The sequence below is a fragment of the Acinetobacter sp. Ac_5812 genome, from assembly GCF_013072695.1.
GTDB lineage: Bacteria > Pseudomonadota > Gammaproteobacteria > Pseudomonadales > Moraxellaceae > Acinetobacter.
Genome location: NZ_LXUK01000022.1, coordinates 231,413 through 287,922, shown reverse-complemented (window position 1 = coordinate 287,922; position 56,510 = coordinate 231,413). Strand labels below are relative to the sequence as shown.

Genomic DNA, 56,510 nt, shown 5'->3' with positions numbered 1-56,510 from the left:
GATCAATACTGGCAGCCCTTGCACCAACGATTGAGTGGTTACTGGCCGCACGTTTCTTACAAGCAATAGGTGCTTCAGCAGGACTTGTGGTTCCAAGAGCAATTATTTCTGATGTATGCGATGCTAAAACCAGTGCCAAGAATTTTTCTATTTTGATGCAAGTCATGATGATTGTACCGATTCTTGCTCCCTTATTGGGTAGCTTGATCCTACGTATCGGCTCTTGGCATTTAATTTTCTATACATTGGCGGTGCTTGGTTCCATCCTGTGGCTATGGGGAAATCAAGCCATTCCAGAGACATTGAAACCTCAATATCGACAAGCATTGCAATTCACAGCGATCAAAAATAGCTATCGAGCACTTTGTTTGAATAAAAGCTTTATCAGTTATACGCTTGCTGGTGGATTTATCTTAGGTGCTTTCTTTGTATACCTCAGCCAATCACCGTTTATTTTTATTCAGCATTATCATATCCATAACGAAAGTTTTAGTACCTTGTTTGCAGCGAATGCCATTGGTTTAATTATTCTGGGACAAATCTCAATTCTGTTACTCAAACGTTGGTCGGCCCAACAATTACTGGTCATCGGTATGTGCTTATTCAGTGGTTCAAGCTTTGTTTTAATGCTATGTCTATATTTTTATGACTTAAATTTATGGCAATACATTGCGCTGTTAGGATTAAGCATTTGGTCAACTGGATTCATTTTCGGTAATTTAACTGCACTGACCATGCAGCAAAGCCCACAGCATTTAACGGGTGCAGCATCCTCATTAATGGGCTTACTGCAGTATGCTTTCGCGGCACTGATCGGATTTATTGTAAGCTTAATAGAAATCAATATTAGCCTACTTCCAAGCAGTTTGTTTATTTGCGGTGCTATCGCACTTGGCTTATGTCTTTATGCTGCACTAGAACAGCGTGAATCATTTGCTGTAGTAGAAACAGAATAAAGAAATTCCACACCTGATCAGTGCCAGAACTTAGGTACTGATCAGAATATTTAATGCTTTCAAGATCGCATCCAATCTAAGATGAAACTTCTCTCTTCCGCCATAGATCAGCTCACTTTGTAAGGCGTCGACAAAGCTCATACATACACGAGCCAGCGCTAAGCTATCCAGTTGATGCTTATTGTCTATTAAAATTGAGTGCTGGATGGCTTGTGAAAATACATTTTCCAGTTCCGCCATAAAAACATGCATCGGTTCAATTACCTGATCATATAAGTGCACAGGCGGACTAATTAATGCATTCATCCAAAACTGAACCCCATAAGAAGCATTAAAGCGCTGCTCAATACTCATAAAATAAGTATGTAATTGCTGCTGAATTCCAGCACCACCTTGCAGAACGGTTTTAGCATGTCCCAATTCTTCATCAATCATAATCGGGATCAAGCTCAGATACAGTTCATCTTTATTTTTAAAATGTGCATAAATTGAAGGCTTTTTAATTCCAACATCAGTCGCAATTTCATTTAAGGATGTTGCTGCAAAACCCTGTTTTGCAAACCGTTCTAATGCTACTTTTTGAATCTTAGCTGCTGTCACAAATCATCCACCTCTTTTACTGCTAAAAGTATATTTCAGCCAACAGGATATTCATAGCTGCATGACAACAATGAAGTTAATTAACCACATTAGGTATATCTGATGTGGTTAAATGCACTTTTATTGCAAAACATTCTATATCAAGTGATATATAAATCTATCCAAGTATCAGATTTCCCTGCATAATAAATCAGCACTATAAACGCTCTGATTGTATGACTTCTCTTGTTTTAATCTTCCAGATTTTTGTTTGTATTAGCTTAGGCTATTTTGTCGGGCCACATTTATCACAAACAATCAAACAATTCGTATTTAAAATACTGCCCTATTTTTCTTATATTTTACTGATTAGCGTAGCATTTGAACTGACTCAAGCCTTAAATCACGTTCAAAATCCTACTGCTATTCTACCACCAGCATTACTGATTGCATTTACCACCTCAATTGGTTCTTTTTTTATTTGCTTGATCACCTACAAACTGATTGATCGCCAAAGTGTACAAGGAAAGATTTCCCTGCACCTGTTTCTCAACGCGCTCAAAAATATTGCCAAAGCATTTTTAGCTTTGGGGGTTGGTATTCTATTGGGCGTCGTGGTCAATAGCGCAGGTTTAGCGATCAGCTTTAATAGTTGGTATTTATTACTGATCTTTATTTTTTTGATCGGAATCGAACTGGCCTTCACCCAATTTGATCGTAGCTGGTTGAGTTGGAGAATTCTACTTGTACCCATCGCGGCTTTTGTCGGCTCCTGCTTGGCTGCTATCTTTAATTATTTTATTTTATCCAATGATTATGGTCTTAATGAAGTAATGGCCTTAGCGCAAGGCTATGGCTGGTATTCGATGTCAGGGATTTTATTCACTGAGCTACACTCAGCTAAACTTGGTGGCATCGCTTTATTAACGGATTTATTTAGAGAGATTTTTGCCATTTTATTAATGTATTGTTTGGGTTGGCGTTTTCCACGCTCGGCTATTTCAAGTGCCGGTGCAACCTCAATGGATGTGACTCTTGCAATGGTCAAACAATCATGTGGCACACATTATGTCCCACACGCCATGATGAGTGGATTGATCCTATCACTTCTCGCACCACTCTTAATTAGCTTATTTCTCAGTATGAAGTTTTAAAATTGTACTGTATCAGATTGAAGCCAAGATTGATTTCAACATCTCAGTTGGATTCTCAGCCTTGGTAATTGGGCGACCGATGACTAAATGCGTTGATCCATCCAGCATGGCTTGCTTAGGGGTCACAATACGCTTTTGGTCATCGGCATTTGAACCTTCGGGGCGAATCCCCGGTGTTACCAATGCAAACGCTTGCCCTAACATTTCACGAAGGATTTTGGCTTCTTGTGCTGAACATACGACACCATCTAATCCGCTGTCTTGAGTCAGTTTTGCTAAACGCTTTACATGTTCAACAGGCTCTATATCCAAACCTAGATCACGTAAGTCTTCACGACCCATTGAGGTCAAAACTGTTACTGCAATCAATTGAGTTGAATAATTACCTGCTTTAAGGCGCTCTACACAGGTTTCCATCATCTTACGACCACCCGATGCATGCACATTCACCATCCATACCCCTAGGTCTGCAGCAGCACACACCGCTTGAGCAGTCGTGTTGGGAATATCGTGAAATTTTAAATCAAGAAAAACTTCAAAACCTTTGTCTTGTAAATTTTTTACGATTGATGGACCTTCATGAGTAAAAAGCTCTTTGCCTACTTTGACACGACAAAGTGACGGATCAAGCTGATCTACAATTGTTAAGGCGTCATATTGGCTTTTTGCGTCTAGGGCAACAATAATACTCACGAATCTAGTTCCATCACATAAAAATCGGCTAATTATAAAGTGATTAGTAGAATGAACAAAGCAAGAAAGTCATCATAATACAAAAAAGCTTTTCCAAAATGATGAAATGATCTTTATCTTTGCTCCGATATCAAGATCGCTCTGGTATCTACTTCCAAAGCTTCGAAGATATGTGCTTGATCGGCGGGATAACAAATATAATCCCCTTCATTCAACACAATAGGCTCTGCAATCAAACCTACTTTTGCTCGCCCTTTCATAATAATGATATGTTCAACACTGCCAATCGGATGCGGCTGACTACAACGCGGCTCACCGGGTTGTGTTGTTAATATATATACATCCCGTCTAGCACCTGTTGGGCAATTGGCTAACAAGATTGCTTGATAGTGAGCGATTTCAGAACTTACCGATGGGCCATCACCAAAACGAATCACTTGTGTTTGCGTGATATTCGATTCCATTAATTTCGCAAATGGAATATCTAAAGCAACGCATAAGGCCCATAAAGTTTCCAGACTTGGATTACCTTGAGCTGCTTCCAATTGAGACAGCGTCGATTTCGCAATCCCAGCTCGGCGGGCAACTTCGGCTAAAGATAATCCAGACTTCTGTCTTTCTCTTTGCAAGCCTTTCGCGACAATTTCAATTGGCAAAGTCATATAACACCATAAAAAACGAATGTTCGTTTTGACGAACGATATAAAATTAATCTATTATATCGTACGTTCGTTTGATATAGAAAACAAAGATGCAAGATAAAGAACGATTTAATCTGATCAAAGCCATCGTACTGATTTCAATTGCAACAGGAATTGTGGGTATTTCCTTGGGTTCAGTTGCCGCAAGCTTCAATGTACCGATATGGATTCCTTTGCTGTTATCACTCACAGTACTCGCAGGCGCTGCAGAATTTACATTCATTGGTATGATTGCAACTGGTACGAATCCTATTTTTGCTGCATTGACCGGTATATTAATCAACCTACGCCATCTACCATTTGGTTTATCGGTTGCAACATTTATTGAGAAAAATGCGTATCGGTTTATTGCCTGCCATATCATGAATGATGAAAGCGTCATGTTTGGACTAAGCCAACAAGAAGATCAAGCCAAGCAAAAAGCCTATTGGATGTGCGGATTAGGGATTGCTATTCTCTGGCCAATTGGTGTTTTTATTGGCTATATACTCAGTAAAAATATTCCTGATATTTATGTATTTGGTATAGATGCTGCATTTCCTGCCATTCTTTTCGCATTAATCTTGCCTATGCTAAAGAATAAAACCACGCGACACCGTGTATTTTTAGGTAGCACATTATCCCTAGCATCAATTCCCTTACTGCCAACAGGCTTACCAGTGCTCGTTTCCATGTTAGGTCTACTGTTAAAAGGCAAGTCAAAATGAAATATAGTGAAAGTTATATCTTTATTGGAATTGTTGTGCTTACGCTTGGTACCTATTTAATTCGCTACTCAGGTTTTTATCTAGCCAATCGCATGACATTCAAAGAACATCATAAACAACTACTTGCAGACTCTGCTTGTGTACTACTGTTTAGCTTGGCCGTATTCAACACACTTTTTACTGAAACCCATTTTAGTGGCATCAGTAAAATCATAGGCGTTTTCGTTGCAATCATTTTTGCGTGGAAAAAATACTCTCTCATTGTTGTTATTCTCGTGGCCATGCTCATTACTGCCACTTTAAGATATTTAGGCTTTCCATAAAAAATGGCCCTTTAAATCCAATAAAGGGCCATTTAATTGAGTTATAAAATCTTCAGACTTTATAACCCTCAAAATATTTTTAATTACAGTGGCGTACGCGTTTGACTTTCAGGATTAATATCCAACACTGTTTTTTCATGTCTTACACTTGCAGCAGCTTCTGCGGCAGCTTGTTGTGCAAGTTGGATCTGCTCTTTTCGAAGATAGTCGATATCTTTACGAAGCCGCTTAATTTCCCAACTGGTCTGGAAGACTCGGAAAACTTGAACGCCCAGTAATAAACCCACCACAATACCCAATGCAAGCGTCAATAAAAGGAGAAGACCTAAACGCATGGCTGGAACTTGAGTAAATAATAAATCCACTTGTAGCTCAGCTGGGTTCTGAAGAACCAAAGCGAGTGAATAACCAAAAATGGCAACGAGTAATGCAATTAATACATAACGCATAAACACCTCAATTCTTATTCAGCAGATTCGTTTACTGCATCACGAAGTGCTTTACCAGGTTTAAAGTGTGGGACCGCTTTCGCTGCAACATCTACAGATCGACCTGTTTTAGGATTACGACCTAAACGTGGCTCACGGTGATGCAATGCAAAACTACCAAAACCACGGATTTCAATACGATCGCCGCTTGAAAGCGCTTCAATCATTTGATCAATCATAATCTTAACTGCATCTTCTACCAAAGGTTCAGCCAAGTGTGGGTTTTTAAGTGCAATCCGTTCAATTAAATCAGATTTATTAAGTGCTTCAGTAGTCATTGATGACCTCTTTAATTATTGCTACTTTTCAATGTTTTTAATAATAACCTGTTTAAATACAAAACGGTAGCGCAGTACATGATTACTACGCTACCGTTTGCAGTATTTTTGTATAAAAAAGTACGTCTCAGTTACAAGAAACGTACTTTTTAACAAATTACTTCATTTGAGCTTTAATTAAGTCACCAATAGTCTTAGGACCATTGCTTTCTGCAGTTTGAGTCGCAGCAGCTTGGCGAGCATTGTTCACAGCTTCTTTCTCTTCAGCTTCGTCTTTCGCTTTGATAGACAAGTTGATAGAGCGAGATTTGCGATCAACGTTGATGATCTTCGCTTCAACTTCTTGGCCAACTTCTAAGAATTTAGTTGCATCTTCAACGCGGTCACGGTTGATTTCAGAAGCTTTAAGCGTTGCTTCGATGTCATCAGCTAATTTAACTGTAGCACCTTTAGCATCAACAGCAGTTACAGTACCTTTAACTAAAGCACCGCGCTCGTTCGCAGCTAAGAAATCATTGAATGGATCGCTGTTTAATTGCTTGATACCAAGGCTGATACGGTTACCTTCAGCGTCTACAGATAAGATAACTGCTTCAACTGTGTCACCTTTCTTGTAACGACGGATAGCTTCTTCGCCTTGTTCGTTCCAAGAAATGTCAGATAAATGTACTAAACCGTCGATACCACCAGATAAACCGATGAAGATACCGAAGTCAGTGATTGACTTGATCGTACCAGAAACTTTTTCGCCTTTTTCATTTGCTTTAGCAAACTCTTCCCATGGATTAGCACGAGTTTGTTTGATACCCAATGAAATACGACGACGTTCTTCGTCAACTTCAAGAACCATAACATCAACTTCGTCACCGATCTGAACAACTTTAGATGGGTGGATGTTTTTGTTTGTGTGGTCCATTTCTGAAACGTGTACTAAGCCTTCAACGCCTTCAGCGATTTCAGCGAAGCAACCGTAGTCAGTTAAGTTAGTTACACGTGCTTTAACGATAGAACCTTTAGGGTAACGGCTCATGATCGCTAACCATGGATCTTCACCTAATTGCTTAAGACCTAAAGATACGCGGTTACGCTCGCGGTCAAACTTAAGTACTTTAACAGTAACTTCTTGACCAACTTCAACAACTTCTGAAGGGTGCTTGATACGCTTCCAAGCCATATCTGTGATATGTAGAAGACCATCAATACCGCCAAGATCAACGAACGCGCCGTAATCAGTAAGGTTCTTGATTGTACCTGTAACTGTTTGACCTTCTTCAAGTTGAGCAAGTAATGCTTCACGGTCAGCTGAAGATTCAGCTTCCATAACTGCACGACGAGATACAACAACGTTGTTACGTTTAGCATCAAGTTTGATTACTTTAAACTCTAACTCTTTACCTTCAAGGTGAGTCGTGTCACGGATAGGACGAGTGTCAACTAAAGAACCTGGTAAGAATGCACGTACAGGACCGATGTCAACAGTGAAACCGCCTTTAACCTTACCAGAGATAACACCAGTAACGATTTCGCCGTCTTCAAAGATTTTCTCAAGTTTAGTCCAAGTTTCAGCACGCTTCGCTTTTTCACGTGATAAAACTGTTTGACCCATACCGTTGTCAAGCGCTTCAACAACTACGTCAACAGTATCGCCAACTTGAACTTCAAGTTCACGTTGTTCATTTAAAAATTCAGCACGGTCAACAACGCCTTCAGATTTAAGGCCAGTGTCAACAGTAACCCAGTCAGAATCGATACTAACAACAGTACCTTGGATGACTGCACCCTTTTCAACGTTGAGGTTTAATTCACTTTCTTCAAAGAGGGCTGCAAAAGATTCGGTCATGATATACCTGATAAAGTCCGCGGTCTTGGATCAGACAAGGCCGGTTTAGTTAAGTTGTTACATTGTCCAAAAAATCTGATCAAGCAATGCTTCAACTGATAAAAAAATTGTGTATCTATTTTATACAGCTATTGATATAGTCAACCATTAACTGAAATACTTCATCGATGCCTATTGTAGAACTATCAATGATATACGCATCATCAGCGGGCTTGAGTGGAGCAACTGTACGCTCCATATCTCGCTTATCTCTAGCTTGTATGTTAGATAAAATGTCGCTTATTTTAGCATCAAGCCCCATGCCCTGCAACTGTTTTACGCGTCGCTCCGCTCGAGACTCAGCCGAAGCAGTTAAATAAATTTTCGCTTGGGCTTCCGGGAAAATCGAAGTTGCCATGTCACGACCATCTGCAACCAATCCTGGTGCTTGAATAAATGCACGTTGGCGCGAGAATAATGCCTTTCTTAATTCAGGTATAGTTGCAACTTTAGAGGCATACTCGCCTACTTGCTCCGTTCGAATAGTGTTAGTGACATCTACACCCTCCAAAAAAACAAGTGTCGCTGCTTCAGTCGATTTAAATTCGATATCCAAATGCGTCGCATACTCAACACATTGATCTAAGTTCGCATCAATTTCATCCAGCAAACCTCGCTGAAACAATGACAGTCCGAGTAAACGATATAAAGCACCAGAATCTAATAAATTAAAATGATAATGTGCTGCAATTTTAGCAGCCAATGTGCCTTTGCCTGAACCGCTTGGACCATCTATCGTAATAATATGAACTGTCATTCCCATCTCTTATGAAGCAACTGATTTGGCTAATTTTGAGAACCCTAGTGTAATCGCTGCTTTGAGTTGTGCAAGAACTAATTTACTGACTAAAGGTGCTTTTGCTGTAAATTCAATCTTATAAGTGACTAAAGTGATAAAAGGTGTAATTTCTTTAAAATCAATTTGCCCCAGGTGATGCTTGACCAAAGGATTATTAATCAACTTATACTCAATACGCTTATTTTCTTCCAACAAAGTGATTTCTTCTTGTAAAGGTTTAATCGCTCCAAAGCCCATACGGCGAATCGAACCTACTCCATCAGGACGTTTTGGATCAGCAGAATCCTTTACGCGAACAACTTGTAAAGGTGCAAACGCTTTGTTGTAAGTGGCATGTTTTGACAACAGTTCAAAAACTTCGGAAATCGGTGCATTAAATTCTTTTTCTATGGTGATTGCATTACGCATAAGTTCGCCTTTTGATGTAACCCAAAATCATCGGAGGCTTAGTTTGCCACAACTCATAAGACATTTTTAATCATTTAAGGACGTTTTTGACGAACGGATTTTCTTCTTTTCATTTCTTCTTTGTTTAAAAAAATTACTCAATTGCAATGAGCATTGTGCTTGTAAGCAGCCTTGTTCAAAGACAAATTTATGATTGTAATAGCCACTATCAAGCAATTGTCTAGCACTCACCAATGAACCCGCTTTAGGTTCAGTGGTGGCAAAAACCACACGCTGTATCCGTGCATGAATTAATGCACCCACACACATGGTACAAGGTTCAAGCGTCACATAGAGTGTTGTATCGTCGGGCAAGCGATAGTTATTTAAAGACTGACAAGCAGCACGTAAAGCTTGTATTTCAGCATGTGCTGTTGGATCCGACAATTTAATTGGCGCATTATATCCAGCACCGATTACCTGCCCATTGCTGACCAGAATTGCTCCGACGGGTATTTCACCCTGCGCTGCTGCAAATGCAGCCTGCTCAAAGGCAAGCTGCATCCAATATTCATCATTAAAATTTTCAGAATTCATAACAATCAGGCAATGACACCATATTGCTTTAATAAAGCATTCCAGCTTTCGATATTGGTCACAGGAGGACAATCTCCCAAGATCCCTTTCAAGCTGAGTTGCTCAGTTGCCTGCCATTCTGGAGATAAGTCTTTATCAACTAAACGCGCACGCACACCTTCGACAAAATCTGGATGACGAATTTTCCAATCAGAAATCTGTGCTTCCAATGCAAACACTTCATCCCACGCATGTCCTTGCTTGCCCCATTGCCATAACAACCATGTGATTGCAGCCGTGCTTGGCGAGCCTTTCTGTAAGTTTTCACTGGCTTGACGCAACCAGTCACTACTCGCGTCACTTAAACCAATAATTGACTGATAATCATATTCAAAACTTTGACCACGACATACACTATGAATCACATCAATCGAGTTTTGTAATGGCCCAGATGCCACAGGGCGATGCAAACTATTTAAGGTATCGTCAATCGCTCTAAATGCGCCAGCAGGGTAATGATTCCAATCCACACTGAGTACTTTTTGCAGCATATTATCACGTTGCGCTTCGCAGATATGAGTCGCCCAACCGATGCTAAATGCACCCGCTGCCGTCATAATTGAACCCGTCAAGCCGGTAAACAAACCAATTTGCCCACGATCAGCCAAGAAACGGCTTGCACCAACATCAGGGTATAAACCGATATTGATTTCTGGCATCGCCAAACGTGAATAAGGCGTAACTAATCGAAATGGTGCAGCCATAAACAGACCAAGTCCGCCACCCATCACATAACCCTCTCCCCAAACCACGATTGGTTTAGCGTAGTTATGCAACAGTAAATCTAGTGCATATTCCTGCTGGAAGAATTGATTCGCAGCATCCACTTCTTGATTAATCACCAATTGGCGTAACTTGCGAACATCACCGCCCGCACAAAATGCTTTTGGCGTGGTTGAGTCAAACCAAATCGCTTTAACTGACTCATCGACATGAAAATCTTCAAACACTTGAAGTAGCGCACTTACGATTGATTCATCTAAAGCGTGCAACGATTTAGGTCGATTCAGACGAATGATTCGCCAACCATTTTTTGCGTGTTCAATAACTAAATCTGGATGATAGCTATTTAAATCAGGAGAAGTCATTATGCGTCCAATTGCCAGTCTATAGGCTCAATGCCATGTTGTTTCAAATAATGATTTGTTTTTGAAAATACTTTACAGCCAAAAAAACCACCACGATTCGCTGCTAGCGGTGATGGATGCGCTGCACTTAGAACTAAATGCTTATTACGATCAATACGTTGACCTTTGCGCTGTGCATAGGCACCCCACAAAATAAACACGATATGTTCACGTTGTTCATTTAATACATCAATTACGCTATCCGTGAACTCTTCCCATCCCTGTTTTTGATGTGAAGTTGGTTGTCCTGCTTCTACCGTGAGTACACTGTTCAGTAAGAGTACACCTTGTGCCGCCCATTTACTTAAGTCACCATGACGTGAAACTGGTACTGCCAAATCGGTATGTAATTCATGAAAAATATTACGCAAGGACGGTGGTAATGCAATCCCTTTTTGTACCGAAAAGCTCAAACCATTGGCTTGATTTGGACCATGATACGGGTCTTGCCCTAAAATCACCACTTTGACACCAGCAAGTGGTGTCGTATTCAGCGCATTAAAAATTTGTTTACTTGGTGGATAAATGGTTTTTTCTGCAAGTTTTTCTTGTTGCAAAAACTCCCTCAAATTATCCATTTTTTGACTCAATAGAAACTCTGAAAGTGAGATTTTCCAAGACTCATCCAACTGAACTTTACTTAGTTTGTCCTGTTGTTGTTCAGTAAATTGCATCCATATTCCTTGAAATAAATTCACTCGCTGGAGTGAAAACACACTCAAATATTAACTTGTAATTCTACGTTTGGATTTTGGAACTTGATTCCTTTTTTCAGATTTTCATACATCTGAACATTACTCCATTCAGCTTGTACTTGCTCTGAAAATACAATTTGATCCAAATTTAATACACCCATTTGCTCATTGTCGATATCTTCTTGAAAACTCTGTGCGTAACCTGTATCCGTTTCATGCACAATAACAGAGTAAACCTCAACATCACCCTCACCATTTTGAGTGGTGGTCGAGTTCAGTACCTGCTGAGCAAGATAAAAGAAAATACGCGAAAACTGTTCAGCCGATGGGGAAACAGGTAACGCAATCCAACGCGCGCTAAATGTTTTACATGCATCAATATAAGCAGGATCATCTTTCTGCCAAAAACAAATTGCATGATCAAAACTATCATACAACTCTTTGATGACACCTTTTAACAGACCGAAGTCATAGACCATTTGCCCATGATCTAACTTTGACGCTTTTAATAATAATTCAACTTTATAACTATGCCCATGAATCGAACGCTTACAACGGTCCGATGTACAGTTACGTACGATATGAGCATTTTCAAACTTAAACAATTTACGAATTAACATGCACCAAGCTAATCTTTTATCTGCAAACGAATTTTATTATAAAGCAAAAAAACAAGCATTGGGATTGATTTTAAATCTTGTCACCATTTGATAACTCAATAAAGAATACTACTCAAATGGCGAAAGTCTTCTAGAATAAACAAATACTTGCTTATCTTTTCGTGCTAATGAGCTGGTAAATTGCCTTTTCCGTTCGCTTAAAACAACTTCAATTTGAGCAGTGAAATAACTTGATTTACTGTCAAGGAAAGTCGCAGCATCCGTTTTGCTTTGTTCATCTATTCCAGAAAAAGCACTTAACTTCCATAAATCTTCAACATTATTGAAATAAGTCAAATTGGCTTGTTTGGTTTTCAGTTCCTGCTCTACCGCTTTAACATCAACTTTCGGATCAATACTGGCGAGCAATAATGCCGGTGCTGTATTCATATTTACTTTAGTCTGTTCGGGCAGTGCTGTAACATAGGGCTTAATCAGATCATAGTTTTTACCTTCAAATCCCTTCACCAGTTTCAGTTCATCTACACTATGAAACTTAGTGTTCGGCGCTAAATATGCAGGGTCTAAACCTTGATAATAATTACTCTCAGCCCCCATTGCACCGGTTGTCTCATCATTAACATCTTGCCAGTCAATCACAGCTTGACTAAGTTCAGCGGGTAAACCAACTCGCTGCAACAATTTTTCAAACCAACGTCGAGCCGAATCATCAACTTGACTACCATCAGCCTTAACCAAATTATTAAGATTAAATTTCCCAGATTCGTCCAATAAGCGCCCAGAAACAAAACCATCCTCTACCGGAAATGGTGGCATCGGCTTGGCCCAGTTTTCCTGCAGATGGTCAATCGTACCGCCATTATCGCTGTCTTGGATAAGCAACTCAGAAAAAAAAGCTTCGGCACTTTTTGCATACAGTAAAGATTGATCTTGGCGCATCAAATACCCAGTATTTTCAGAGGTGTTGGTCTGGCGTTTGGCAATGGTCGCTGCCAAAATCGTTGCTAAAGCGACCATGACCAGAATGGTTAATAATGCAATGCCACGCTGGCCAAACCCGTAACTTTGAGCTTTTTGAATCACTGGATATTGCCTCTTGCGCATTTTTATGAAGATCCAGTACGATCTGGTGAATTAGATCCATCATTATTTTTAGGTGGATTTGTACCCCCATCCATACCACTTGAATTTCCTATCGACTGCAAATATGCCTGTGTATTCAACAAACTATAGATCCATTCATAGTCCGTACCTGCAACGGTTAATTGTATTTTTATGCCTAGCGGTAATTTTTTAAGTTCAGCAATATTGCTTGGGTCACTATTCTCAGGCCACTGTGTCAATTCTTGCGGGTTCAAAACCAGCACTTTAAACTGATCTACATTTTCCAACAATGTACTTGAGATCGGTTGCACACGATTTGGGATATTGAGATTTGAGTATTTCAATCGATATACTTTCTTCTGTGCAGAATCATAGCGATATTCAATACGCTCATAAGGTGATAATCCCTGCTTCAATGGATCAGAAACACCGGCCTTACTAAATGAAAAACGTTGATCATTCAATACAATAGCTGCTTGTAACTGCCTTCCATCATTTGCTGTCAATGGAATAATCTGCAAACTATCTCTTAACACTTGTTGATATGCATCTTGTAAGGCAAATAGATACATTTCATGTTCTGCATTTCGATCTTTTACTTTTAATAGATAATCAAAGACCTTCCACCCCAGCATCGAAAGCACAGCAAAAATCGCAATTGCAACCAACAGTTCAACCAAGGTAAAGCCTGTGTGAGGCGAAAAGCGATGCTCAGCATGATATGTCATTGTGTTCTCGCCTTTGCAGGATAGTTAAAGAACACAAGATTGGTAACACCCGCTTCGACCTTACCTTGTTCATTATTAAATAAGCTGACCTGCAACTCGATACGTTGAATTTTCGGACTAATGGTCGATTGTGCTTTTTTATCAATTTGCCAGGTTTCACCTTGAGAAGTCACTTGCTTGGATTGTGTTCCCTCTAACCACTCCTGATTGATTTCCATCGATGCAACTTCATTCATCCCCACAAATTGTGCTTTAGTACGCAAGATCGCATTCGATGTCGACTGAGTGTATTGCATGGCAACTTTAGTTAGGGCAATCGCTGCTACGGCAAAAATGGCCAAGGCCACCATTACTTCGAGTAAGGTAAATCCTGAGACACGGTTAAATCGAGCAACGCTCGATCGTGTCGCAAGACGAGAAGCTATGCTTTGAGTTGCAGGATAAGTGAAACAACGTTTCCCCCTGAGAAGCTCAGCTTCGCAAGAAGACGAAGAGCTATGCTCGAAGTGAGCATGATTAAATCGAGCAAGGCTCGATCTGAGAAGCATCGCTTCGCAAGAAGACTGAGAAGCGATGCTTCTATTATTAGAATTCTTCATCCGAGCACAAGATGAAGCGCGATTTCCCAAAGATCTAACTTTCATCAACTTTACCCAAGTGATCTAACTCTAATTCATGACCAATCGGCTGTTGTTCATAATAGAACTGAATCCGAACAGGTTTCACTTCACCATTCCCAAACCAAATCAATTGAGGCGCTTTACCCCCCAACAAGTCTTCATTTTTTGCTTTGTTATAAGTCGCTGTGTCCAGACTTTGAATACTGAAAGACACATGATCGGGTAATTGACGAGTTTTAAATTCTTTATACAGTTGCCAAGTACGGTCAGCTTGCTGAATCTGCTCACGACTTTGATCATGGTATTCAAACAAGTTATAGCTAAACGGTGCAACATCTGTGGCATTCTGAGTATTTAGAGCAAAAACTTTGGCTTGATCTGTTGCTTCTTTATTTATTTTTTTCAGATCAAGAATAAACATTTCTCTAGCTTGCATGGCTCGGCGTTGATCGACCCCACCAATATTTAACACCACCAGAGATGCCATGATGGTCATAATGACAATCACCACCATGATCTCAATCAGAGTAAAGGCTTTTTGCGAATGCAGTGGTGATCTCATTATCGTTTCAACTATGGGAGAACAGGTTCGAGTAGCTTAGGTAATGCTAAAGCCTGCTCAATATAGGCAACACGCAAGGTATCTCGAGAACCCAAATAACGTTGATAGAAACTCGAATTTAAAATAACCGCAGCACCGTAGGTCAACGACCAAATAGATGCGAGATAATCACGTGTGGTCATCGTGCTATTGATACCCAATAAATAACTTTCGGTCATACGAATGATGATACGTAAGCGCTGTCGGCGTACTTTATACAACTCACTAAAAAGTAATTGAATGCCCTGACCTGTTGTCGAAAGACGTTCTTCAATTTGGTGAAATAATGCTGTACGTTCTGGGTGATGTAAATGATGCAGCATAAAGAATGCTAAATGTTCAGGAAAAGCCTTTTCCGTATCCTGAATCATTTCCAATAACATACGCTCATTACGGATAATGAGCAGCATATACAATTCATCTTTACTTTGAAAATGCTTATATAGCGTACCTTTGGCGAGATCTAGCTCAGCTGCCAAGGCATCCAGCGTCATACCAGCTTCACCATTTTCTAATAGGAGTTGCTCCGCGATTTGAAAAATTAATACTTCTCGTGCTTTAAACTGAGCCTGACGATCCATTTTCACGTAATAACTCTCTTTCCTAGTACATCAAAAACCGTTTATTTCAAATTTAAGAGATTCTCAAAATTTTGTGTTGTAATCATGCCAATCTCTTCAACCGATTTATCATATACATCACTTAATGCTTTTGCTACAAATGGAACGTATTTCGGTTCATTGGTTTTACCACGATATGGTACAGGCGCTAAATAAGGACTATCCGTTTCAATCAACAAACGATCGAGTGGTACCTGCTTCGCAACATCACGTAAATCTTGCGCATTTTTAAAAGAGACAATCCCAGAAAAGGAAATGTAATATCCACAATCTAGAACCGCTTTTGCCGTTTCCCAGTCCTCGGTAAAGCAGTGCAAAATTCCATGTGTAGATTGTTCAGAACGAATAATATCGACCGTATCGTGTTTCGCTGCTCGGGTATGCACCACTACAGGCTTTTTAACAATTTTCGATGCTTCAATATGACGTGCAAAACAACGTTTTTGCTCAGCTACAAAATCGGTGCTGTGATAATAATCTAAGCCTGTTTCCCCTAAAGCCCATACTTTGTCCGACTGGGCGAGTTGCACCAGATAATCCGTTGTTGCACGCGCCATGATCTGCTCGTCTTCACAAGGGTGCACACCCACTGAATAACCAACATCCTCATGCCGAGCAGCAATTTCAGCCAATTTAACATGATCTTCAAGATCGACTGAAATCCCCATGAATTTCGAGACACCTGCAAGTCGTGCTTGTTCAAGTGCTTGATCCAAATCCCCTTGATAAGGACTCAGATCTAACATGGTTAAATGGCAATGCGTATCAACAAACACTCGTTCTTCCTATTCTCTTTACAACTACATCGTATAGCTTGGACGATCCAAGCCTTTGCTACCCGCCAATAATTTTTCGGCTTCGTTTTTATAATACACGCCTTTTTCACCCACAAGCTGGATCGCAAAGCCTTGTGGTTTAAAATGTGTTTGTTTATGCGAAATCCAAATCACTTTTCCAGTCAAAGGAATCTTTTGTGATTGCTCAGGCAACGTTGCCAATACAAACACCTCTTGTCCCATTTTAACGGCTTGTTTCGTCGGTACGAACAAACCACCACCCACAACAAAAGGCATATAGCTGGATTGCAATGTGGTTTTATCTGGAATATTGACCTGTATAATTCCGCCCATCATTTGTGGTTGCATAACATTCCCCTGTCAAAAACTGAATTCATCAAAACATTAATAATTTTATACCATTGATAAATCTAAAAATATTACTAGCTATACATAATTTTAGAGAATTCTCATTGGTGACCGTCTAATAAAAAATCTATACTCGATTTATGACTTGATTATAGAAAACAATCGAACAAACAACAAATAATGTTTAAATAAAACCCGAACAAAACAATCAATCTGCGCTTTATTTAGACAAGCCATGCATTCTAGAAAGGATTGTTTAAAAATAGATGACAATTCATCAAAACTGACTGAACCTACTCGATTAAAACATAAAAAGGCAAATCCAAAGGAATTTAGAATGAAAAGATTAAGTCTAATCATCTTGTGTAGTGCTTATCTATTAAGTCCGTCCGTGCTCTATGCGAAGACTTTAAACCAACAACCACAATTCACCGATTATCCAGTGCAGATTTATAAGGGACCTACTGCAAAATTAGACATGAGTGATGCTGATGCTCGTTTGTTTAGAACACGGTTATCAGAAGGACTAAAAGAAAAACCTGACTATGCTGGAGAATATGTCGCAGTTGGTTGGGGTTGTGGTGCGATGTGTTTCAGCCTGACTTTAATCAGCAAGAGAACAGGAAAAATCCTCAAAGTATTCGGTGGTGAAACTGGAGAAAAATTAATTGGTATCCAACCCAATAGCTTATTATTGGTCAGCCATGGTTCCGTTCAAATGAATGGAAAAGATAGCTATGCTAAAAAATTCTACCTCCTCAAAAATAACCAATTGAAACTGGTTTATCACACGCCTATTCCGGCAAAAACTGAAGACGATCACAACATGTTAAGCCCATAAATAATTCAGGTAGATCAAGATAGTAAGACTTGCTTACTATCTTGATCAAACATATTACTTTGTGGCTTTTACGATCTCAGCTTTATCAAATGAGAACCAACATTCACCTTGTGTCGCCCATTTCGATTCAGTGGTACCAAGCACCCCCGTCACGGTAATTCGATCACCGACTTTTAGATTGCTAATTTTATCAGTATTTACTTTTAAATCATCACGAGTCAGGCCTTGCCCTTTACACTTGCTATTACTTGGATCTTTAAAAATAATTGCAATCTGGTTTTGAGAAATCACTTCACCTGTTTTAGTAATACGAGTAATGATTCCCGGCACTTCAAGACGTTGAGCATCCCATTTCCGTTTTGCAGTAATTTCATTTTGTTGCCAATCTCTCCAGATTTCAGAAAGTGTTGCTTTCTTTGCAGGACCTAAACCACGAAAGTCTCCGCTTAGGATATCTCCAGTTTTATTTAAAATTCCATCCGTTGCAGACATTGCTGAATCCAATGTCTGGCAAGCACTCAATGACAAAAAGCTTAAAGCGACCAAAAGTGTTTTTATGTGCATATCTAAATTCCCTAGCATACCTAGCAAAACGCCATGTGAAAAAATAACATATTTATTTCTATATGTGAATTTTCAACATTCCATGTGAGCGAAATTTTTCCCATAAAAAAACCGCTCTTCTAAGCGGTTTCTTTTACTCGGTATTCAATTCATGAATGACTATTTTTCAGTACATTTATAATCAAAATCCAATGTGCTAATCATTTGATCTGTATTTCTTGAAATCACAGAAATATTACTCACCCCAGCTTCAATATAAAACTTACCACTGAACTGACTCGCTACCACACCTTTGGCATGATTGAAAGAATAGCTATAGACACATTCATATGCTTGAGAACCTGCATTTGAAGCATTAATCGCAAATGAGGAGCCATTAATATTAGATACAAATTTCGGTTCGGCCATTGCAATATTAGGTATTATTGCAAATGATAAAGCAATCGCGATAAATGTTATTTTCATCTCTATATTCCTTATTTTTTAATATTATTGTGAAGTAACTCACATTTTATATACTTTTAATAAGGTTTGAAGAGCACCGAACAATTTATATACAAACTTTACATAAACATGATGAAAACTCACCCTCCTGATTGTTCCAGAGGGTTAAGCCTATAAATTTAATTAAAATATTTTTAAAATTTAGTTAAGCAACATTCATCAATTGAATAAACAACTCGTCCAATACCAGTTGGGTTTGTACATTTTGCTCAATCATTAACTTTTTTTGCTGTAAGTCAGAATAAATCGTAAAAAGTGCCTCTAAATTGTAGAACTCGGCAAGTGATTTAAAGTCCAAATCATTATTCTTTAAGGATTGATTCAACTTTAAACTAATTAAATCCCCTAAAAGATATTCAAACATAGTGATAAATTCAGAGAAACTTAATTCTTTAGACCACTTATTTGAATAGTTTAAAGGCATATTCTTTTCAGCAACCAATTTAAACCAATCATTCAAGAATAATGCACGTTTCTGTAGCCACTCACTCTTTTCAATCTCAATAGCAGTCAAAGGCATATCATTGGCAAGACTCAGCAATAATGATATTTGTTCATTCGAGATTTCTGGAATTTGCTGCTGCACAAATGTTTGTGCATCCTGAATCGTTAAGCGATCTAAAGCGAAATGCTGTAATCGACTTCGAATCGTTGCAGGAAGTTTTAGGTAATGGTCAGCCAATAGAATCAACACAACCTTCTCACCAGGCTCTTCCAAGGTCTTGAGCAGTGCATTGGCTGAGGCGGTATTCAGTGCTTCGGCAGGCTCAATAACCACGACACGCCAACCTTCCCCTGTTTGCTGAACAAACGGAAGTAGGTCTCGAATTTTTTCAATTTTAATCTTTGCATTTTGCTTTTTATTGTCTTCATCCGTGGTGATATGCACATAGTTTGGGTGCGTATCGGACTTCAACCATTGACAACTGGTACATTCACCACATGCCCGTTGTGCCTGCTTATTTAAACATAGCACCCAAGCCACAAATCGCTCTGCAAACTCTTTCTTGGCGCAACCTTTCTTTCCGTAAAATAAAAGACCATGCCCAAGTTCAGGGAACCGAGTTGTTAATAATTCCCATGTCTGAGCATGCCAAGGATAAATCACTGTAGCTTGAGTATCGACCATAATTATTCAAATGCACTCAAAGGTAGAGTATTTAAACGGTCTAAATCTGCCTGAGTATCAACCCCCGGCGGTAAATTGGCTTCTGCCACCGCAATGGCGATACGATGACCGTTTTCGAGCACACGGAGTTGCTCTAAACTTTCCAACTTTTCGAGATGACCTTGTTCCCAAGTGACATAGTCTTGCAGCAATTTCACGCGATAGGCATATAAACCTAAATGACGAAAAGCTTGATCATGCAATGTTGGTTCAGCCTGTTTCGCAGCATCACGATCATACGGAATGGTTGCTCGGCTAAAATACAACGCCTCATTACGCTTACTCATCACCACTTTAACTATACTATCTCGCTGAAACTCTTCTAACTGATGAATCGGTTCGCACAGCGTAGACATTGAACATTGCGGATTTTCAACTAAAAGCTGACTCACCTGCTGAACCAATTGTGCAGGCAACAATGGCTCATCGCCTTGTACATTGACAATAATATCATCTTGCGACCATCCTTTCAGACGTGCGACTTCGCTTAAACGATCGGTGCCTGAAGGATGTTCTGCACGGGTCATCACCACATCAATCCCTTCCGCTCGACATACCTCTGCGATGCGCTCATCATCCGTAGCCACACACAGATCATCAAAACCAGCAACTTTTTTTGCTTGGTCGACCACACGCAAAATCATCGGACGGCCATGAATGAGTAATAAAGGTTTTGCAGGCAAACGAGAACTCGCAAAACGAGCTGGAATGACAATATGTTTCATGGTCGCTCTCTAAGAAAATTGAATACCAACGTGTTGTAACTGCTGTTTCAGCAAGTCATAACAATCGGATGATAAAACGGCCTCAACAGGAACCACCCAAATCGGCGTGTTAAATTCAGGATGTTGCTTTAATAAGGTTTTAAACTTTACGGCATCTTTTTCAGTGGTAATAATAGCTTCTTGGTTGTCGAAGATTAAATCATCAATTTCATAATCATGATGATCTGGGAACTCATGCGCCTGATATTGCTGTACGCCTATCGTATTTAAGGTGTGATAAAAACGTTGTGGAAAACCAATACCAACAACCGCATTAAAATACTGATTAGTATCAAACCAATCCACTTCAACATTTGTATTTAAAAGATATGGCTGACCAACCGCCAAATGCATACTTCTTTGTACTTGTGCAGTTTTGCTATGCTCAATGACAGTACTACCATTTAAGCGTGATTTAGGTTCACGTAGATAGCCTTCTGGTAATAATTTTTCATTACCTAAACCTCGATTTTGATCTAATACAATCCATTCAAGCTGACGTGCCAGAGCCCAATGTTGCAAACCATCATCACTAATAATGAGGTCCAGTTGCTCATTTTCGAGTAACAACTCGATCGAAGCTTGTCGATTAGGCCCAACCGCCATTGGCACTTGGGTAGATTGGACAATAAGGCAGGGTTCATCACCTGCAGCATCGGGCTCAGATTGTTGAGTCACCAAAAGCGGAAATGGACCTTGGCCGCCATAACCTCGACTAATTACACCCACCCGAATCTGCTGTTGCTGTAAATATTTGACCAGCTGAATCAACAATGGTGTTTTACCACTACCACCCACAGTAATATTACCAATCACCATGACAGGTACAGGTGCTGTATAAACGGGTTTAATTCCGTGTTTATACAAGGCTTGATTCGCACAAAAACCAAATCGGTATAACCAAGACAGTGGGCGCAACACCACCAACCACGAAGCTTGTTCATTCCAAGCATCCTGTATTCGTTGCGCCATCGACATACTTAGTTTTCCTCAAAATTGCGTTGGTGAAGCTGATAGTACATGCCATGTTTTGCCAGTAGCTCAGCATGAGTCCCTTGCTCAATAATCTGACCTTTATCCATCACCACAATGACATCTGCATTTTCAACTGTAGATAAGCGGTGAGCAATCACAATCGTGGTACGACCTTGCATGGCTTCATCAAATGCTTGTTGGATAAAATATTCAGATTCGTTATCCAAAGCACTGGTCGCTTCGTCTAAAATTAAAATCGGAGAATCTTTTAAAATTGCTCTTGCAATGGCAATACGTTGACGTTGGCCACCTGATAGGTTTAAGCCTTGGGCACCTAGAATCGTGTCATAGCCTTGTGGCAAGTTCATAATAAAGTCATGTGCATAAGCAGCTTTTGCAGCGGCAATCACTTGCTCATCACTTGAGTCTTGTAACTGACCATAAGCAATGTTATCGCGTACTGAACGGTTAAATAACACCACTTGCTGATTCACTGTCGCAATTTGTGAGCGCAAATAAGCCAACTCAATCTCTTGAACAGGAATACCATCAAAATAGATTTGCCCTTCGCTTAACTCTTGAAAGCGTGGCAGCATGTTAACCAATGAGGTTTTGCCAGCCCCCGAACGTCCAACCAGTGCAACAGTTTGACCCGCCTTAATATCCAAAGAGAAGTCTTTAATCGCATGGGTGCCATCATCATAACGCAGGTTGGCATGATCAAATTGAATATTACCTTTCAACGCAGGCTTAAGTTGACCATTATTGACTTCTTCAGGCATATCCAACAACTCAAATACGGAATGTGCTGCTGCCAGACCACGTTGAAGTTTTTCATTGATATCGGTCAAATTCTTAACAGGTTTAGAAATAAGGCCAGCAGCGGTAATGAATGAAATAAACTCACCCGCTGAGGTATCTCCAAATACTTGCGGACGCAACGCTAACCAAAGAATGATTGCCATCGCCATTGATAATAACAGCTGAATAATTGGGCTGTTAATATTTTGTACCACCACCATTTTCAAACCACGGCGTAAGTTCTCTTCTGAGGACTTATAAAAACGTTTTTGTTCAAACGCCTCACCCGTAAAACTCTTCACAACCGAGTTAGCGGTAATGGTTTCTTGAACCACATGGTTCACATCACCCATGGTATTTTGGACTTGGATCGAAAGTTTCCGCATTTTCTTCGATGCGATTCTGACCAATATCCCAATAAATGGCATGAAAACCACGATACAAAGGGTTAAACGCCAGTTGGTATAAAGGAGATAGCTTAATAGACCAATAACAATCAAACCATCTTTGATCAGTGTCTGCAAAGATTCAGAAGAAGCAGCTGTTAACTGCTCCACGTTATACATCAACTTTGCACTGATATGACCCGCACTGTTATCAAGATAGTATTGAGATGGGAGTCTTAACAATTTTGCATAGACTTCCTGACGGATACTAAACACCAAACTACGTGAAATAACAGCAGAAAAATATCCACCAAGGAATAGACCGACACCACGGAAAAACATCAGTAAAACAATCAGCGCTGGAAACCAGTCTAAGTTGGTACGACTACCGTCTTGGATGGCATCAATAATGTATTTCAGCAACTTTGCGACAGAAACCTCCGTCGCTGCGTTGATTCCAAAGCCAAGCAAGACGAGTAAGGCAACGCCCCAATAAGATTTTAAATACGATATTAAACGGACATATACCTTAAAATCTTGATTCACTCAGTAAAACCTCTCGTTGGAACTTTAGTGCTGATATTGACGTTAACAAAACCGAGTTGACCTGCAACATCCATCACACGAATTACATCCTGATGCGCAGCTTTGGCATCAGCCGCAATAATAAACATAAAATCACGACGATCTTGTGCAACCTGCTTAATTGCCGTGCTTAAATCCGCAATATCTTTACTTGATAACGCTTGACCATTCACAGAATAATGCCCTGTGGAGTCTACCATGATTTCAATTTTGTGATCGAATTGTTTAGGTGGAACACCCTGCGCATCTGGCAGTGTCAGGTTTATACGACTTTGTTGACTAAATGTCGTCGATAATAATAAAAACACCAAAATAAATAACATACAGTCAATCATTGGTGTCAAATTGATATGAATATCTTCAACTTGAGAGCGCTTAAACTTCATACGAGCACCTCGGCTTAGCTTGCACGACGGTGTTCTTGGACATGTGCTGCTTTTTTATAGAAAAGCGCAGCATGAAACAAAGTCGATTGTTGTTCTAATTCAGCAATATATTCATGCACAACTCGCTGGAAATAGCGATAAGCAATCATTGCAGGAATCGCAATTAACATCCCGACAGCGGTTGTAATCAAGGCTTTAGAAATACCCGGCATCATCATACTGGCATTACCAGCAGAGCCAACATCAATCACCAAAAATGATTCAATAATCCCAAGTACCGTTCCAAGCAATCCCAATAAAGGTGCGATTGCACTCAAAGTGCCTAAGAAATTGATATTTTTTTCGAGATGACTGATTTCTTGTGAAGCCGTTGCTTCCATCTGAGCACGCGCAAACTGCTCGCCTTGATCTTGATGTTCATAACCCGATTTTAAAATACGACCTAGTGGGCTTTTTGCTGCATCATCTTGTTGTAACCGAGCAATCACTGATTCTACATCTGAACCATTAACAAGCAATGCTTGCGGCAAAACTTGTGACCGTTTTAAACGAATATATCTTTCAAGTGTAATCGCAACCGTAAAAATTGATGAGAGAATGAGGGGCAGCATTAACCAACCACCCGCTTTCACAAGTTCCCACATATTATTCCCCAATAATATTTAAACTATAAAAGGATAGATTCGGATTCATTAATCACTCATTAACCTCGAAAGTGACTAACAAACCCACCCTTAATATTAGTTAGGTAAACAAATATTGAGGATTCCATCCAACTCATCCAATGAGTGGTAATGAATGACCATTTTCCCTTTACCTTTTTGGTTATGGTCAATTTTCACATTTGCTCCGAAACGCTCTGAAAGCTTCTGAGTCAACTGTTCAATATCTGGAGAAATCTGGGCCTTTTCCTTTTCAGGCTTTGGTTCACTCCACTCACGAACTAACTGTTCAGTCTGACGTACTGACAAACCTTTTTCAATCACGATTTGCGCAACTGCAATTTGATCTTTAGGCTTCAAAGTCAGAATTGCACGGGCATGTCCCATATCAATCTGACCTTGTTGTATTAGGTCTTTAATCGGATCAGCTAAGCTCAACAAGCGCAACAGATTACTCACTGTTGTACGTGCCTTACCCACCGTATCTGCAATTTCTTGATGACTTAACCCAAACTCGTCATGAAAGCGCTGTAAAGCGACCGCCTGATCAATCGGGTTTAAATCTTGACGTTGAATGTTTTCAATTAAAGCCAAGGCAATTGCGACTTGATCATTTAAGTCACGCACAATTGCAGGAATTTCAGTCAAACCTGCTAATTGGGCAGCACGCCAACGACGTTCACCCGCAATAATTTCGTAAGGATGTTGCTCATCATCCACAGGACGGATCACAATCGGTTGCATCACACCATGTTTTTCAATCGATGCGGCAAGCTCTTGTAAATCTTGTTCTTGAATAAAACTACGTGGTTGGTATTCACCACGTTTCAATAAATTGACATCAATTTGCTTGAGTTGACCATGATCTAAGGCTTGTGCTTCAAGTTGCAATTTCTCTTTTTGAATTGAACCCAATAGCGCATCTAAACCACGACCTTTAGCCAATCCGCGTTTTTTGATGCTCATACAGCACTTCCTTTTTTCACTTTACTTTTCTTCAACATTTCTGCGGCTAAGTTCAAATATGCAATCGCACCTTTGGAACTTTTCTCGAAATAAATCACAGGTAAACCATGGGCTGGTGCTTCTGCTAGACGGATATTTCGAGGAATCACCGTTTCATATAACTTTTTACCAAAATATTGCTCTAACTCAGCAGACACATCACGGGTCAACGCATTACGAGCATCATACATGGTACGTAATACCCCAACGATTTCCAAGTTTGGATTAAGGGCTTTTTGTATACGGTCAATGGTCTGTGTAAGATCAGCCAAACCTTCCAAAGCATAGTATTCACATTGCATTGGAATAATCACACCATTCACGGCAGCCAAGGCATTGACGGTAATTAAGCTGAGGCTTGGCGCACAATCGACAATAATATAGTCAAATGAAGCATCTACTTCCTGCAAAGCATTTTTCAGAATAAACTCTCGGCCTTCTTGCTCGGCAATGGCAAGTTCTACACCTGCTAGCTCACGGTTTGCACCTAAAACTTTATAGCCTACTTCTGCTTTTTGAATCGCAGTTTCAATCGGTACCTCACCCAACAACACATCTGTGACTGAGTAAAGTAAATCATTCTTTTGAATACCAGACCCCATGGTGGCATTCCCTTGTGAGTCCATATCGACCAACAAGACACGTTTTTTCAAGATCGCCAAAGAGGCAGCAAGATTGACTGCTGTCGTGGTTTTTCCCACACCACCTTTTTGGTTTGCAATCGCAATAATTTGAGCCATGACTACCCTTAATATTTTTTATTGAATACGTTGAAGTAAAAGTAAGTGACGCTGTTCATCCAATCTCGGCACACGCAGTTCAATGATCTTACATGAATACTGATCTTTCATCTGCTCAACTTCATCCTCTGGGATCAAACCTTTCATTGCAGCAATGATACTTTGCTCATGCATATAAGGTTGTGCTGCATCAACAAAATCAGTCAAAGAAGCAAATGCTCGACTTGTAATGACATCAAACTGACCAAGTTCTCCAATGCTGTCTTCATTTTCAACACGTGTTTGAACTGCAATTACATTTTTCAGTTTTAAGTCTGCAATAAATTGCTTCAGGAAACGAATCTTTTTCCCATTCGAATCTAACAGTACACAAGAACGTTCTGGTTGGCATAATGCAATGATCATGCCCGGCATACCACCGCCCGTACCTACATCTAACAAACGGCCTTGGGGCAAATCATTTAAGATACTTAAACTATCTAATAAATGTTTAACCAACATTTCTTTCGGCTCGCGGATCGCCGTTAAATTGTATGCCTTATTCCATAGCACTAGCGCATCTTGATATTTCAATAAGAGTGTTAGGGCTTCTTCACTTAGGTTAAGACCTAAAGCTTGGCTACCTTGCTTTAATTCTTGAAAAAAAGGATGCATAACAGTGCGACATCTCGATAAACTTGCTGTGCAGTATACCGATTTCTGATACAAGGCACAGCAGGACTTGTTGAACGATTATGCAGTTAATCATTCACAAGCATGATAAACTGCACAATCCTTTAAGTTTTTGTCTTTTCTTATGCAAATCACAGATAGACAAAGCATTTTTTATTATGCGAATGCGCCCTTCTTGATTTGTTGATCAAGCTGCTCTAAACGCTCAGGTGTACCAACATCCACCCAAATTCCTTGCAACTTTTCAGCCGAAACTTGCTGCTGCTGCATGGCTTGTTTCAATAATGGCGCTAAATGTCGTTTGCCACTTTCCAAACCTGCAAACATCTGTGGTGCAAAAACAGCAACACCACTATAAGTTAAGGCTTCACCCAATTGCTCTTGCTCAAAAGTGTAAGCTAAATCATGCGCTAGGATAAAGTCACCTTTTAAGTGCTGAGGTGGATTTTCAACCAAGACTAAATGTGCTTGTTTATCTTCCAACTGAACATTTAACAATGAAGAAAAATCCATTGTGGTCCAGACATCACCATTGACCAAAATAAAAGGTTCATCACCCAACAATGGCAAAGCATTAATAATGCCGCCTGCTGTTTCCAAGCCTTCACCTTCGTGTGACCACAAAATAGTGACACCAAATTGAGAGCCATCACCTAAAGCAGCAGCAAGTTTTTCACCCAACCAAGCCGTATTAATGACAATCTCGGTGACGCCTATTTTTTTCAACTTCTCAATATGCCAAACAATCAATGGCTTACCACCGACTTCCAGTAAAGGTTTTGGCGTATGCAAGGTCAATGGTCGCATACGATTACCAAGACCAGCCGCAAGAATCATTGCTTTCATTATGCTGCAACCTCGTAATCACCATATTTTTCAATAAACTTCGGCATTACGATGTCACGAATAAACTGCATAAAATCATTCAGTTCATCATAACCTTGGCTTTCTTCAAGCAAATACCACATCACACGCGGTAAATCTTTTAAATAACCTGATTTGCCATCACGTTCAAATAGACGCACAAAAATACCCAAGATTTTCAGGTGACGTTGGATCGCCATCAGATCTGCATCTCGCTTGAACTGCTCAAAACTACGATTTTCTTTCGCTGCTGCTGGCAATAAGTTATAGAACACTTCAAACCATTCGTAGACACGCCCAGCATTCCACTGCACATAGGCATCACGCGTAATCGAAATGAGATCGTAGGTATCTGCACCGACCACTGCATCTTGAAAGTCAATTACACCAAGCTCTTGCTCATTTTCGATTTTCATCAAATTACGACTATGGAAGTCACGATGTACGATCACTTGTGGCTGCTGAGTTGCTTCAATCGCAAGGAAATCAAATGCCTGCTCAATCGTTTCCAACTGCTGCTCTGTCGGTTGAATGTTCAATGAAGGCAACATCCAGTCTGTAAGCAAACGCATTTCAGTCATTAACTTTTCATAAGAATAAGCTGGCAATTGCGCATCACCATCGACCTGCTGCAATTCAATCAACTGCTTAAAACTTTGAGCATAATATTGATCTACTGTTTGATCATTGAGTAATGTTGATAACACGACATCCCCGAAATCTTCCAATAACAGCAGTCCCAAAGTTAAGTCTTTCGCAACAATATGCGGAACACGCACACCATTTTTGTCAAAAAACTCATCAATACTGACAAATGGTGCACAATCTTCTTTTTCAGGAGGCGCATCCATGAGCATGTATGTTTTGTTTTGTAACTTAATTCGCGCATAGCGGCGAAAGCTTGCATCTCCTGCCAAAAAGCTGATCTCAAATTGATCAGATTGTAGAGTGGCTTGAAGCCAAGTTTGTATCAATTGTTCACGTTGTGTATTCATTTGCAATAAAATCTAAAACTAGCTGAGATTTTGAAAGCTTAAGTGTAGCCACTTATCAACTTTTTCTCTATGATGCGACAATAATTAATTGTGAATTAGCGTATTGGTTAATGAGACAATGAAACATCAGTTTAAATTTAATCCTTTAGCAACAGCTATTTTGACACTCTTATGTGGCGGCTCGATCCAATCAAGTTTCGCGGCACCAGCTGATGCTGTCTCTACGCTTGACAATAAACAGCTCAAAGCTGCCATTCGACAGAATCAAGAACAGCAAAATCAAGAAAGTTATCCTGGGGAAAGTTTCTTCCAGCAATATTATGTAGATAAATCTGCACCAGAAGCGCAATTACGTGACAATCGTTATTTAAGCTCTTCATTTTGCCAAGGGACTTGGGTCACTCCAATCAACCCTGAAACAAAGGCAGGTAATGCAAATACGACCACTTCTGTGCTCACCGCTGATTATGGACATTACAACCCGACAGGTGATTCTGTTTTACAAGGCAATGTTGTCATTGATCAAGAAGGCCGAACTATTCGTGCCGATCAAGTTACAATCGATTCGACACAAACATTTGCCAATGCTGAAGGTCGCGTTCAAGTTGCTCAATCAGGATTACTCACTCAAAGTGATGCGATTAACTATAATTTAAAAACCCAGACCGGTGATTTAAACAATAGTTTCTATATCTCTGAGCAACAGCATGCACATGGTCATGCCAATCAAATAAAGCGGGAAAATCAGAATTTAGTCATTTTCAAGGACGCGAGCTATACAGCTTGTCCCCCTGAGCAAAAACCTGCATGGAAAATCCAGGCCAAAGAAATTGAGCTAAACCAAGATACAGGCCGCGGTGTAACCCGCGGCACCAAGCTTTATGTTAAAGATGTACCTATACTTGCAGTTCCATATTTCAACTTTCCGATTGATGACCGACGTACGACTGGTTTATTGAGTCCAAATTTTGGCTATAGCAATGATGGTGGTGCGCAGTTAATCACCCCTGTTTATCTCAATCTTGCGCCAAACTATGATCTCACACTCACCCCGAGCTACATGAGCAAACGTGGCCCGAAATTAGATGCAGACTTCCGCTATATGACTGAAAACTTTGGTTCAGGTCGTATTTGGGGTGGCTATATCGCCAAAGACGATCAATATGGTGGTGAAGCACGTGATGACCTTCATTTTGTTCACAATTGGAAAATCGATAATCAATGGTCAACCAATTTAGAATATAACTACGCTTCAGATAAAGATTACTTCGCAGACTTCAATAATAATCCGAACACGCGAACCGATCTAAATTTACGCCGTGCTTGGGAACTGAATTACCAAAATGGGATTCCTGGCCTTAAAGCTCAGTTAAAGGTTGAAGATTTCCAAACTCTAGATAAAACGATTAAAGATGTCGATAAGCCTTATGCTCGACTTCCACAATTCTTATTAAATTACATTACGGGTGATCCACAAGGTCTACAATACGAGTTTAATAACGATACCGCTTATTTCAAAAAGTCTGTGGATGATGGTTCCGCGCTAGAGTCAAGTGGTACGCGTATCTACAACCAGTTTGCAGTTCGCTACAACTATTTAACCCCTTCTTGGTTCTATGTCGTTCCAGAAGTCTCTGTACGTAGTATTAACACCTTCTACGATCAAGATTCAAAAGAAGGCCGTGGACTGTCTGCTTCTGATGATTTAGAAAAATCTGTTGTTGTACCTCAATTCACGCTTGCTACGGGCTTAACATTCGAAAAAGAAGGTAAATACTTACAAAGTATTTCTCCTCGTGCTTTCTATGCGTACTCACCTTATAAGAACCAAGATGATCATCCAAACTTTGATTCGACCACAGCATCGATCAACTATGATCAACTGTTCAACCCATATCGCTTCTACGGGCATGACCGTCTAGATGACAATAACTTCTTGTCGCTCGGTGTGACTTATAGCTTGCTGGATACTGAAGGCCTAGAGCGCATTAAAGCAAGTATTGGTCAGAGTTATTACTTTAGTGACCGTCGTGTCAGTTTGAATGAAAAACTTGATGAGTTTGACACCCAAACACGTACAGGGCCGATTGTAAGCTTATCAAGCCAGCTTAATCAGAACGTTACCATCACCTCCAACTCTGCTTGGATGTCGAATGGCGAAAATGCACAGCGAGATTTCCAAGCTTACTATACGGGTGACAAAGGTAATCTTTACAACTTAGGCTATTTTTACCGCAAAGATATCCCAGATCGACAAGATTCTTATGACCAAGTTGTTGCATCCTTTATACAACCTGTAAAAGACAATTGGCGTATTATGGGTCATGCTCAATACGACATTGACAACAATGTGATGCGTGAATATTTACTTGGTGTAAATTACGAGTCATGTTGTTGGGCTGTTTCAGTCTATGGACGTTCTTACTATAACGATTTGGATGATCCAAACACCCCAGGCGTTCGTAAAAAGAATGCTGTTATGGCTGAATTCACCCTAAAAGGTCTCGGTGCTTTAAACAATAAGCTTGCTTCTCTCCTAGAAAACAGAGTTTTAGGTTTCAACAAAATTAATCAATCTTGGACACAACGTTAATGAAGATAAAACCTTTTCAACATATCTTTAAAGCAACTGTTCTCGCTGCCCTAATTTCTTCATCAATGCAAAGCTTTGCACAACCTACGGATGAGGTTGTTGCCATTGTAGATAGTAGTGTCATTCTGAAAAGTGATTTAGAACAAGGGATTGCTGAAACAGAACACCAGTTGAAAGCACAAAACAAAACTGTTCCTCCACAACAGTATTTACAAATGCAAGTGCTTGATCAACTCATCATTCGCCAAGCTCAATTAGAGCAAGTGAAGCGTTATGGCATTAAGCCTGATGAAAAGAGCTTAAATGCTGCTGTACTAAAAGTTGCAAATCAATCAGGTGCAAATACTCTTGAAGCATTTCAACAAAAGTTAGATGCAATTGCACCAGGTACATATGAAAACTTGCGCAACCGTGTCGCAGAAGACTTAGCCATTGGTCGTTTACGTCAGCAACAAGTGATGTCACGCATTAAAATCAGTGATCATGATGTTGAAAACTTTTTGAACTCCCCAGAAGGTCAAGCTGCACTAGGTACTCAAGTTCATGTTATTCACATGCGCATTTCAGGTGAAAATAACAATGAAGTACAGCAAGTCGCGCAACAGGTAAAACAATCCCTCACAACAAGTGATGACACCAAATCGATTAGCTCTAAGCTATCAACAGCTTCAGTGAAAGTCGATGGTGCTGACATGGGTTTCCGTTCATTATCAGAAATTCCAACGGAACTCTCAGCACGTATTGCCCCACTTCAAGTTGGACAAACCACCGAGTTAATCAATGTTCGTGATGGTGTACATGTCTTAAAACTACTTGAACGTAAGCAAAACGAACAAAAAGCATTAGTCTCTCAATACCAGACACGCCATATCCTGATCCAACCGTCTGAAGTTGTAAGCATAGATCGTGCTAAGCAAATGATCGATAGCCTATACAACCGTGCTAAAGCGGGTGAAGATTTCGCAACACTTGCTGCAACCTATTCAAATGACACAGGCTCTGCGCGGGATGGTGGTAGCTTAGGTTGGGTAAGTCCAGGCGTAATGGTACCTGAATTTGAAAAGGTGATGAAAGAAACACCTGTTGGTCAAATCAGTAAGCCATTCCAAAGTCAATTCGGTTGGCATATCTTACAAGTCATGGATACTCGTGAACAGGATATGACCAAAGAAGTTCAAGAACGTATGGCACGCCAGATCTTAGGTGAACGTCAGTTCGATACCGAAGTGGATAGCTGGATGCGTGAACTTCGTGCCAATGCCTATGTTGAAATCAAAGATGCCAACTTAGACTCAAAAGCACAGCAAAAATAAATGTGCTAAATAAAAATGCCAGCAATTCGCTGGCATTTTTATTCCTGAAGTTAAAGGCAAAAAAATAGCGGCAATTGCCGCTATTTTTTTCATATTACAAATTGATTATTTGTAACGATCAACCATTTTCTCTAGAGAAATTGGACGAATCTTATCCGCATTACCTGATGTACCAAATGAATTATAACGATCCACACAGATTTGCTTCATTGCTTCAACTGTTTCACCAAAGAATTTACGCGGGTCAAATTCACTTGGTTTTTCAGCCATCATACGACGCATTGCGCCAGTAGAAGCCAAACGTAAATCGGTATCAATATTAATCTTACGCACACCATGCTTAATCGCTTCTACAAGCTGATCTACAGGTACGCCATAAGTTTCTTTAATATCACCACCATACTGGTTAATCACAGCCAACCACTCTTGCGGTACTGAGCTTGAACCATGCATTACAAGATGCGTATTTGGTAATGCAGCATGAATTTCTTTAATGCGGTCAATTGCCAAGATATCGCCTGTAGGTGGACGTGTAAACTTGTACGCACCGTGCGAAGTACCGACAGCAATCGCCAAAGCATCAACATTGGTATCAGCAACAAACTGAGTTGCTTCTTCAACAGAAGTTAACAGCTGAGAGTGGTCAAGTACGCCTTCTGCACCCACACCATCTTCTTCACCCGCCATACCAGTTTCAAGGCTACCTAAGCAACCAATCTCACCTTCAACTGAAACACCACATGCATGTGCAATAGACACCACTCGACGTGTTACATCAACATTGTAGTCGTATGATGTTGGTGTTTTACCATCTTCACCCAATGAACCATCCATCATGACTGAGCTAAAGCCCAACTGGATTGAACGCTGACAAATATCAGGACTTGTACCATGATCTTGATGCATTACCACTGGAATATGTGGCCACTCTTCAATCGCAGCTAAAATAAGATGACGTAAGAATGGTGCACCGGCATATTTACGCGCACCAGCCGAAGCTTGCACGATAACAGGTGAATTCGTTGCATCTGCTGCGAGCATGATTGCGCGCATTTGTTCTAAGTTGTTTACGTTAAACGCTGGTACGCCGTAGTTATGTTCTGCAGCGTGATCCAAGAGCTGGCGCATTGAAATTAGAGCCATAATATCCTCCCAGGTAATGCGCCATATTCTACATGCTGATCTATTTCAATTCAGCAAATAATCACAGTAATTATAAAAAAATCTTCAATCTTTTGTGTAATTTGAGTTGTTATTCTGACTAAATAATCAAAAAGGCCAAATCACAGTATGATTTGGCCTTTTCCTTAAAAGATATTGCGCTTAAATACATCCGATAAAATGGATCAAGGCTTAGCAATACCCCTCTAAACGCGTTAATGGTAATTTTTTACCAATCGCTTTTTCAATTTCTGGTAAATAGAATGCATCATCTTCAGACAGGAAACTGATACTCACACCCTGCGCGCCGGCACGCCCAGTACGTCCAATACGGTGTACATAGTCATCCGACTGTTCAGGCAAGGTAAAATTAATCACATGCGAAACACCATCCACATGAATACCACGACCAGCAACATCAGTTGCAATCATAATATTATTCTTACCCTGTTTGAATTGGTCTAACATCTTTAAACGCTTATCTTGTGCAATTTCACCAGATAACATTCCGACCTTATAACCATCACGCTTTAAATGATCATATAAACGACGAACCTGATCACGGCGATTCGCAAAAATCATCACCTTATCAATTGGCTCTTCACGAAGAATCTCTTGTAACAGCTTATATTTATCCTGCTTCGCAACCACATACACACGTTGTTCAACATCGTTATTTGTTTTTTGTTCAGGTTCAATTTCTACCGTTACAGGCTCAAATAACCATTGACGTGCAAGATTCAAAACATCATAGCTAAATGTTGCAGAGAACATTAAAGTTTGACGCTGTTCCTTGAATGGCGAATAACGAACAATTCTTTTTACGGACGGAATAAAGCCCATATCCAACAAACGATCTGCTTCATCAATCACCAGAAATTCAATTTTATCCAACCAAACTTCTTTTTGCTCCACAAAATCGATCAAACGACCTGGTGTTGCAACAATGATATCGACAAAGTTGCGATCCAACATTTTCTTTTGTTTTTCAAAATCTACGCCGCCCAATAAGGTCACAAGATGTAGGTTTGAAAACTTGGTTAATGCTTGCGCATCACTTTCAATCTGTAATGCCAACTCGCGTGTCGGCGCTAAAATTAACGCACGTGGCTCACCACGGAATCGTTGCTCTTGAACTGGATTATTGAGTAGATCATTGATCACACTAACCAAAAAGGCAGCTGTTTTTCCTGTGCCTGTTTGTGCTCGACCAATAGCATCATGCCCTGCTAATGTATATTTTAAAACCTTTTGCTGAATTGGGGTCATTTGTGTAAAACCCAAAGCATCAATCGCTTTCTTCAACTGCGGATGTAAATTTAAGGTTTCAAAACCAGATGTCATATATGCTCTCGAACCATCAACGACCAAAAGAAAGTCATTATTATAAACCATAAAAAATAAAAACGCCCCAATAAGATTGGGGCGTTTTTTATTGCGTTAAGGCAACAAATTAGTCTAAAGGCTGAACGTTTTCAGCTTGGAAACCTTTTTGTCCTTGAACAACACTGAATTCTACGCGTTGGCCGTCACGTAAAGAACGGTGGCCATCACCCATAATTGCGCGGAAATGAACAAATACGTCATCACCACCATTACGCTGAATAAAACCAAAGCCTTTAGTGTCGTTAAACCACTTTACTACGCCTTGTTCACGAGCTGTCATAAGTCAATCCTCAGATATTGAAAGATAAGGACCTTCCGGTGTTGCAAACAGCAGAGCCAACAAGGTTTTAAAATATTTATAATTTTAAAGCTTGTAATCATTCTGTAAAACTATCAACAATTTCCGGTTACATCCATTTGTTATAGAGTTTAAAACAATTAATTTGTATTAAACAACTTTCTAAAACGCATCGAGCTTATCATGGGTTTATCACAATTAATAGAATTATTTTTAGTTATTTCCGATGTTTCTATCTGTTTTTTTCAATAATTTAGCTGTTTTTTTAATGAAATTTTTCTATCAAAAATTACGCAAAAATTTGTTAAGATAATTCTGAATAAAGTGATTTAAATGAATATGACCGACACACCCGATACTCTCATCATTATTGATGCCTTAGGGCAACCCTGCCCAATGCCGCTATTAATGCTAAAGCGCGCACTAAAGAAAGCTGATGGTACACAGCAATATTTATTAAAGTCCTCTGACCCACACAGTGAAATTGATGTAACACGATATTGCCAAATTCAGCAACTTCAATGTCAGACACAAAAAATTTCAGATCGTGAATTTCACTATTTAATTGAATCTACGTGATTCTTTGCTAAACTCTAGCTAAAGATAAACTAGATAACTTTACATTTTTATACTCAAATTTCCTTAGTGATGAAGAACATTCGCATTAAGATGAAATTGTTGACTTAAATACCATCCTATAAGGAGACTCCATGACTACTGACAGCAGCAATCAATTGATGCCCCTGTCATTGTCTGCGCCAGGCGTAAACCTTGGTGCATATATCAGTACTGTCAATCAAATTCCAATTCTAACGGCCGAGCAGGAAAAAGAACTTGCTGAGCGTTATTATTATGACCAAGATCTTGATGCTGCCAAACTATTGGTAATGTCACACCTACGCTTTGTTGTCCATATTGCACGTAGTTATGCAGGTTACGGATTGCCACAAGGCGATCTCATTCAAGAAGGTAACCTTGGATTAATGAAAGCGGTCAAACGCTTCGATCCAAATATGGGTGTTCGCTTAGTTTCTTTTGCAGTGCACTGGATTAAAGCCGAAATACATGAATATGTGATTCGTAACTGGCGTATTGTCAAAATCGCAACGACCAAAGCACAACGTAAATTATTTTTTAACTTACGTAGCCTTAAAAAATCAAGCAAACGACTCACTTTGGAAGAAGCGAAATCAATTGCCAATGATTTGAATGTCACGCCAGAGCAAGTGCTCGAAATGGAAGGTCGCTTAACCGCTTATGATGCTGCTTTTGAAGCTCAAGGCGATGACGATGACGACACACCTCATACAGCACCGGCACTCTATTTAGAAGATAATCGTTACGATCCAGCACGCTTAGTTGAAGAAGAGGATTACGAAGAGCAAAGCACTACGGCCTTACATGAGGCAATGGATCAGCTTGATGATCGTTCACGGAATATTTTACAACGTCGCTGGTTAGATGATGATAAATCAACCTTGCATGAATTGGCTGCAGAATATAATGTTTCCGCAGAACGTATTCGCCAGCTTGAAAAGAATGCAATGGAAAAAATCAAAACGGCAATGTCTGCAAGTTAAAACCGAATCAAACACAAGGGCTTTAATGCCCTTTTGTTTTATCTGGCTTTGTTTAAGCACCCGAATATGTTAACTTTGTTCATCAAATTTCCAGTTCCATTATCATTATGTGGATAGCTATCTCAGCGCTTAACCTTGCGCTTGCAGTTATGTTGGGTGCTTTCGGCGCTCATGGACTCAAATCTTTTGCAACCCCAGAACAACTTACTTGGTGGGGAACAGCAACTCAATACTTTTTCTATCATGCGATTGGTTTGCTTATCTTGGGTGTCCTGCATAAAACCACAGCAACATTCCCAATAAAAATTCCTTTTATTTTGATCCAAATTGGTATCATCTTTTTCTGCGGTTCGTTGTACATTATGGCGCTCGGCCTACCTCGAATTTTAGGTGCGATTACACCGATTGGCGGTGCGTTTATGATAGCGGGCTGGCTGTTACTCGCATGGCAAGCAATCAAGCATGCGAAATAAGGATTGATCATGCACATCTATTTAAATGGCGAGTCAACAGACACGTCTTGTGAAAACCTACAGCAATTGATTCAGAATTTAGCCTTAGAAGGCAAACGCTTTGCTGTAGAGAAGAACCAGCAGATTATTCCGAAAAGTAGACTTGAGCAAACGACAATTGCTCCTGAAGATCGTATTGAAATTATTCAAGCTGTTGGTGGCGGCTAATCGGCTAAAAATGGAGTAAGCCCATGCAAGATTCCCCTTTAATTGTTGGTTCACGTACTTTCCAATCTCGTTTATTGGTCGGAACTGGTAAATATAAAGATCTCAATGAAACTGATTTAGCCATTCAAGCCAGTGGCGCTGAAATAGTCACCGTTGCAATTCGTCGTGTAAACATCGGCCAGCATGCCGATCAGCCGAATTTGCTTTCAGTGATTCCACCTGAGAAATACACAATCCTGCCAAATACCGCAGGTTGTTTTGATGCAGATAGCGCGATTCGTACCTGTATGCTGGCACGTGAACTGCTTGATGGTCACAATTTGGTGAAGTTAGAAGTCCTTGGTGATGAAAAAACTTTATACCCAAATGTCACTGCAACACTGAAAGCAGCGCAGACCCTGATTGATGATGGCTTTGAAATCATGGTCTACACCTCAGATGACCCTATTGTTGCGCAAGAACTTGAAAGTATGGGTTGTGTTGCGATCATGCCTTTGGGTAGCTTAATTGGTTCTGGTCTTGGTATTTTGAATCCACATACCATTTCAATTATCAAAGAAAATGCCAAAGTCCCTGTTTTAGTAGATGCAGGTGTTGGTACTGCCAGCGATGCTGCCATTGCAATGGAATTGGGTTGTGACGGCGTACTCATGAATACAGCGATTGCGGCTGCGCAAAATCCGATTTTAATGGCTTCAGCCATGAAGAAAGCGGTTGAAGCAGGTCGTGAAGCATTTTTAGCAGGTCGTATGCCACGCAAGCGTATGGCCAATGCGAGCTCACCTGAAACAGGTTATTTCTTTAAGTAAGAAAAGAAAGATTAAAAGGAGCTTTTGAGCTCCTTTTTTTTAATGCGATGATGATTTTATCTTGACTCGAGATTAATGAGATGAACAACATGCTCACTTGATCGTAAAGCAAGGTCACTTAAAACATCTGGCTTTAGCAGTTTGATCTGACTCTTTGGCATCCATGAAATCACTTGAGCAGCATTAGAGTCATCAACATAACTAGCTTTTGTGTGGATATGACCTTTATAAATATAAAGAAACTCATGGAAATGTTGCCCGATGACGGAATCATAGAAAAAGTTTTCAACGATCGCGAAAAGCACAGGTGAATTAAAATCTTCTCCGGTTTCCTCCAATACTTCTCGTTGAATCCCCTCTAAGGTCGTTTCCGAAAACTTTAACCGTCCTCCAACCAAAGAGATGCTTCCATCTGGAAATGTAGAAACTAAAATCTGATCTTCATGTTCTATCCAAGCAGCCACACGGATATTAAGCTTCCCCTCAGCTATCTCTAATGTTAAATCTTTCACTTATTACTCAAAGGCTTCGTTTTAATTATTTATTCTATTATATTCTTTAAATTATTTTTGGCACGCTGCTCAAAATCCTGCTGAAAATATTCAGTTTGATACAGCGGTTCTATCTGATAAAAATGCGCTAGGACTTGTTTTCTTTTAATCGAATAGACATCTGGATCAACCCAAGCATATTCCTGCTGAATCTGCTGTTCATATTCCGCAAAACGCTCAGATGAAGCCGCTAGAATCGCCAAATCAATATCCAGTAAAAACTGTAAATCCAACTCATCTGTCGATGCATGCTTTTGCGTGGCAACAATCCACCACCTTATCTTTTGAACAACATCGTTTGGTAAATCTTGAGCCAAATACTGCTCGAACAGCTCAGCACTTTTAAGTTCATTATCTTTGGCTTGTGGATCATAAACTGCATCATGGAACCAGAGCGCCAATATAACTGCATGTGCATCATTTAAATTAACTCGAATCGACTCAAGCAAAGCCAAACACTCATATAAATGTTGCAGCGTATGATAAGCCCGCTGCTTTTCACTGTAGGCAGCAATCAACTTATTAAAAACTTTCTGCGGCTCAGAAAAATGATAATACTGATGCAGCTCAGACCACGATTTTTCTAATAAAGTTAAATATTGCGGCATTGCTAAGCCTCATTGGATTTCTTTATTCAGCCACTTTGCCAATGATTCAGCATCCTTACGCTCAAGAAAAAGCTGATACAAAGTGCAGGAACCAAACTCATGTTTCAGTTCCTGCTGACGTACGGGATGATTGCCAAAACGAAAACGTCTGCTTCCATCTCGATCTAAAGGCAGTGCATATACCCCATAACTCCGAGGTTCAGTCAAATGTCCTTTAACTTGGACTTGATCAGACGATATCGCATGTTTTAATAAATGTTCTTTGGTTAACATCCCACCCTGCCCAAGGCAAATCTAAGCTGCGTGTTGCTCATCTCTCTTAAAGACCAATTCTTTATTTGATGAACTTTCAGCATCAAAGTAATACCCTTCACTATCAAATGCTTTTAATTGTTCTACTTGGCTTAATTTATTTTCAATCAAGTATCTTGCCATCAGCCCACGCGCTTTTTTCGCATAGAAACTAATGACTTTATATTTTCCGTTCTTCTGATCCAAGAATACAGGCTTGATAATTTCTGCCTGAATATTCTTTTCATTCACAGATTTATAATATTCGTCAGAAGCCAAATTTACCAATACTTTTGCATCAATTTCAGCTAAATCTTGGTTAATTTGATCAGTGATAATACTGCCCCAGAATTCATATAGATTATGACCACGCTTATTTTTTAGTTTAGTCCCCATTTCCAAACGGTAAGGCATCATCAAGTCTAACGGACGCAATAAACCATAAAGACCAGACAGCATACGTAAATGCTGTTGGGCAAAATCAATCTCTTGGTCTTTTAGATGATAAGCATCTAAACCCGTATACACATCACCTTTGAATGCAAACAAGGCTTGACGGGCATTGGAAAAATCAAAATCTGCATTCCAGTCACGAAAACGTTCTACATTTAAATTGGCAATTTTTTCGCTCACTGTCATCAATGATGCAATTTCAGTTGCCGAAAGTTTACGACATACATCAATCAACTGTTGAGATTGCGCCAACAAACGTGGTTGAGTGTAAGTATCTGTAGGTAATGCTGTAGTGTAATCAAGTGTTTTAGCAGGAGAAATTAAAGCAAGCATAATCAATCAAAATAAATTTATCTTGGTGAAACTATAACAGTTGATAATTTTTAATGCCAATTCGTGTTCTCGTTCAGTTTTATCGGTAAAATAGTGGATTCTTCCATTATCCATTGCGTATCTTATGTCTGAGCAATTATTCATCCAAGGTCCTGTTGGTCAAATCGAAATGTTTGTTGATCAACCCCAAGGTGAAATCACAGGTTTTGCTGTCGTCTGCCATCCACATCCCTTACAAGGTGGTACACCGCATCACAAAGTCCCTGTTTTATTGGCTCAGATTTTCAATGAAATGGGCTGTATTGTGTATCGTCCAAGTTTTCGTGGTTTAGCTGGCAGTGAAGGCACACATGACCAAGGGCACGGCGAGACTGATGACATCATGGCTGTGATTGAATATGCCCGTGCAAAACATGCAGGTTTAACCTTCTACGCAGGTGGCTTTAGCTTTGGTTCACATGTACTCGCAAAATGCCAAGTACAACTCAACGATGAATTACGTCCTAAACAGTTGGTGTTATGTGGTTTACCTACAGGCTCGGTGGTTGATTTACGCCATTACAAAACTCCTGCAATTGACGGCGACATTCTATTTGTTCACGGTGAACAGGATGATATTACCTTGCTCTCAGATATGATTGCCTGGGCAAAACCACAAAAACATCCGATCACGATTTTGCCAGGTGCCAATCATTTCTTTACTGGTTACTTAAAGCAGCTCAGACAAGTGATTGCTCACTTTTTAAAACTGTAGATTTAACAACAAATTACTAAGAAAAATATACGTGTTTTGAATCCAATGTCTGTTATATCAGTATAGATGTACAGACATTCGGGTTCTTTCATAATGAAATTAAATAAAAAACAGGGACTTTTTTTAAAGCAAACCATTGAACATTGGCAACAACAAGGCACGATTACGCCCGATGTTGCCAATGATTTAAATCAAAGTTTTTCGATTCGACCTTTTGACTGGGAACGTTTGGCAAAATACTCATTCTGGATTTCAATGATTTGTGCCGTAATTGCCATTGCTGCAATTACCGCCGATAAATTCTTGATGGAATTGATTGAAAAAATCTTTATTGATTCCAAAATCATTCCTTGTCTGATTTTTGCTGTGGTTGCAGCAGCCTTTTATGGCTTTGCCTATCATCGACGTAAAACCAAACCGCTGCATCAATTTAGCAATGAAGCGATTATTTTTGCAGGCGTGCTCTCTACCGCAGCGTCTGTCGCCTATTTTGGCCAAGCCATTGATACTGGTAGTGGACATTTCTCTTTATTATTTCTGCTCTCCACCATCATTTATGCAGCACTTGCCTTCTGGTTCCCTTCTAAACTGATCTGGGTGTTTTCCCTACTTTCACTTGGTTCATGGTTTGGGACAGAAACAGGCTATATGTCGGGCTGGGGTGCTTATTATCTAGGCATGAACTTCCCTTTACGCTTTGTCTTGTTTGGCGGCGCACTGATTGGATTAAGCTTGCTGTTTAAACGCTATGCGCATTTTAAAGACTTTGCACATTCAACCTATGTCATGGGCCTTCTGTATCTATTTATTGCCTTATGGATTCTCTCAATCTTTGGCAATTATGGTGACTTAGGGAGTTGGTATAGCGTTAAACAATATGAGCTGTTGCATTGGGGTGTTCTATTCGCGTTTATTGCCATCATCGCGATTGTCTATGGTTTAAAACACGATGATGCCACCTCACGTGGTTTTGGTATCACCTTCTTATTTATTAACCTCTACACCAAGTATTTTGAGTTCTTTTGGAATGGCATGCACAAAGCTATTTTCTTTATCTTGCTCGCTGTGTCATTCTGGTGGATTGGCCGGCATGCCGAAAAGCTCTGGAACTTAGAATTTCTACCTAACCAACCCCAAATAAAGAAAGATCATCCAGTTGAATGATTACTGAAAATCCCCCAACTTAAGCCAAACCGAGCCAAATACTTTTTGACTCGGTCACTATCATTGGTGGTATTACGTTGTTGGCGTGAAGCTGCAAACAGTTGACGTCCAGCATCCGCCATCGACTTGGCATTTGCGCAGACTTGTAGCACCCCACGCAGTTGAATCTGATCAAACTCATCGATCTCGCTCAACTGCGTTTGATCTAAATACTTGAGTAGAACATCCTTTTCCTTAAATTCACGTTGTGTAGTTTGAATCGACCACAACTGCTTTAAACGCTGAATCTCTTTTTCGACTGTTTCTGAACGGATCAACTCACCACTGGATAATGTCGCTAACCGCGTCACACTGGCAGTTAAATCACGGAAATTGCCCTGCCATGATGCTTCTCTAGATTTGGCAAATTTCAAATACACATCGAGTGCATCTCGTTGAAACCGTAACTGTCGTTGATGGTTTACCGCAAAGCGTTGCAATTCAAACTCAATATTCGGTGCAATATCTTCGATTCGATCTTTAAGATTGGGCAAAAAGAAAGTCCATGTATTGAGTCGAGCCCATAAATCTTCACGAAAGCGCCCTGCTTGCACTTCAGTTCTTAGATCTCGATTTGTCCCCGCAATCAGTTGAAAATCTGCCTGAACCTCTTTGTCACTTCCTACAGGAAAAAAAGATTTATCCTCAAGCGCCTTGAGCAGCATCGCTTGTTCATCCAGCCCAAGCTCACCAATTTCATCCAAAAACAAAATACCCTGATCGGCACTTTTTAATAAACCTGTCCGCGAAGCTGCTGCTCCCGTAAATGCACCTTTGATATGACCAAACAAACTCGACATGGCACTGTCACCACGTAAGGTCGCACAGTTGACATCAATAAAGCGGCCATTCAAATGAAACTTATCTTTCTTTAATTGAAAGATTTGTTTGGCTAAATGTGATTTACCCACCCCAGTTGCACCCATAATCAAAATCGGTGCGCTGGAACGCGTTGCCACCAACTCAACTTCAGTGATCAGTTGATTAAATTCGGGGTTATAAGTTGAAATATTTGCTTTCAGCTGTTGCCAGTTTTGTTGTTGCTCATCTTCAAAACGCTGCTTGAGAACATCATAGCGAGACAAGTCCAGATCAATGATGCGATATTCACCTTCGGGTGTTTTCTGTTGATTGGGTGCACTTTGAATCAGCTTGGCAGGCAAATAATTGGCATCGACTAATAGATACCAACAGATTTGACCAACGTGTGTGCCTGTCGTGATATGCAAAAGATAGTTATTTTTTTCAGTATCAAATGGATAGGTTTTTACAAAGTCATACAGCGCACCATAGACCTCGGCAAAATCCCAAGGATCACGGATACTCACTCGCTGCCCCGACACGTTAGTCGATGGCGACACATCTTGCGCATCTTCGGCAATAAACTTGACTAAATTATGATGTTGTCGATCATGCAATAGTACCAGTTCGTCCACAATCAGATCTTCATGCATCAGAAGACTCAACGTTGGACGCCAGCGTTGCCAACGATCAGGACGCTTTCCTTGATCTAAAGTAGAGCCTACAAAGCCAATGACGACGGTTTTCTTTGCATTCAGCATAATTTCTATAATATTTTATATATGTCTATCAGATACAATACGCAATTCAATGAAAAATTCCAACAATATGCTTCATTTTACTTTTTTAGGCACATCTTCTGGTGTACCCACACTCACACGCAATGTTTCTGGTTTAGCCATCCGCAACAGCAAGAATAAAGACTGGATATTGGTGGATGCAGGTGAAGGCACTCAGCATCGAATTCAGCAGGCCAAGCTTTCATTACAAAGCTTAATTGCGATCTGCATTAGCCATGTTCACGGCGATCACTGCTATGGTCTAGTCGGCTTACTTGCAAGTGCAGGTATGAATACCCGTACTGCACCTTTAACCATTATCGCGCCTAAAGAAATTCAACAATGGATTGAAGTTACAGCACAGCTCACTGATCTACATTTACCTTACCCACTCCACTTTATCGATGTAAATGAAGCGACTCAGATACAGCAACTGACGGATAATCTTTCAATTCAAGCCCACCCACTCAGTCATCGTGTAGCTAGCTTTGCATTTAGTATTATCTCGCAATACACTCAAAAGCGATTAGATACACAGGCTTTGATTCAACTCGGTGTACCAAAAGGCAAAGCTTGGGGTGATTTACAACAAGGTCTGGACATTCAATTTAATGGGCAAACGTTAAAAGCCGTCGATTTTACCCAGTTACAGATCCAACGCGCACATGCCATTGTCGGCGGCGATAATGACCGTCCTGAATTATTGGCACAGGCTTGCGAAGATGCTCAACTGTTGATTCATGAAAGCACCTACACGCAAGCTATTTTAGATAAAGTGGGCCCAAGCCCAATGCATAGTTCAGCAAAAATGGTTGCTGAATTCGCTCAACAACAGGGTCTAAGCAATCTAATCCTGACGCACTTTAGTCCAAGACATCAAGATAGTGCTGGACAGCAAGCCATCACAGAGGAAGTGCAAGCTTTCTATCAAGGCAACTTCTATTTAGCCCATGATTTCGATCAATTTAGCTTAGATGAGACAGGTCAACTCAGTAAAGCAAATCCTAAATAACATGGGATGACAGCATTCTCATTAGGGGAGATCAGGCGAAAAGAAATCAAATATTCTTCGTAATAGGCGAAATGGTAAGGTAATGATCCGATAAACAAGTTCAACAGATATATCGATCAAATCAAACCAGTACCACGCATCATTGCTACGACCGTGATTTTCACGATCTGGTTTCACCCAGTAAGCAGATAGAAACCAAACTTAGCGCAAGAAATATAAGATTAAAATCTTGCAACAGGAACTGCACAACACAAAATACCCCTACGATAAATAAGATAATCGTGAGTAAATAACGAAAAAGATCCATTCGACTGAGCAATTTATTTATATTTTGTTATGGTTATAACATGCCTTTATATAAAGACCTATTAGCATTTCTTTTAAAGCGCTGACATCCATCTGAAAAATATCAAATACCTATCACGACCCACCTCAAAACATCAAGATTAAATACCAATGATAAAAATGAAACGGATATTGAGGAGAAATATCTTAACTTCCCTGCCAATTCATGCTCTCAGTAATCCTTTATGATGAGAAAATTGAAAAGAGAACTGCAATTTGTTCAATTGAGCAAAACGTAAAAGTTTTAAATATCTTTAAAGATATAAAAATATATAAATTAATATTTAAATTCTTAATTTAATTTATAAAATAGAGTGTAAAATACCTAGATAAAATTAAATAAAATATTTAATTTCAATAAGATATAAATTTTTTTATACACGCTTTGAAAAAGTTGGCACACTCGCTGCAATAGTATAAACACACAACATCATTGGGATCTTGTGAATATCACCTGCCTGCAAACGCTTGGCAGGCAGGCTTTGAAAGGAAAATGAAAATGTCTGTCGTTGAACAAATCAACCAACAAGCTCAATTTGAACAAGAACAGCAACAACGTGCTTATCAGGTTCTACAAAATGAAAAAAGTATGCCGGTGAAAATGTGGACCAATGGTGTACTTGTTGATGACAACTCGAAACAACAATTACTACAAACAGCACAAATGCCCTTTATTTATAAATGGATGGCAGTGATGCCAGACGTTCACTTTGGTTTAGGTGCAACGATTGGAAGTGTAATTCCAACCAAAGGTGCAATTATCCCTGCTGCGGTAGGTGTCGATATCGGCTGTGGAATGATGGCGACTCGTACCAACTTAACCGCTTCTGATTTACCTGATAATTTACATGGCTTACGTACTGAGCTTGAACGTTTAATTCCACATGGAATGACCAAACGTGGACGAGATAAAGGTTCTTGGGAAACACCACCTGAAATGGTAGATCAAGCTTGGGCTGATTTAATTGCAGATTTTGAGTTAATCTGTATGAAGCACCCTCGCCTAAAAAATACCAATAACCGTAAACAATTGGGAACTTTAGGAACAGGAAATCACTTTGTAGAAATCTGTTTGGATGAACACGATCACGTTTGGATTATGTTGCACTCAGGTTCACGCGGTGTCGGTAATGCTATCGGTAATCATTTTATTGAGCTTGCGCGTAAAGATATGCAGAAGCACTTTATTAATTTACCCAACAAAGATTTGGCTTATTTAATCGAAGGAACTGAACATTTTGATGATTACTGGTTTGCAGTAGGTTGGGCACAACGCTTTGCCATGAAAAACCGTGAAATCATGATGCAGTCTGCGATTAAGGCCTTGGCAACGATTATTCCAAAACCATTTCAAGCACGTTTGGAAGCCGTAAACTGCCACCATAATTATGTGGAAAAGGAAGAACATTATGGCGAAGAAGTGATGGTGACCCGTAAAGGCGCTGTACGTGCACGTTTGGGAGAGTATGGAATTATCCCAGGTTCCATGGGTGCCAAGTCCTTTATTGTTCGCGGTCTTGGAAATCAGGAGTCATTTTGCTCATGTTCGCATGGTGCAGGACGTGTAATGAGCCGTGCTGAAGCAAAACGTCGATTCACTGTTGAAGATCAGATTGCGCAGACTGAAGGTGTGGAATGTCGTAAAGATGCTGCTGTGATTGATGAAATTCCTTCGGCCTATAAACCGATTGAAGATGTCATGAAAGCGCAACAGGATTTGGTTGAAGTGGTTTATACATTAAGACAAGTGGTTTGTGTTAAGGGTTAATCATGAAAAAGGATTGTTTAGATATTCGAAGCTTTAGAATCAGAGCAAATGAGGAAGCCCATCTCATGCTACCTGAGCAATCCTATTTCATCATCTTAGTTGTGAATGCTGAACAAATCCTACCTCAATGGCGTAATTGGATTTGTGATCAGATTGTCCACTCAAAACAATGCATTCAAGCAATGGTGACAGGACATGAGTGCTCTATTTGGGATGATATCCTAGACGAAACCTATCTAGATTTTTATAACTATCAACCACCAATCAATCATTGCTTCATGACAACTTGGCATGAAAATGAAACTTTAGAAGATATTACCGAATTCGCAAAATTTAGTATGCAATTGGAAGATATTTCAAACTTAGTCATTGTACATATTGAATAAAAGGTAAATAAAATGAAACTCGCAGAAGCACTTTTACTGCGAAGCGATCAACAAAAAAAGCTCGCTTCATTAAAACAACGGATCAACGCCAATGTATTGGTACAAGATGGTGATGAACCAAGTGAAGATCCAAATGAACTCATCAAACAAGTATTTGCTTTAACCCAAGAAAGCAATCAATTGATTTGTCGTATTCATTTGACCAATGCACAAGCAAAGTTAGAAGACGGCAAAATACTGCTGTCTCTATTAAGCTTACGTGATAGTTATGCTGAGCAGCATAAGATTCTCATAGATGCAATTGCCAACACCCATCGTGAACCTGATCGTTATAGCTCACGTGAGATCAAATGGCAAAAAGTTATCCCTGTTTCTAGCTTGCAAAAACAAGCCGATGATATCAGCGCGAAACTCCGCGATTTAAATATCAAAATTCAGGCAGCCAATTGGCAGATTGATTTAATTGAGTAAACAAAAAATTTTGTGAATTTAGTTCACAATCACAGTTTGGACATACTGGGCGAGTACAAGATCCCGCTTTACTCCGATCTGAGGGATTGAAAATAATTCAGGCGGCTATGGCAGCATGTGAGCCGTGCATCAATCTTCACTAATCAGGCTCAGCACCATGTACCTAGTAAACCTTTGCCAAAAGCAAAGTCACGCGTTACTTCGCATTACCATGTACTGACAGTATGTTCATTTAATTAGAAAATAAGGAAAATAGAAGTGAATAAAGCTTTGGCAAATATGCCAGCAACCATCCAGATTGATGGTTCACAAGGTGAAGGTGGTGGGCAAATTTTAAGAACCGCCCTTGCCCTTTCGATGATTACAGACCAAGCATTTGAATTAATCAATATTCGTGCTGGACGTAAAAAACCGGGTTTAATGCGTCAGCACTTAGTTTGTGTACAGGCATCCCAAAATATCAGCCAAGCCTATGTGGAAGGTGCTGAACTTCATAGCCAGCGCTTGTACTTTGCACCGCAGCATGTACAAAGTGGAAAATACCAATTCCAGATTGGTTCGGCAGGAAGCACAACACTGGTTTTGCAAACCCTATTGCCAGCCTTGTTATTGCAAAATGAAGCCAGTGAACTCACTATCACAGGCGGTACTCATAATCCACTTGCGCCAACGGCAGATTTTATCGAGCATTGCTTTTTGCCTACGCTCACAAAGCTGGGGATCGAAAGCGAATTTAAGCTAAATAAAGCGGGCTTCTTCCCAATTGGTGCAGGTGAAATTCAAATCAAGATTCAGCCATGGCTACATCGAAACAAGTTAAATCTATTAGATCGTGGCGCTTTACAAAGTACTGAGGCTTTTGCAGCGGTATTGAATCTTTCAGAAGAAGCACAAATCGCAGAACGAGAATTAACAACTTTAAATAAAAGACTGAAACTAGATACGCAACAGCAGTTCCATTTAAATGGAATTAGCCAAGGCAATACGGCGTATGTCAAAGTTGAGCATCAACACCACACTCAGCTATTTACTGCTTTGGGTGAAATGCGTAAAAGTGCAGAACAAATTGCCAATCATTTGGCTGAACAGGTGAAGCAATATATTGATTCCCAAGCCGTAGTAGATGAGTATTTAGCAGATCAGTTGTTATTGCCTATGGCATTGGGTCAAGGTGGTGAATTTACTGCACAATGTATTAGTGAACATACCCGTACTCAGGCCACGATGATTGAAAAATTTATTGATTGTGAAATTAAGTTTATCGAACTAAACAAAAACCTGTTTCAGGTCAAAGTAAATCATGACAGCAAAATCTAAAGTTCCATTATTTTGTATTTTTCTACCACAATTAGTATTGACTATCGCGGCGGCGGCATGGATGCCGCCCTGTTAGACTGCGGTAGCAAGGACGTACCGTCAGTCTAACAAAAGGGTTTTGTTACTTTTGCCCAGTCAAAAGTAAAGTATGATTATTGAATCTTAAACAGAAATTACTCGATAGATTCTAGCGCCGTCACCAATAACTCCCAACATTTCTCGACCGTATCTACTTTAACCCTCTCACCCGGCGCATGCGCCCCTTGAATATCAGGGCCAAACGATACCATCTGTAAATTCGGATAATGTTCAGCGATAATGCCACACTCCAAACCGGCATGAATCACTTTCAAGTTTGGCTCAATCTTAAATGCAGATTGATACGCTTGTTGTAAACATTTCAATGCAGCCGAATCGGGATTTGGTGTCCAGCCCGATACTAACGGCGTTAACTCAGATTGAATCTGGAAATTAGCAAAGTGCTGTTGAATATTTTGTGCAAATGTCAGTGCTTCTTGGTTCACCATCGAACGAACCATAATTAATGTTTTCGCTTCATCTTTAGTGATTTTAACCACACCAATATTATTCGAGGTCTCAACCACATCGGGTAAAGTAGTACTCCACTGTGCAATACCATAAGGACACGTTGCCAATGCCTGTAACCAAGCTTGTTGCTGCTGTAAGGTAATAACTTCGTTTACCTGATTGGCATTTTTTTGTACGGTGATTTGCAGCTGATCATCAATGCCCTGTAGTTTTTGTTGCCATTCAGCCTGTGTAGCTTGAATTGCTTTTTCTAGACCAGCCAATTGATCTATCTCAATTGCAATGGTTGCCACAGCTTCGCGTGGGATAGCATTTCGAGCCGATCCACCGACAAATTCAACCAGTCGACCATTGGATTGTTCTAAATTTTCATTGAGGAAATTGGCTAGAATGACATTGGCATTACCACGACCTAAATGAATATCAACCCCAGAGTGACCACCTTTCAAGCCTGATACCAGTAAATCTATATAAATTAAATTTGCAGGTGCTGTTTCATATTCAAGTGACTGTTCTACTTCTAGGTCAATACTGCCTGCGCAGCCAAGATACAACTCGCCCCATTCTTCGGTATCAATATTAAAAAGCCACTGTCCAGTTAACACACCTGACTCAAGTAAACGAGCACCGCTCATTCCTGCTTCTTCATCAATGGTTAGCAGAACTTCAATCGGCCCGTGCGCAATATCGCTAGATTCTAATACAGCCAGTGCAAGTGCTACCCCAATACCATTATCGGCACCCAAGGTAGTATTTTCAGCAATCAACCAGCCATCTTTTAATACAGGTTGAATGGGATCTTTAAAAAAGTCATGTTGCGTACCACGATTTGCCTGAGTCACCATGTCTAAGTGCCCTTGCAAAATCACACCTGCAACGTGCTCTTTACCTGCTGTAGCAGCTTTTCGAATAATTAAATTACCAATGTCATCGACATAAGTTTCCAAGTTGCGCTGTTCCGCCCAATCTTTTAAATGTTGTCTGAGTTGTTGTTCATGCTTGGATGGTCGAGGAATCGTACATAAGGTCTCAAAATGTTGCCAAACCGCTTGTGGTGATAATTTAGAAAAATCGACCTGTATCATGCACCTATACTCTCAAATAAAGCGTGTAAAAGAACATACACCATACACCCAAACGGCGATGATGGTAAATCACTTCATTTAAGATGGTATTCGCAAAATGAACTTAGCTTTTCCACACAAACTGAGAAAAACTATGTTCTGCTTTTAAGCTATTTTCAACAGCCTGAGCCAATTGGCGGATAATGCTTTGTGTCTCTATCTTTTCAAACCAAGCTTGTTCTTGCTGCGGATTGGCAGAGATTTCACACAGAATATGACCTTCTGTATCCTGCTGAGAGCAGAGAATAGACAGTGGAAGTTGATGATTGTCGATACGCACTTCAATTTTTTCATGCTCATGACGAATATGCTGTGCATCAAAACCATATTGTTCTAATTGTTTATACAATAATGCAGCCACATACTCTTGCGTGATATAGCACTCGTTGGGTGGATGCTCGACCATCCCATGTTTTGGGCAATCTGCTATAAATTGCAACGTTTTCATGCTATTCCCTCTATTTTTATGTTTTTAACTCTGGATCACAGAGTAAATCCGACGCGAACGGTAAGAATTATTATATATACAATTGTCTTTAATAGATTAGCTGATTGTCTTAGTTCTATGGCTAAATTGATAAATTTAGACCCGATTAGATATGTACATCTACAAACTCAGCATTTTTATTATTTAAACGTTTTTACCTTATGTTTAGCCAATTGTTTTTATGAATATGCTTATAAAAAAAGCAGCATTTAACTGATTAATTCAGCTAAACACTGCCTTTCCAGATCAGCTTATGGATTCACAACCTGTAAATCCAAACCTGCTGTATTTGCAAGTTCGGTGAAGGTTGGAAAACTGGTTGCCACAGTTTCTGTACCATGAATGGTAATATTACCTGAAGTACGTAAACCAGCCATACTAAAACTCATGGCAATACGATGGTCATGGTGTGATTCAATTTCACCGCCAGTGAAAATGGCAGACCAGTCACCAGACTTGCCTTTACCGTCAATGATGATGCCATCGTCGGTTGGGGTACAGTCAATGCCCATAGTTTTTAAACCATCTGCCATCACTTGGATACGGTCAGATTCTTTAACACGCAGCTCAGCAGCACCAGTCAGAACCGTTTGGCCTTCTGCACAAGCAGCCGCAATGAATAATGCTGGGAATTCATCAATGGCTAAAGGCACTTGATCTTCAGGCATATGAATGCCTTTTAGTGTACGAGAACCTTTGATATGAATATCTGCAATCGGTTCACCACCTGCAATACGTTCATTTTCTACGCTTAGATCAGCGCCCATTTGCTTAAGAATTTCAATCACACCTGTACGCGTTGGATTGATCCCAACCGCTTCAAGAATGACATCTGCACCTTCAGTAATTGCAGCGCCCACCATAAAGAATGCAGCAGATGAAATATCAGAAGGCACTTGAATATCAGTACCGACTAACTTGCCGCCACCCACAAGCGAGATTTTATTGCCCTCGGTTTTCACATCATAACCAAAAGCACGCAACATACGCTCAGTATGGTCACGGGTTGGTTCTGGCTCAGTCACCGAAGTTTCACCCGCAGCCCATAAACCAGCCAACAAAATACCTGATTTCACTTGAGCAGATGCCATTGGTAAATCGTATTGAATCCCTTTAAGGGCTTGGCTACCTGTGATACTGACGGGTGGTGTACCTTTCTCACCCGTAGTTTGGATTTGTGCACCCATTTCACGTAATGGCTTAGCAATACGCTCCATTGGACGTTTAGACAACGATGCATCACCGGTCATCACTGAATCAAACTTCTGTGCAGACAACATGCCTGACAGCAAACGCATACTAGTCCCTGAGTTACCCATATACAAAGCGCTTGCTGGTGCTTTTAAGCCTTGCATGCCTACACCATGAATAGTGACTTCACCATTCTTCGGTCCTTCAATGCTCACACCCATATCACGGAAAGCCTGCAAAGTTGCAAGTGCATCTTCCCCTTCCAAGAAGCCTGTCACATGCGTTGTGCCTTCTGCAATCGCACCAAACATAATGGAGCGATGTGACACAGATTTGTCACCCGGTACGGTGAATTTACCTGTAAATGTTTTCTTTCCCGGTAAAATGGTAAATTGCTGTGTCACCTTGTTTTTCTCCATCAAAGGTTTTTTGGCCAACATATGGTTAAAGTGCTGACGTGCTGCTTGAGCATGCCCGAGCAGTCCCATCAACGCTTGCGAATCTTCCTGTTCAATCAATTTCTTTAAAACGGACAATTGCTGTTCAAAACCATCAACAGCATTCAAAATTGCGGTTTTATTGGCAAAGAAAATGTCATGCCACATCTGTGGATCACTGGCTGCAATACGCGAGAAGTCACGAAAACCTCCAGCAGCATAGCGGAAAATATCTAAATTATCCTCACGATTTGCCAGTTGTTCGACCAGGTTGAATGCCATCAAATGTGGTAAATGACTGGTATGTGCCAACACTTCATCGTGTTTGCTAACATCCATGCAAATCACTTCAGCTTTTGCCGCAGACCAAAGTTGAATCAGTTTTTCAACAGCCCAATCAGCACTGGTCGGAAGTGGTGTCAAAATCACTTTATGATTGACAAATAAGTCAACTTTTCCTGCATGTACACCAGTATGTTCAGCACCCGCAATCGGATGACCTGGTACAAAACCGACTGGTAGATTTTCACCAAATACTGCTTTTGCCGCTTCAACAACATTGCCTTTGGTACTGCCCACATCGGTAATAATGACATTGTCTGCAAGATAAGGCTTGATCTGTTCCAGCACTTTTTGTGTTGCACGAACGGGTAAGGCTAAAACAATTAAATCTGCATCCTGAACTGCTTCTTCAGGCGTTGCATAACCGCGTTGGATAAGACCGAGTGCCTTGGCATCTTCTAATGTTTTTTTTGAGCGTGTGGAAGCCACAATTTGAGCTGCAAGTTGTTCAGCTACAATCACACGAGCGAGACTCGACCCAATCAGTCCAAGCCCAATAAATGCAACTTTCTTAAATAATGGTTGAGACATAAAACATGTTTGCCTATGTAAAAATCTCCCCTGAGAAGCACCCCGCTTCGTAAGGTCTTTATAAAGAGGGGGAACTCCTCCCTTTTTAAAGGGAGGCTGGGAGGGATTCAAAATACAATAAATAGACCTATAAAACAGCGATTGGATATGAACCGAGTACACGTAATTCTTTCACCATTGGACGAATTTCTTCCAATGCCGCTGCAACATTTTCCTGACCGATATGTCCTTCTAAATCAATAAAGAACACATAAGCCCATTTCTCAGGTAAGGCAGGACGCGTTTCAATACTGGTCAAGCTGATTTGATGCTTGGCAAATGGCGCAAGAATTTCCAGTAAAGCACCGGCACGATCATGCGCAGAGATGAGTAGCGAAGTTTTATCATTCCCGCTTTGAGGAATCTTCTCACGGCCAATCACAAGGAAACGTGTGGTATTTTCAGGGTTATCTTCAATATTGCTATGTAAAATCTCAAGGTTGTACATGCTTGCTGCAATATCAGATGCAATCGCTGCTGAGTGCCATTCATTACGAATACGGCGCGCCGCTTCTGCATTTGAGTTCAGTGCAACACGCTCAACCCCCGGATAATGAGCATCTAACCATTTACGGCATTGTGCCAAGGTTTGCTGATGTGCATAAATCTGCTTAATGCTGTCTTTACGGGTATTTTCAGATACCAAGAATTGGTGATGGATACGCAGTTCAACTTCACCAATCACATTCACTGTCGATGATTTAAAGCAATCTAAGGTATGGTTGACAATCCCTTCTGATGAGTTCTCGACTGGAACGACACCATAATGTGCGCTGCCCGCTTCAACTTCACGGAATACTTCATCAATGGTTGGTAATGGACGCACAACCGCATCTTTACCAAAATGCTTTAATACAGCAGAATGGGTATAAGTGCCTTCAGGCCCAAGGAATGCAATACTTTGTGGTGCTTCAAGTGCCAAACATGCTGACATGATTTCACGGAACAAACGCGCCATGGTTGCATCAGACAAAGGCCCTTGATTACGCTCCATCACTTTCCGTAGCACTTGCGCTTCACGTTCAGGGCGATAAAACAGCGGATTTTCTTCGGATGCAAATTTCGCTTTGGCTACCGCTTCTGCAAGCGTGGCACGGCGGTTGAGTAACTCTTGGATTTGTTGATCAACACTATCAATATCGTTACGAATTTGGTCTAAATTAAGTGAATTCGATGTGTTTTGTCCATCGTTTACCATTGAATGCAGCCTCAGCAAAATCATCTATAAGAATGGATTACAATTCATCTGTGAATTGATTATCCGAGCTAGTATAGCAACACTTTAAGCTATTAAACACGCTGAGTTTTAACTCTTTTTATTACCAAACTTTATTGATAATGATTTTCATTATATATTGCTAGCAAAATTTCACTGCTTGCGAATAAATTATGTTTAAACGACTTGGTATTTTGACTTTTGCTCTGCTCATGGCTACACCCTTGGCTTTTGCTCAACCCAACACCGCGAGTTCAAATAAAGCACCTCTCAAATCACAAACCAATATTCAACAAAGCTTTGTAATCGCATCTAAATATACAAAACATGATTATCTGATTCAGATCTCTGTTCCTGCGGGTGAAACTCCAGAGCAAGGTTTTCCAGTACTATATGTATTGGATGGTAATGCTGCTTTTGAGAGTGCTGCCAATATTGCTAAATCAGTGGGTGGTGGTGCCAATCGCTTGGGTTTGAGTCCTGTCGCCATTGTTGCGATTGGATATCCCAAACAAAGTACTTTTGATGTAGAAAAACGGGCTTTAGATTACACACCTAAAGCATCGGCTGAATTTCAAAAACAAGCCAAGTACAGCTATGGTGGTGCAGACCAATTCATTCAATTTATAGAAAAAGAGCTGAAACCTGCCGTTCATGCAAAAATCAAAGTCAATCCACAGCAACAAAGCTTGTTTGGACATTCCTTTGGCGGACTGTTTGTTTTACATACATTCTTTAGCCAACCACAAATGTTCCAACGTTATATCGCTGCCAGCCCTTCACTCTGGTTTGACAACTATGCCCTATTAAACCGTCAGACAGATTGGTTAAAGAACCAAAATAAAACTCAAGATCTTATGCTGATGACCACAGTGGGGACACATGAGCACGGTCGTAGCCCAACACCAGATGCTGAATCTTTGCAGAAGCAGAATGACTTTTACCAAATT

At 40.2% G+C, this 56,510-nt stretch carries 64 protein-coding genes and 1 pseudogene (2 of these 65 running past the window's edge); 20 read left to right on the top strand and 45 right to left on the bottom strand.

Going from position 1 to position 56,510, the window contains the following annotated elements:
* Positions 1 to 956, top strand: the 3' portion of a protein-coding gene (locus tag A7P55_RS14770) for a multidrug effflux MFS transporter (protein ID WP_171552670.1). 271 nt of this gene lie to the left of the window's left edge; only the last 956 of its 1,227 coding nucleotides appear in the window; its start codon lies off the left edge, out of view; it ends in the stop codon at positions 954 to 956.
* 30 nt (positions 957 to 986) lie between these two features.
* On the opposite strand, the gene A7P55_RS14765 is transcribed toward A7P55_RS14770, so the two are convergent.
* Positions 987 to 1,556 carry a TetR family transcriptional regulator gene (locus tag A7P55_RS14765; RefSeq protein WP_171552669.1) on the bottom strand — a complete coding sequence of 190 codons (570 nt, stop codon included), beginning with the start codon at positions 1,554 to 1,556 and terminating at the stop codon, positions 987 to 989.
* A 215-nt stretch (positions 1,557 to 1,771) separates the two neighbouring features.
* Between A7P55_RS14765 and A7P55_RS14760 the strand changes: the two genes are divergently transcribed.
* On the top strand, positions 1,772 to 2,689 hold the full coding sequence (locus tag A7P55_RS14760) for a lysine exporter LysO family protein (protein ID WP_171552668.1): 918 nt from the start codon (positions 1,772 to 1,774) through the stop codon (positions 2,687 to 2,689).
* A 12-nt stretch (positions 2,690 to 2,701) separates the two neighbouring features.
* Here A7P55_RS14760 and pyrF read toward each other — a convergent pair whose 3' ends face one another.
* Together pyrF and A7P55_RS14750 are read right to left on the bottom strand one after the other, a co-directional pair.
* Positions 2,702 to 3,382, bottom strand: coding sequence for an orotidine-5'-phosphate decarboxylase (pyrF, locus tag A7P55_RS14755; protein ID WP_171552667.1), 681 nt, complete (start codon positions 3,380 to 3,382; stop codon positions 2,702 to 2,704).
* Positions 3,383 to 3,495: 113 nt separating this feature from the next.
* Positions 3,496 to 4,044: an XRE family transcriptional regulator gene (locus tag A7P55_RS14750; RefSeq protein ID WP_171552666.1), complete on the bottom strand. Its 549-nt coding sequence runs from the start codon at positions 4,042 to 4,044 to the stop codon at positions 3,496 to 3,498.
* 89 nt (positions 4,045 to 4,133) lie between these two features.
* Here A7P55_RS14750 and A7P55_RS14745 point away from each other — a divergent pair, with 89 nt between their 5' ends.
* Positions 4,134 to 4,790, top strand: coding sequence for an AzlC family ABC transporter permease (locus A7P55_RS14745; RefSeq protein ID WP_171552665.1), 657 nt, complete (start codon positions 4,134 to 4,136; stop codon positions 4,788 to 4,790).
* A complete protein-coding gene (locus tag A7P55_RS14740; RefSeq protein ID WP_171552664.1) occupies positions 4,787 to 5,113 on the top strand; it encodes an AzlD domain-containing protein in 327 nt (108 codons plus the stop codon). The genes A7P55_RS14745 and A7P55_RS14740 overlap by 4 nt, the downstream gene beginning before the upstream one ends.
* 83 nt (positions 5,114 to 5,196) lie before the next feature.
* Here A7P55_RS14740 and A7P55_RS14735 read toward each other — a convergent pair whose 3' ends face one another.
* From A7P55_RS14735 to A7P55_RS14660, 16 genes are all read right to left on the bottom strand, one after another.
* Positions 5,197 to 5,562, bottom strand: a complete 366-nt coding sequence (locus A7P55_RS14735) for a lipopolysaccharide assembly protein LapA domain-containing protein (RefSeq protein ID WP_016163885.1) — start codon at positions 5,560 to 5,562, stop codon at positions 5,197 to 5,199.
* 14 nt (positions 5,563 to 5,576) lie between these two features.
* Entirely contained in the window at positions 5,577 to 5,879 is a 303-nt protein-coding gene (locus A7P55_RS14730) for an integration host factor subunit beta (RefSeq protein ID WP_004806663.1), read from the bottom strand.
* A 157-nt stretch (positions 5,880 to 6,036) separates the two neighbouring features.
* On the bottom strand, positions 6,037 to 7,719 hold the full coding sequence (rpsA, locus tag A7P55_RS14725) for a 30S ribosomal protein S1 (RefSeq protein WP_004806660.1): 1,683 nt from the start codon (positions 7,717 to 7,719) through the stop codon (positions 6,037 to 6,039).
* A 115-nt stretch (positions 7,720 to 7,834) separates the two neighbouring features.
* A complete protein-coding gene (cmk, locus tag A7P55_RS14720) occupies positions 7,835 to 8,515 on the bottom strand; it encodes a (d)CMP kinase (RefSeq protein WP_171552663.1) in 681 nt (226 codons plus the stop codon).
* Between the two features lie 9 nt (positions 8,516 to 8,524).
* Positions 8,525 to 8,965, bottom strand: coding sequence for an SRPBCC family protein (locus A7P55_RS14715; protein WP_016163887.1), 441 nt, complete (start codon positions 8,963 to 8,965; stop codon positions 8,525 to 8,527).
* Positions 8,966 to 9,031: 66 nt separating this feature from the next.
* A complete protein-coding gene (tadA, locus tag A7P55_RS14710) occupies positions 9,032 to 9,541 on the bottom strand; it encodes a tRNA adenosine(34) deaminase TadA (RefSeq protein ID WP_171552662.1) in 510 nt (169 codons plus the stop codon).
* A gap of 5 nt (positions 9,542 to 9,546) precedes the next feature.
* On the bottom strand, positions 9,547 to 10,671 hold the full coding sequence (locus A7P55_RS14705) for an enoyl-CoA hydratase/isomerase family protein (protein WP_171553259.1): 1,125 nt from the start codon (positions 10,669 to 10,671) through the stop codon (positions 9,547 to 9,549).
* On the bottom strand, positions 10,668 to 11,381 hold the full coding sequence (ung, locus tag A7P55_RS14700; RefSeq protein ID WP_171552661.1) for a uracil-DNA glycosylase: 714 nt from the start codon (positions 11,379 to 11,381) through the stop codon (positions 10,668 to 10,670). Before ung ends, A7P55_RS14705 begins: the two co-directional genes overlap by 4 nt.
* Before the next feature lie 44 nt (positions 11,382 to 11,425).
* Positions 11,426 to 12,022: a 6-carboxytetrahydropterin synthase gene (locus tag A7P55_RS14695; protein ID WP_171552660.1), complete on the bottom strand. Its 597-nt coding sequence runs from the start codon at positions 12,020 to 12,022 to the stop codon at positions 11,426 to 11,428.
* A gap of 108 nt (positions 12,023 to 12,130) precedes the next feature.
* On the bottom strand, positions 12,131 to 13,105 hold the full coding sequence (gene gspK, locus A7P55_RS14690; RefSeq protein WP_171553258.1) for a type II secretion system minor pseudopilin GspK: 975 nt from the start codon (positions 13,103 to 13,105) through the stop codon (positions 12,131 to 12,133).
* Positions 13,106 to 13,128: 23 nt separating this feature from the next.
* A complete protein-coding gene (gene gspJ, locus A7P55_RS14685; protein WP_171552659.1) occupies positions 13,129 to 13,854 on the bottom strand; it encodes a type II secretion system minor pseudopilin GspJ in 726 nt (241 codons plus the stop codon).
* On the bottom strand, positions 13,851 to 14,402 hold the full coding sequence (gspI, locus tag A7P55_RS22815; protein WP_171553257.1) for a type II secretion system minor pseudopilin GspI: 552 nt from the start codon (positions 14,400 to 14,402) through the stop codon (positions 13,851 to 13,853). The genes gspJ and gspI overlap by 4 nt, the downstream gene beginning before the upstream one ends.
* Positions 14,403 to 14,487: 85 nt before the next feature.
* Positions 14,488 to 15,036: a type II secretion system protein gene (locus A7P55_RS14675; protein ID WP_171552658.1), complete on the bottom strand. Its 549-nt coding sequence runs from the start codon at positions 15,034 to 15,036 to the stop codon at positions 14,488 to 14,490.
* Positions 15,037 to 15,047: 11 nt separating this feature from the next.
* Positions 15,048 to 15,656 (bottom strand): TetR/AcrR family transcriptional regulator, encoded by a 609-nt coding sequence (locus tag A7P55_RS14670; protein ID WP_171553256.1) that lies wholly within the window; start codon positions 15,654 to 15,656, stop codon positions 15,048 to 15,050.
* Between the two features lie 41 nt (positions 15,657 to 15,697).
* Positions 15,698 to 16,471, bottom strand: a complete 774-nt coding sequence (locus A7P55_RS14665; RefSeq protein ID WP_171552657.1) for a YchF/TatD family DNA exonuclease — start codon at positions 16,469 to 16,471, stop codon at positions 15,698 to 15,700.
* 24 nt (positions 16,472 to 16,495) lie between these two features.
* A complete protein-coding gene (locus A7P55_RS14660; RefSeq protein WP_171552656.1) occupies positions 16,496 to 16,840 on the bottom strand; it encodes a PilZ domain-containing protein in 345 nt (114 codons plus the stop codon).
* Between the two features lie 337 nt (positions 16,841 to 17,177).
* Between A7P55_RS14660 and A7P55_RS14655 the strand changes: the two genes are divergently transcribed.
* Positions 17,178 to 17,681 carry a hypothetical protein gene (locus A7P55_RS14655; RefSeq protein ID WP_171552655.1) on the top strand — a complete coding sequence of 168 codons (504 nt, stop codon included), beginning with the start codon at positions 17,178 to 17,180 and terminating at the stop codon, positions 17,679 to 17,681.
* A 54-nt stretch (positions 17,682 to 17,735) separates the two neighbouring features.
* On the opposite strand, the gene A7P55_RS14650 is transcribed toward A7P55_RS14655, so the two are convergent.
* From A7P55_RS14650 to A7P55_RS14590, 13 genes are all read right to left on the bottom strand, one after another.
* Positions 17,736 to 18,245 carry a lipoprotein gene (locus A7P55_RS14650; RefSeq protein WP_032811637.1) on the bottom strand — a complete coding sequence of 170 codons (510 nt, stop codon included), beginning with the start codon at positions 18,243 to 18,245 and terminating at the stop codon, positions 17,736 to 17,738.
* A gap of 159 nt (positions 18,246 to 18,404) precedes the next feature.
* The gene (locus A7P55_RS14645) at positions 18,405 to 18,710 is read right to left on the bottom strand and encodes a hypothetical protein (protein ID WP_171552654.1); all 306 of its coding nucleotides are present in this window, start codon (positions 18,708 to 18,710) and stop codon (positions 18,405 to 18,407) included.
* Positions 18,711 to 18,894: 184 nt separating this feature from the next.
* Positions 18,895 to 19,878, bottom strand: a complete 984-nt coding sequence (locus A7P55_RS14640) for a DNA polymerase III subunit delta' (protein ID WP_171552653.1) — start codon at positions 19,876 to 19,878, stop codon at positions 18,895 to 18,897.
* A 2-nt stretch (positions 19,879 to 19,880) separates the two neighbouring features.
* On the bottom strand, positions 19,881 to 20,642 hold the full coding sequence (gene kdsB / locus A7P55_RS14635; protein WP_004806621.1) for a 3-deoxy-manno-octulosonate cytidylyltransferase: 762 nt from the start codon (positions 20,640 to 20,642) through the stop codon (positions 19,881 to 19,883).
* Positions 20,643 to 20,651: 9 nt separating this feature from the next.
* A complete protein-coding gene (gene lpxK, locus A7P55_RS14630; RefSeq protein WP_171552652.1) occupies positions 20,652 to 21,659 on the bottom strand; it encodes a tetraacyldisaccharide 4'-kinase in 1,008 nt (335 codons plus the stop codon).
* A 2-nt stretch (positions 21,660 to 21,661) separates the two neighbouring features.
* Positions 21,662 to 23,389, bottom strand: coding sequence for a lipid A export permease/ATP-binding protein MsbA (gene msbA / locus A7P55_RS14625; protein WP_171552651.1), 1,728 nt, complete (start codon positions 23,387 to 23,389; stop codon positions 21,662 to 21,664).
* Positions 23,386 to 23,814, bottom strand: coding sequence for a biopolymer transporter ExbD (locus A7P55_RS14620; RefSeq protein ID WP_004806616.1), 429 nt, complete (start codon positions 23,812 to 23,814; stop codon positions 23,386 to 23,388). The genes msbA and A7P55_RS14620 overlap by 4 nt, the downstream gene beginning before the upstream one ends.
* A gap of 14 nt (positions 23,815 to 23,828) precedes the next feature.
* Positions 23,829 to 24,458: a MotA/TolQ/ExbB proton channel family protein gene (locus A7P55_RS14615; protein ID WP_171552650.1), complete on the bottom strand. Its 630-nt coding sequence runs from the start codon at positions 24,456 to 24,458 to the stop codon at positions 23,829 to 23,831.
* A gap of 96 nt (positions 24,459 to 24,554) precedes the next feature.
* Positions 24,555 to 25,442 carry a ParB/RepB/Spo0J family partition protein gene (locus A7P55_RS14610; protein WP_033132922.1) on the bottom strand — a complete coding sequence of 296 codons (888 nt, stop codon included), beginning with the start codon at positions 25,440 to 25,442 and terminating at the stop codon, positions 24,555 to 24,557.
* On the bottom strand, positions 25,439 to 26,221 hold the full coding sequence (locus A7P55_RS14605) for a ParA family protein (protein WP_171552649.1): 783 nt from the start codon (positions 26,219 to 26,221) through the stop codon (positions 25,439 to 25,441). Before A7P55_RS14605 ends, A7P55_RS14610 begins: the two co-directional genes overlap by 4 nt.
* Positions 26,222 to 26,239: 18 nt before the next feature.
* A complete protein-coding gene (gene rsmG / locus A7P55_RS14600) occupies positions 26,240 to 26,875 on the bottom strand; it encodes a 16S rRNA (guanine(527)-N(7))-methyltransferase RsmG (protein ID WP_004806608.1) in 636 nt (211 codons plus the stop codon).
* A 174-nt stretch (positions 26,876 to 27,049) separates the two neighbouring features.
* Positions 27,050 to 27,739 (bottom strand): N-acetylmuramate alpha-1-phosphate uridylyltransferase MurU, encoded by a 690-nt coding sequence (gene murU, locus A7P55_RS14595; protein WP_171552648.1) that lies wholly within the window; start codon positions 27,737 to 27,739, stop codon positions 27,050 to 27,052.
* Positions 27,739 to 28,752, bottom strand: a complete 1,014-nt coding sequence (locus A7P55_RS14590) for a phosphotransferase (protein WP_171552647.1) — start codon at positions 28,750 to 28,752, stop codon at positions 27,739 to 27,741. Before A7P55_RS14590 ends, murU begins: the two co-directional genes overlap by 1 nt.
* A 118-nt stretch (positions 28,753 to 28,870) precedes the next feature.
* Between A7P55_RS14590 and lptD the strand changes: the two genes are divergently transcribed.
* The gene (gene lptD, locus A7P55_RS14585; RefSeq protein WP_171552646.1) at positions 28,871 to 31,345 is read left to right on the top strand and encodes an LPS assembly protein LptD; all 2,475 of its coding nucleotides are present in this window, start codon (positions 28,871 to 28,873) and stop codon (positions 31,343 to 31,345) included.
* Positions 31,345 to 32,658, top strand: a complete 1,314-nt coding sequence (locus A7P55_RS14580; RefSeq protein ID WP_171552645.1) for a peptidylprolyl isomerase — start codon at positions 31,345 to 31,347, stop codon at positions 32,656 to 32,658. The genes lptD and A7P55_RS14580 overlap by 1 nt, the downstream gene beginning before the upstream one ends.
* A gap of 105 nt (positions 32,659 to 32,763) precedes the next feature.
* Here A7P55_RS14580 and fba read toward each other — a convergent pair whose 3' ends face one another.
* The 3 genes from fba to A7P55_RS14565 all read right to left on the bottom strand — a co-directional run bounded on the left by fba (position 32,764) and on the right by A7P55_RS14565 (position 35,485).
* A complete protein-coding gene (gene fba / locus A7P55_RS14575) occupies positions 32,764 to 33,801 on the bottom strand; it encodes a class II fructose-bisphosphate aldolase (RefSeq protein WP_004806599.1) in 1,038 nt (345 codons plus the stop codon).
* A gap of 210 nt (positions 33,802 to 34,011) precedes the next feature.
* Positions 34,012 to 35,163 carry an ATP-dependent RNA helicase RhlB gene (gene rhlB / locus A7P55_RS14570; RefSeq protein WP_171552644.1) on the bottom strand — a complete coding sequence of 384 codons (1,152 nt, stop codon included), beginning with the start codon at positions 35,161 to 35,163 and terminating at the stop codon, positions 34,012 to 34,014.
* A 109-nt stretch (positions 35,164 to 35,272) separates the two neighbouring features.
* Positions 35,273 to 35,485 (bottom strand): cold-shock protein, encoded by a 213-nt coding sequence (locus A7P55_RS14565; protein ID WP_004653893.1) that lies wholly within the window; start codon positions 35,483 to 35,485, stop codon positions 35,273 to 35,275.
* 357 nt (positions 35,486 to 35,842) lie between these two features.
* Between A7P55_RS14565 and A7P55_RS14560 the strand changes: the two genes are divergently transcribed.
* From A7P55_RS14560 to A7P55_RS14540, 5 genes are all read left to right on the top strand, one after another.
* Positions 35,843 to 36,082: a sulfurtransferase TusA family protein gene (locus tag A7P55_RS14560; protein ID WP_216078092.1), complete on the top strand. Its 240-nt coding sequence runs from the start codon at positions 35,843 to 35,845 to the stop codon at positions 36,080 to 36,082.
* Positions 36,083 to 36,213: 131 nt separating this feature from the next.
* Complete coding sequence (rpoH, locus tag A7P55_RS14555) at positions 36,214 to 37,083, top strand: RNA polymerase sigma factor RpoH (protein WP_004653896.1); 870 nt, start codon at positions 36,214 to 36,216, stop codon at positions 37,081 to 37,083.
* Between the two features lie 107 nt (positions 37,084 to 37,190).
* Positions 37,191 to 37,556 carry a DUF423 domain-containing protein gene (locus tag A7P55_RS14550; protein WP_004806592.1) on the top strand — a complete coding sequence of 122 codons (366 nt, stop codon included), beginning with the start codon at positions 37,191 to 37,193 and terminating at the stop codon, positions 37,554 to 37,556.
* Between the two features lie 9 nt (positions 37,557 to 37,565).
* Complete coding sequence (thiS, locus tag A7P55_RS14545; RefSeq protein WP_005204241.1) at positions 37,566 to 37,763, top strand: sulfur carrier protein ThiS; 198 nt, start codon at positions 37,566 to 37,568, stop codon at positions 37,761 to 37,763.
* A 23-nt stretch (positions 37,764 to 37,786) separates the two neighbouring features.
* Positions 37,787 to 38,572 (top strand): thiazole synthase, encoded by a 786-nt coding sequence (locus A7P55_RS14540; protein ID WP_004653899.1) that lies wholly within the window; start codon positions 37,787 to 37,789, stop codon positions 38,570 to 38,572.
* A gap of 56 nt (positions 38,573 to 38,628) precedes the next feature.
* On the opposite strand, the gene A7P55_RS14535 is transcribed toward A7P55_RS14540, so the two are convergent.
* The 4 genes from A7P55_RS14535 to yaaA are packed head-to-tail and all read right to left on the bottom strand — an operon-like array spanning position 38,629 to position 40,808.
* On the bottom strand, positions 38,629 to 39,084 hold the full coding sequence (locus A7P55_RS14535) for an NUDIX domain-containing protein (RefSeq protein ID WP_171552642.1): 456 nt from the start codon (positions 39,082 to 39,084) through the stop codon (positions 38,629 to 38,631).
* A gap of 29 nt (positions 39,085 to 39,113) precedes the next feature.
* On the bottom strand, positions 39,114 to 39,731 hold the full coding sequence (locus A7P55_RS14530; RefSeq protein WP_171552641.1) for a metal-dependent hydrolase: 618 nt from the start codon (positions 39,729 to 39,731) through the stop codon (positions 39,114 to 39,116).
* A gap of 9 nt (positions 39,732 to 39,740) precedes the next feature.
* Complete coding sequence (locus A7P55_RS14525) at positions 39,741 to 40,004, bottom strand: hypothetical protein (protein WP_171552640.1); 264 nt, start codon at positions 40,002 to 40,004, stop codon at positions 39,741 to 39,743.
* A gap of 21 nt (positions 40,005 to 40,025) precedes the next feature.
* Positions 40,026 to 40,808, bottom strand: a complete 783-nt coding sequence (gene yaaA / locus A7P55_RS14520) for a peroxide stress protein YaaA (protein ID WP_171552639.1) — start codon at positions 40,806 to 40,808, stop codon at positions 40,026 to 40,028.
* Between the two features lie 124 nt (positions 40,809 to 40,932).
* Between yaaA and A7P55_RS14515 the strand changes: the two genes are divergently transcribed.
* Positions 40,933 to 41,562 (top strand): hydrolase, encoded by a 630-nt coding sequence (locus A7P55_RS14515; RefSeq protein ID WP_171552638.1) that lies wholly within the window; start codon positions 40,933 to 40,935, stop codon positions 41,560 to 41,562.
* A 93-nt stretch (positions 41,563 to 41,655) separates the two neighbouring features.
* Positions 41,656 to 42,726 carry a DUF2157 domain-containing protein gene (locus tag A7P55_RS14510; RefSeq protein WP_171552637.1) on the top strand — a complete coding sequence of 357 codons (1,071 nt, stop codon included), beginning with the start codon at positions 41,656 to 41,658 and terminating at the stop codon, positions 42,724 to 42,726.
* On the opposite strand, the gene rtcR is transcribed toward A7P55_RS14510, so the two are convergent.
* Positions 42,711 to 44,327 (bottom strand): RNA repair transcriptional activator RtcR, encoded by a 1,617-nt coding sequence (gene rtcR, locus A7P55_RS14505; RefSeq protein WP_171552636.1) that lies wholly within the window; start codon positions 44,325 to 44,327, stop codon positions 42,711 to 42,713. The genes A7P55_RS14510 and rtcR overlap by 16 nt on opposite strands.
* A gap of 67 nt (positions 44,328 to 44,394) precedes the next feature.
* On the opposite strand from rtcR, the gene A7P55_RS14500 reads away from it, so the two are divergent.
* Positions 44,395 to 45,357 (top strand): ribonuclease Z, encoded by a 963-nt coding sequence (locus A7P55_RS14500; protein WP_171553255.1) that lies wholly within the window; start codon positions 44,395 to 44,397, stop codon positions 45,355 to 45,357.
* A gap of 21 nt (positions 45,358 to 45,378) precedes the next feature.
* On the opposite strand, the pseudogene A7P55_RS22640 reads toward A7P55_RS14500, so the two are convergent.
* Positions 45,379 to 45,664, bottom strand: a pseudogene (locus A7P55_RS22640) (hypothetical protein).
* A 537-nt stretch (positions 45,665 to 46,201) separates the two neighbouring features.
* Here A7P55_RS22640 and A7P55_RS14495 point away from each other — a divergent pair.
* The 4 genes from A7P55_RS14495 to rtcA all read left to right on the top strand — a co-directional run bounded on the left by A7P55_RS14495 (position 46,202) and on the right by rtcA (position 49,644).
* Entirely contained in the window at positions 46,202 to 47,470 is a 1,269-nt protein-coding gene (locus tag A7P55_RS14495) for an RtcB family protein (protein ID WP_171552635.1), read from the top strand.
* 2 nt (positions 47,471 to 47,472) lie between these two features.
* Entirely contained in the window at positions 47,473 to 47,856 is a 384-nt protein-coding gene (locus A7P55_RS14490; protein ID WP_171552634.1) for a hypothetical protein, read from the top strand.
* 12 nt (positions 47,857 to 47,868) lie between these two features.
* The gene (locus A7P55_RS14485) at positions 47,869 to 48,327 is read left to right on the top strand and encodes a DIP1984 family protein (RefSeq protein ID WP_171552633.1); all 459 of its coding nucleotides are present in this window, start codon (positions 47,869 to 47,871) and stop codon (positions 48,325 to 48,327) included.
* A gap of 258 nt (positions 48,328 to 48,585) precedes the next feature.
* Positions 48,586 to 49,644 carry an RNA 3'-terminal phosphate cyclase gene (gene rtcA, locus A7P55_RS14480; protein WP_171552632.1) on the top strand — a complete coding sequence of 353 codons (1,059 nt, stop codon included), beginning with the start codon at positions 48,586 to 48,588 and terminating at the stop codon, positions 49,642 to 49,644.
* A gap of 173 nt (positions 49,645 to 49,817) precedes the next feature.
* On the opposite strand, the gene A7P55_RS14475 is transcribed toward rtcA, so the two are convergent.
* The 4 genes from A7P55_RS14475 to pheA form a co-directional block, all read right to left on the bottom strand.
* The gene (locus A7P55_RS14475; RefSeq protein ID WP_171552631.1) at positions 49,818 to 51,278 is read right to left on the bottom strand and encodes an aminoacyl-histidine dipeptidase; all 1,461 of its coding nucleotides are present in this window, start codon (positions 51,276 to 51,278) and stop codon (positions 49,818 to 49,820) included.
* 103 nt (positions 51,279 to 51,381) lie between these two features.
* Complete coding sequence (locus tag A7P55_RS14470) at positions 51,382 to 51,765, bottom strand: hypothetical protein (RefSeq protein ID WP_005294741.1); 384 nt, start codon at positions 51,763 to 51,765, stop codon at positions 51,382 to 51,384.
* 290 nt (positions 51,766 to 52,055) lie between these two features.
* Positions 52,056 to 54,305, bottom strand: coding sequence for a bifunctional prephenate dehydrogenase/3-phosphoshikimate 1-carboxyvinyltransferase (locus A7P55_RS14465; RefSeq protein ID WP_171552630.1), 2,250 nt, complete (start codon positions 54,303 to 54,305; stop codon positions 52,056 to 52,058).
* A gap of 127 nt (positions 54,306 to 54,432) precedes the next feature.
* Positions 54,433 to 55,542: a prephenate dehydratase gene (pheA, locus tag A7P55_RS14460; RefSeq protein WP_005153565.1), complete on the bottom strand. Its 1,110-nt coding sequence runs from the start codon at positions 55,540 to 55,542 to the stop codon at positions 54,433 to 54,435.
* 191 nt (positions 55,543 to 55,733) lie between these two features.
* Here pheA and A7P55_RS14455 point away from each other — a divergent pair, with 191 nt between their 5' ends.
* Positions 55,734 to 56,510: the 5' portion of an alpha/beta hydrolase-fold protein gene (locus A7P55_RS14455; RefSeq protein ID WP_171552629.1), read on the top strand. Its footprint extends 159 nt past the window's final position; the window shows 777 of its 936 coding nt (coding positions 1–777); it begins with the start codon at positions 55,734 to 55,736; its stop codon lies off the right edge, out of view.

What these genes read in the sequence shown, in the direction of transcription:
- A7P55_RS14465 (WP_171552630.1), bottom strand. Translation starts at nt 54,305, where the DNA reads ATGTCTCAACCATTATTTAAGAAAGTTGCATTTATTGGGCTTGGACTG.
- A7P55_RS14490 (WP_171552634.1), top strand. Translation starts at nt 47,473, where the DNA reads ATGAAAAAGGATTGTTTAGATATTCGAAGCTTTAGAATCAGAGCAAAT.
- A7P55_RS14660 (WP_171552656.1), bottom strand. Translation starts at nt 16,840, where the DNA reads ATGCAACCACAAATGATGGGCGGAATTATACAGGTCAATATTCCAGAT.
- A7P55_RS14475 (WP_171552631.1), bottom strand. Translation starts at nt 51,278, where the DNA reads ATGATACAGGTCGATTTTTCTAAATTATCACCACAAGCGGTTTGGCAA.
- A7P55_RS14605 (WP_171552649.1), bottom strand. Translation starts at nt 26,221, where the DNA reads ATGGCTCAAATTATTGCGATTGCAAACCAAAAAGGTGGTGTGGGAAAA.
- A7P55_RS14500 (WP_171553255.1), top strand. Translation starts at nt 44,395, where the DNA reads ATGCTTCATTTTACTTTTTTAGGCACATCTTCTGGTGTACCCACACTC.
- murU (WP_171552648.1), bottom strand. Translation starts at nt 27,739, where the DNA reads ATGAAAGCAATGATTCTTGCGGCTGGTCTTGGTAATCGTATGCGACCA.
- A7P55_RS14730 (WP_004806663.1), bottom strand. Translation starts at nt 5,879, where the DNA reads ATGACTACTGAAGCACTTAATAAATCTGATTTAATTGAACGGATTGCA.
- A7P55_RS14640 (WP_171552653.1), bottom strand. Translation starts at nt 19,878, where the DNA reads ATGGTCGATACTCAAGCTACAGTGATTTATCCTTGGCATGCTCAGACA.
- ung (WP_171552661.1), bottom strand. Translation starts at nt 11,381, where the DNA reads ATGCAATTTACTGAACAACAACAGGACAAACTAAGTAAAGTTCAGTTG.
- rsmG (WP_004806608.1), bottom strand. Translation starts at nt 26,875, where the DNA reads ATGCATCCTTTTTTTCAAGAATTAAAGCAAGGTAGCCAAGCTTTAGGT.
- gspJ (WP_171552659.1), bottom strand. Translation starts at nt 13,854, where the DNA reads ATGACATATCATGCTGAGCATCGCTTTTCGCCTCACACAGGCTTTACC.
- A7P55_RS14645 (WP_171552654.1), bottom strand. Translation starts at nt 18,710, where the DNA reads ATGAAAATAACATTTATCGCGATTGCTTTATCATTTGCAATAATACCT.
- A7P55_RS14760 (WP_171552668.1), top strand. Translation starts at nt 1,772, where the DNA reads ATGACTTCTCTTGTTTTAATCTTCCAGATTTTTGTTTGTATTAGCTTA.
- rhlB (WP_171552644.1), bottom strand. Translation starts at nt 35,163, where the DNA reads ATGACATCTGGTTTTGAAACCTTAAATTTACATCCGCAGTTGAAGAAA.
- A7P55_RS14675 (WP_171552658.1), bottom strand. Translation starts at nt 15,036, where the DNA reads ATGAGATCACCACTGCATTCGCAAAAAGCCTTTACTCTGATTGAGATC.
- A7P55_RS14610 (WP_033132922.1), bottom strand. Translation starts at nt 25,442, where the DNA reads ATGAGCATCAAAAAACGCGGATTGGCTAAAGGTCGTGGTTTAGATGCG.
- A7P55_RS14510 (WP_171552637.1), top strand. Translation starts at nt 41,656, where the DNA reads ATGAAATTAAATAAAAAACAGGGACTTTTTTTAAAGCAAACCATTGAA.
- A7P55_RS14750 (WP_171552666.1), bottom strand. Translation starts at nt 4,044, where the DNA reads ATGACTTTGCCAATTGAAATTGTCGCGAAAGGCTTGCAAAGAGAAAGA.
- A7P55_RS14565 (WP_004653893.1), bottom strand. Translation starts at nt 35,485, where the DNA reads ATGACAGCTCGTGAACAAGGCGTAGTAAAGTGGTTTAACGACACTAAA.
- A7P55_RS14650 (WP_032811637.1), bottom strand. Translation starts at nt 18,245, where the DNA reads ATGCACATAAAAACACTTTTGGTCGCTTTAAGCTTTTTGTCATTGAGT.
- rtcR (WP_171552636.1), bottom strand. Translation starts at nt 44,327, where the DNA reads ATGCTGAATGCAAAGAAAACCGTCGTCATTGGCTTTGTAGGCTCTACT.
- kdsB (WP_004806621.1), bottom strand. Translation starts at nt 20,642, where the DNA reads ATGAAACATATTGTCATTCCAGCTCGTTTTGCGAGTTCTCGTTTGCCT.
- A7P55_RS14620 (WP_004806616.1), bottom strand. Translation starts at nt 23,814, where the DNA reads ATGAAGTTTAAGCGCTCTCAAGTTGAAGATATTCATATCAATTTGACA.
- A7P55_RS14745 (WP_171552665.1), top strand. Translation starts at nt 4,134, where the DNA reads ATGCAAGATAAAGAACGATTTAATCTGATCAAAGCCATCGTACTGATT.
- tadA (WP_171552662.1), bottom strand. Translation starts at nt 9,541, where the DNA reads ATGAATTCTGAAAATTTTAATGATGAATATTGGATGCAGCTTGCCTTT.
- A7P55_RS14495 (WP_171552635.1), top strand. Translation starts at nt 46,202, where the DNA reads ATGTCTGTCGTTGAACAAATCAACCAACAAGCTCAATTTGAACAAGAA.
- cmk (WP_171552663.1), bottom strand. Translation starts at nt 8,515, where the DNA reads ATGACAGTTCATATTATTACGATAGATGGTCCAAGCGGTTCAGGCAAA.
- fba (WP_004806599.1), bottom strand. Translation starts at nt 33,801, where the DNA reads ATGGCTCTAATTTCAATGCGCCAGCTCTTGGATCACGCTGCAGAACAT.
- A7P55_RS14470 (WP_005294741.1), bottom strand. Translation starts at nt 51,765, where the DNA reads ATGAAAACGTTGCAATTTATAGCAGATTGCCCAAAACATGGGATGGTC.
- rpsA (WP_004806660.1), bottom strand. Translation starts at nt 7,719, where the DNA reads ATGACCGAATCTTTTGCAGCCCTCTTTGAAGAAAGTGAATTAAACCTC.
- A7P55_RS14580 (WP_171552645.1), top strand. Translation starts at nt 31,345, where the DNA reads ATGAAGATAAAACCTTTTCAACATATCTTTAAAGCAACTGTTCTCGCT.
- A7P55_RS14735 (WP_016163885.1), bottom strand. Translation starts at nt 5,562, where the DNA reads ATGCGTTATGTATTAATTGCATTACTCGTTGCCATTTTTGGTTATTCA.
- A7P55_RS14525 (WP_171552640.1), bottom strand. Translation starts at nt 40,004, where the DNA reads ATGTTAACCAAAGAACATTTATTAAAACATGCGATATCGTCTGATCAA.
- thiS (WP_005204241.1), top strand. Translation starts at nt 37,566, where the DNA reads ATGCACATCTATTTAAATGGCGAGTCAACAGACACGTCTTGTGAAAAC.
- A7P55_RS14590 (WP_171552647.1), bottom strand. Translation starts at nt 28,752, where the DNA reads ATGAATACACAACGTGAACAATTGATACAAACTTGGCTTCAAGCCACT.
- A7P55_RS14670 (WP_171553256.1), bottom strand. Translation starts at nt 15,656, where the DNA reads ATGGATCGTCAGGCTCAGTTTAAAGCACGAGAAGTATTAATTTTTCAA.
- A7P55_RS14695 (WP_171552660.1), bottom strand. Translation starts at nt 12,022, where the DNA reads ATGTTAATTCGTAAATTGTTTAAGTTTGAAAATGCTCATATCGTACGT.
- yaaA (WP_171552639.1), bottom strand. Translation starts at nt 40,808, where the DNA reads ATGCTTGCTTTAATTTCTCCTGCTAAAACACTTGATTACACTACAGCA.
- A7P55_RS14560 (WP_216078092.1), top strand. Translation starts at nt 35,843, where the DNA reads ATGACCGACACACCCGATACTCTCATCATTATTGATGCCTTAGGGCAA.
- A7P55_RS14740 (WP_171552664.1), top strand. Translation starts at nt 4,787, where the DNA reads ATGAAATATAGTGAAAGTTATATCTTTATTGGAATTGTTGTGCTTACG.
- A7P55_RS14615 (WP_171552650.1), bottom strand. Translation starts at nt 24,458, where the DNA reads ATGTGGGAACTTGTGAAAGCGGGTGGTTGGTTAATGCTGCCCCTCATT.
- lpxK (WP_171552652.1), bottom strand. Translation starts at nt 21,659, where the DNA reads ATGTCGATGGCGCAACGAATACAGGATGCTTGGAATGAACAAGCTTCG.
- pheA (WP_005153565.1), bottom strand. Translation starts at nt 55,542, where the DNA reads ATGGTAAACGATGGACAAAACACATCGAATTCACTTAATTTAGACCAA.
- A7P55_RS14530 (WP_171552641.1), bottom strand. Translation starts at nt 39,731, where the DNA reads ATGCCGCAATATTTAACTTTATTAGAAAAATCGTGGTCTGAGCTGCAT.
- A7P55_RS14515 (WP_171552638.1), top strand. Translation starts at nt 40,933, where the DNA reads ATGTCTGAGCAATTATTCATCCAAGGTCCTGTTGGTCAAATCGAAATG.
- A7P55_RS14550 (WP_004806592.1), top strand. Translation starts at nt 37,191, where the DNA reads ATGTGGATAGCTATCTCAGCGCTTAACCTTGCGCTTGCAGTTATGTTG.
- A7P55_RS14485 (WP_171552633.1), top strand. Translation starts at nt 47,869, where the DNA reads ATGAAACTCGCAGAAGCACTTTTACTGCGAAGCGATCAACAAAAAAAG.
- A7P55_RS14715 (WP_016163887.1), bottom strand. Translation starts at nt 8,965, where the DNA reads ATGCGTAATGCAATCACCATAGAAAAAGAATTTAATGCACCGATTTCC.
- rpoH (WP_004653896.1), top strand. Translation starts at nt 36,214, where the DNA reads ATGACTACTGACAGCAGCAATCAATTGATGCCCCTGTCATTGTCTGCG.
- A7P55_RS14540 (WP_004653899.1), top strand. Translation starts at nt 37,787, where the DNA reads ATGCAAGATTCCCCTTTAATTGTTGGTTCACGTACTTTCCAATCTCGT.
- A7P55_RS14655 (WP_171552655.1), top strand. Translation starts at nt 17,178, where the DNA reads ATGAAAAGATTAAGTCTAATCATCTTGTGTAGTGCTTATCTATTAAGT.
- gspI (WP_171553257.1), bottom strand. Translation starts at nt 14,402, where the DNA reads ATGCTTCTCAGATCGAGCCTTGCTCGATTTAATCATGCTCACTTCGAG.
- lptD (WP_171552646.1), top strand. Translation starts at nt 28,871, where the DNA reads ATGAAACATCAGTTTAAATTTAATCCTTTAGCAACAGCTATTTTGACA.